This window comes from Thalassospira marina, assembly GCF_002844375.1.
GTDB lineage: Bacteria > Pseudomonadota > Alphaproteobacteria > Rhodospirillales > Thalassospiraceae > Thalassospira > Thalassospira marina.
The window spans coordinates 2,635,685-2,693,355 of the sequence record NZ_CP024199.1; the positions used below are offsets into that span (position 1 = coordinate 2,635,685).

A 57,671-nucleotide genomic window follows, 5' to 3' on the forward strand; every position below is an offset into this window, starting at 1 on the left:
CATCAAGGCGGAAACGAGCCTTCCCACCATTGCCGTTGGCCTGATTACCGAACCCGAACAGGCCGAAGCCATTATCGGCACCGGGCAGGCCGATGCCATCGCGCTTGCGCGGGGCATTCTGTATGATCCGCGCTGGCCATGGCATGCCGCGGCCGCACTGGGTGCCACTATCAAGGCCCCCAGCCAGTATCTGCGCTGCCAGCCCCGCATATACAAAGAACTGTTTGAATAAACACAAAACGGCCCGGGTGAAATATCCCGGGCCGCTTCAATTTCAAAAACCGTTTGCTCTTCCCGGCCTTTCAGATGCATGGGAATGCGCAAAATGGCGAGGCCGCCGGATTTAAAATGGTTTGGTCACCACCAGCACCACAATAACCACGACAAAGCCAAACAGCCCGGCCAGAAATGGCGTTACATTTTGTCCTTCGGGCGCATCACTTGCGCCAACACGGCGCAACTTCCCCGACAGCGCCCCATGCAAACCCGACAGTAAAAACACTGCCACCAGCTTTGCCCACAACCAGCCATCACCAAACCACCCGCCCATATAGGCCAACGCCAGGCCCAGCACCCAGGCCAGCATCATGGCCGGTGATGTAACCTTGCGGTCCCATTGGGCAATCGGCTTTGCAATACAGGCCGATGGATAGGACAAAAACAGCGCCACACCTACCATGCCCGATATCCAGGTGATAATCGCCAGGATATGCGCCGATTTTACCAGCAGATATAACATCACTGCCCCTTCCCCTGATCAAGCGATGTGCGCAACCAGCGTTCATTTACAAAGCCGCCAAACGGGATGAAGGCACCAATCATCAACCGTCCCAGCGCAGCGCCATCAATCAGCCCTTCAAACCGGGCACGAATGACCAGCCAGGCAAAAAACAGAAACGCCACCCCATGGATTGGCCCCATCAAACGGGTTGCTTCTTCAATCCCCGCCAAATGCTTTAACGGCACGGCAATCCCCACCAGCAATAACAGCGTCACTGCCTCTGCCATCGCGCCAATGCGCAACATCCGCCCTGGCATCATTCCACCTCGCGCAGCAGTTTTTCAATGCGTTCAAGGCGCTGGTCAAACGCCTTCATTTCCGCACGCACGGCACCTGTTTCAACGCTGGTCTGCATGGCAATGGCGGCATCGCTTCGGGCACGGAAAATCTGTGCGACATATTTCATCGCAAAAATCAGAAAGACCGTGATCAATATCAAGATGGTCAACATGGTGAAAGGCGACGTTTCAGTCATCCCTGTCTCCCTGGTGGGGCGCAAGGCTGGCATCGGGATCAGCCTGCGCAATTGTTTCTGGCGTCAGGGTCAGCGCAAAGGGCGTAACCCGGTAAAAATTCGCAGCCTTGCCGTTTTCCGCGAGGCCGCTTTCACAACAAACCAGCCCGGCCAGTTCCAGTTTCTTAAGGTGCATTTTCATAAGCGGGCGACTGATGCCGGCTTCGCGGGCAAGATGGCTGACATACAATTCCCCCTCGCGCGCCAGCATCGCCACAACCCACAGCCGCACCGGGTGCGACAGGGCCTGAAGCTGGCTTAAAAGGGTCTGTGCATCATGCATCGGGTGGAATCCTCATAACGTCAGAAATTAATTACATGTAATTTTTTTCTTACGCAATATGGAAATGCTTTGTCCATCAGCTGCCATATCAGCGGCCCCATAAATATCAGATAAATATAAACTATACTTTAGATGGAAATACTATCTGATAGAATAATAAATATTGACCTGAGTCAAAGCCTCTGCCGACAATGGCGGTTAATAAAAAACTTTCCTGGAATCATTTGAAAGCTGCCTGAAAGCCCTTTGCCGGGCTGGTCTGTGATGTGGGGTTATGATGCCAAGCTTGCGCCTATCCATTGTGATTGCATGTGCCCTGACATTGTTTGCAGGCAGCCTGCGCGCGGCTGAAATTCACCTCTCCACCGAAAACACCGCCAGCCATTTTCAAACCCGGTTTCTTGAACATTACGCCGCCGACCTGAATACCCGCATCAGCACCCATCATTTCAGCGTTCTTCATTCCGCCCAGGCCTTCAAGGACCGTGACGTTGCAGAAGCCCTTTCTGGCGGACGTGTCGCCATTGCCGCACCCGGTATCTGGCATCTTGGCCGCTTCGCCCCGGACCTGAATGCCCTGTTGCTGCCAGGCTTTATGGGTTTGGAAACGCAAAAAGTCCGTGAACTGGTCGATGGCACCTTTGGCCTTGCCCTTAACCAGTCGCTTGAACAGAAATTAAAGGTGCGGGTGCTGGGCAAATGGCTGGATCTGGGCCCTGCGCATATTTTCACCCGCAATCAGGTCATCCGCACATTTGATGACTTGAAAGGGCTTCGTATCCGCTATGCCGGGGGCGAAGGCAATGCCCTGCGCCTTAAGGCCATGGGGGCAATTCCGGTGCTTATTCCCTGGCCCGATGTGCCTGACGCCCTTGATCATGGTGAAATTGACGGGCTTTTAACCACAACCAGCACAGTTGCCAGCGCATCGCTGTGGGACCATGGCATTCGTCATGCCTTTTTCAGCCATTCCTACTACCCGTTTTATATCCCGCTGGTGTCACTTGATATCTGGAACCGCATGCCCGCCCAAATGCAAACCACACTGACCACCGCCTGGGCAAATATGATCGACGAAGGCCGCGACCTCGCCGCACAGGATCAGAAAAAATCGATCGAAATGCTGATCGCCCACAATATCAATATCGTCGAACCCGATGAAACCGCCCGCCGCAACGAACGTGTTCTGCTGCTTGCCCATCAGGATGATATGGCAAACACCATTGGCATCTCCAGCAAGGCCCTGCAAACCCTCGAACAGTTTGCGGGGCAATGATGATGAAAAAACCTCACAACATTTCGCGCCTGCGTCGCTTCCTTGACGAAGATTTTCTCAGCGTGTTTCTGTCAATCGGGCTGCTTTTGGGCATTCTGTTCATGCTGGGCGCGCAAACATTGAAAGAACACCATGTCGCCCGCGACAAGGCGCTTGATACCACCGATTTCGCCATTGCCACCTATGCCGATAATCTTTCCGTCACCCTGCTAAAGGCCGATGGTGTTGCCCTGATTGCCACCCGCGCCATTCTGGCCAATCAGCCCGTCACAACACTGGAAGACCAGCTTGCCGCCATCATCCAGGATGACCGCGACCTTGTGGGCTATATCCAGCTTGATGCATCAGGCAACATTGTTCACGAATTTACCTTTCAGGGCCTGAATGCCCAAAACCTGCCAACAGCAGCCATTCTGGCCCGCCACCGTGATTCCTGGCAGGAACCGGCTTTGCGCGCGTCCGAAAATGTCGGGATGAAGGCGGGATATGTTGCCATTGAACGGGGCATGTGGGCCAAAAACGGTACATTTTCCGGCGTCGTTATTGTTCTTGTCCGTGCTGCCACCCCGTACGAGGACACCCCCCTTGAACGGTTTCTTGCCAAATCAAAAACACGCATATCAACCTATAACAATGTCAATCTAACCACCGAATCCCATCTCAATTCCGCCAAAACACCAAAATGGCTATCCGAGAAAAAGGAAAATGCCTTCTGGGCGTTTTATTATGACGAACATTCGATGGAGGCGAATTCCGTCACCATTCTGGGTGATTTCGTGCTGGGCAAACGCAACATACCTGGCCTGCCTGTAACCATTTACATGCAGGTGCCCGTCAGCGAATTTATGGATGCCTTCGAGGTTACGCGTCGCAGCGCCATTATCGCGTCCATCGTGGTGGTGGCTGTTACCCTGTTTCTGTTTTTACAAATCCGCATCGACAGGCGGGCAAAGCGCCGCGATGCGCGCCGTCGCAACGAACTCGACAAACGGTTGCAATTCGCGCTGGATTCAACCGGCCAGGGCCTGTGGGACTGGGATTTTGAAAAACAGAAAGGCTATTTCTCGTCCAACCTTTATGGCCTGCTGGCCCTGCCGCAGGGTGAAATCTGCCTGACCTTTGAAAGCTTTGCCGATCGCATCCACCCCGATGACCGTGAATTGTTCAGCCACACCATCGATGAACATATCGTTGGCAGCAAACCGGTTTTTGAAATCGAGGTCCGCATGCAGGCAGGCAGCACCGGCCAGTGGGTGTGGTTCCAGCATTCAGGTTCGGTCATTGAATGGGGCGATGATGACCACCCCAAACGCATGATCGGCCTGCTTAAAAACGTGCATCAGCAAAAACTGCGCCGCATAGAACTGGAATTTGAAGCCAGCCATGACCCGTTAACCGGCCTGTTTAACCGGGCTGCGTTCGAAGACCGTGTAGCACGCATCCACGCCCAAACCCGTCGTATTGGCACGCCCTACAGCATGATCATGCTGGATGTGGACCATTTCAAACGGGTCAATGACACCTATGGGCACAATTGCGGTGATATTGTTCTTAAAAACGTTGCCAGCCTTGCTCTTGGCTGCCTGCGGTTCGAAGAAGAAAAACTGTTCTTCCGCCTCGGCGGTGAAGAATTCGTCATTCTGCTGCCCCACAGCGATAGCCAGGCCGGTGTGACCCTGGCCGAACGCATCCGTCGCAAAATTGAAAACAGCCCGATCCAGGCCGGCAAGCACCGCATCAAAATCACCCTTAGCGCGGGTGTTGCCACCAACCAGGATGATGAAGATCCCCTCACCACCCTGAAACGGGCCGACTGGGCGCTTTATGAAGCCAAGGAAACCGGCCGCAACCGCGTTTGCCACGCGACCGGCACCAATGATGTTGCCGTAACGTCACTAAAAGACGCGGGCTGAACACCAAGCTGTCAATTCGAGGGGGGGCATTTCATCTGCCCCCTTCCGGAACCGTGCGAAACTGCCGTCAATAACGATGGCAGTCCACCATCGCCTGTGCCGCGCAAACGACGCTGCACCAGACTGCGGCCGATAACTAACCAAACACACATAACTCAGCCGCAAGGTGGCGAAGACCCAACCAGTTATATCCGGGCACACCACCGCTTACCATCGGCGGATCCCCAACGAAAAAGGACCCCGCAAAGCGGAGCCCTTTTCCTAACCGTAAGGTAAGCTGGTGGGTAAGGCTTAGAAGCCCATACCGCCCATGCCACCCATACCGCCCATGCCACCCATGTCAGGTGCGCCACCGGCAGATTTTTCTTCCGGCTTTTCAGCGATCATGCATTCGGTGGTGATCAGCAGGCCAGCAACCGAAGCTGCGTCCTGAAGTGCGGTACGAACAACCTTGGCCGGGTCGATGATGCCGGCTTTAACCAGGTTGGTGTATTCGCTCTTCTGGGCGTCGAAACCGAATTCAACGTCGTCCTGCTCGAGCAGCTTGCCAGCAACAACGGCACCGTCAACACCGGCGTTCTGTGCGATCTGGCGGACCGGAGCCTGCAGAGCGCGACGAACGATGTCGATACCGATGGTCTGGTCGTGGTTTGCACCTTCAAGACCGTCAAGCGCGCGGGTTGCGTACAGCAGAGCCGTACCACCACCAGCAACGATGCCTTCTTCAACAGCAGCGCGGGTTGCGTGCAGAGCATCGTCAACGCGGTCTTTACGTTCTTTCACTTCGATTTCCGAAGCGCCACCGATCTTGATCACGGCAACACCGCCAGCGAGTTTCGCCAGACGTTCCTGCAGTTTTTCACGATCGTAATCAGAGGTGGTTTCTTCGATCTGAGCGCGGATCTGGCCAACGCGGGCTTCGATCTGTGCTTTCTCGCCAGCACCGTCAACGATGGTGGTTTCTTCTTTGGTGATGGTAACCGACTTGGCGGTACCGAGCATGTCGAGGCTGACATTCTCAAGCTTGATGCCGAGATCTTCAGAAACGACCTGACCACCGGTGAGGATGGCGATGTCTTCAAGCATGGCTTTACGACGGTCACCAAAGCCCGGAGCCTTAACAGCAGCAATCTTCAGACCGCCGCGCAGCTTGTTGACAACCAGGGTTGCCAGGGCTTCGCCTTCAACGTCTTCAGCAATGATCAGAAGCGGCTTGCCCGACTGAACAACGGCTTCGAGCAGCGGCAGCATCGGCTGCAGCGAAGAAACCTTTTTGTCGAACAGCAGGATGTACGGGCTGTCGAGTTCAGCAACCATCTTTTCCGGATTGGTTACGAAATACGGCGACAGGTAACCGCGGTCGAACTGCATGCCTTCGACAACGTCGAGTTCGGTGTGCAGGCCTTTTGCTTCTTCAACGGTGATAACGCCTTCGTTACCAACCTTTTCCATGGCTTCAGCGATCATGTCGCCGACTTCACGGTCGCCATTGGCAGAAATGTTACCAACCTGTGCGATTTCGTCTTTACCCGAAACCTTGCGTGCACGGCTGATGACCGATTCAATAACCTTGCCGGTTGCGAGGTCGATACCGCGCTTCAGGTCCATCGGGTTCATGCCGGCAGCAACAGCCTTGTTGCCTTCACGAACGATAGCCTGGGCCAGAACGGTCGCGGTGGTGGTGCCGTCACCAGCCAGATCGGCGGTTTTGGAAGCCACTTCGCGCAGCATCTGTGCGCCCATGTTTTCAAACTTGTCCGACAGTTCGATTTCCTTGGCAACCGAAACGCCGTCCTTGGTCACGCGCGGTGCGCCAAAGGATTTGTCGATGACAACGTTACGGCCTTTCGGGCCGAGCGTCACTTTAACGGCATCAGCAAGGATATCGACGCCACGCAGCATCTTGGCGCGGGCTTCGGTCGAGAATTTTACGTCTTTAGCAGCCATTGTATTCTTTCCTCTCTATGAGACGGATGAACATCAAACCTTCATCACCCAAACGGGCTGACTTAGGCCAGAATACCCATAATGTCGGATTCTTTCATGATCAGCAGTTCTTCGCCGTCAAGCTTGACTTCGGTGCCCGACCATTTGCCGAACAGAACCTTGTCACCAGCTTTAACGTCAAGGGCGACGAGCGAACCGTCTTCCTTGCGAACGCCTGAGCCAACCGCGACGACTTCGCCTTCCTGCGGCTTTTCTTTCGCGGTATCCGGGATAATGATGCCACCGGCAGTCTTGGTGTCAGATTCGACGCGACGTACCAGTACACGATCATGTAACGGACGGAACTTCATTTTCGACAACTCCGTTTAATAAGCTAAGGCTCAAAATGTTTACGATACTAACCGGGATGAGCCATGGTTAGCACTCACCCCCGGCGAGTGCTAACAGCATGTATGGGAACGCTCGGAAATTGTCAACACCCCAAAGGTACAGGTCGCAAAAAAGTCATATTTTCCGCCACATTCGCGAAAAAACAGGACCTGCCCTGTCAGCCCCCCTAAACCCGGCAAATAAGGCTGGCCACCCCTTAAAAATCGGCATCACCCACGCCGTTCTGGCGGTAATAATCCGCGGGCATCGGGCCAAAGCGATTAGGACCAAGCTGGGTTGGCTTGCACCACCAGATAATGAGCACAATCATCCCGATCAAGGGCAAAAAGATCAGCAGCATCCACCAGCCTGACCGGTCCGTATCGTGAAGCCTGCGCACACCAAGTGCAAGCGTTGGAATGAACGCGACCAGATTAAACAGCGAATTTAACGGTCCTGTCGTATTATCCCAGCCAAATAACGCGGTATCGATAATCGATAGCAGCGTTGCCGCGATCAGGGCAAACAGCTCCCACCACCAGAAGGCCGATCGCGACGATCTATCCTTGAAATTGATGTAATTCATGAATCCGGAACGGATCGCTTCGCCAAAATTCATTCCATCCCCCGCAAATATGAAAAATCCCTCATACACCGCCCGTGCCGATAACACCACACCTCACAATCCGAGAAAATCCGATTGCAACCGAAGCGATACAACATTGAAACACACAAACAAACCGGCACAGAAGGTTTGCCCTCTGTACCGGTTTTAATGGTCTGCTCAACGCCTGTTAACGGGCATTGTTCCTATTGTTTTGCAATATCAACAGGCCCGGTATCAACCAGCTTCAATGCCCAGTTTTCAGCCTTGGTACCATCAAGGTTCAAATACTGCGCCAGATAGGCAAGGCGGTCGGTATCATCGCCTTTTGCCGTGCAGAAACGGTCCTGCAGGTAAAAGGGCGGTGTGGCCTGGTAATAAAGCCGCGCGCGTACCTTTGCCGGGGTGCCATCAATTTCTTTCAGGCTGATTTCGTAGCGCAGGCTATCCCCGCCCTGTTCGGTCGGCCCCACATAATCCGGGTCGGTGCCAACGGCGGTAAAGCCGGCATCTTCGGCAAGGTCGGCCCCTGCTCCCAACGCCTTGGAAATTTCCGTCCGTTCCGCCAGACCAAGATAGCCAGGCGGCGGCAGGCGGTTATCCTTTACCTCGGCACAAATCGAAAGGAAGCTGGTCGTCAGTTCCCCCTGTGGCCGCACATTATGCCCACAGGCAAATTGCGAACCATCCAGCGGCGGAGTGCTGACCAGTTCCTGATAAATCTGCGTCTGGTTCTGGCTGGTTATCACCTCGTAATGGGGTTGATGCAGGCGCTTATCCGGTTCAATCCGCGCATTGCAGCTTTCATCCCACCACAATTCGCCTGTGATCGGTTTATGATTCTGATCCACCAGCACCCCGGCCTTGTTCACCCGGCCCGATGCCCAAATCACCTTATCGCTGGCATCCAGCACCTCGAAATTCACAAAGGCACGGCGGAATCCGACACCTGATGGGAATTTATGCCCGGTATGGCTGGTGATACTGACAGTTGCACCAAGCTTGCCATTGGCAATAACACGGTCATCGCCAAGGCTGATACTGACCGTATCATTTTCCGCCTGCTGGTTAATCGCGCGTGCGGTCAATTCCAGCGGATCAATCGCCTTTTTGGAATTCATCATCGGGTCTGCGGTTGGCACGCCCATAATGTCAGGGAATTGCTGGAACATTTTCACCAGAAACAGGTTCAGCCCCACCAGCGTATGCTTGGCAAATCCTTCGCGCTGTTCAAGGTCGATATCTCCGGGCGCAAAGGTGTTGGCTGCCGCCGGGAAATTTGAAAACTCCTGGATACTGGCAATCTTGCTTTTGAATGTGCCACCTTCATCACGCGAAGGCATATGGCAATCCTGGCAGGTTTCCGGCACCGATCCCGCACCGCCGGGCAATGGCCCGTCAATAGTGGTTCCCGTGCGATAGGCGCTAAAGGCCCATTCGGCATAGGTTGTCTGCTCGTATACATGGGCAATTGTCTTACCATCATGCAGCACGGGCAAATGTACCGTATGGCAGGTCCCGCACATTTCCGATGTGCTGATCGCATCACCCTTTTCCGGTTTGATGCCCAGGGTATAGTCCATCGGGTGGGTTTGGGGTTTATCAAACGGGCCAAACAGCTTGCCTGCCGGACCAACCAGGAAACTGCCGGTAAAGGTTTTGCCAAAACCGGTATTATCCGCATTGATCAATTCCTGGCGTTTCAGCACACAGGCATTTTGCGGGTCATTGGCATATTTTTCCGTCGCCTCCTTGCCCAGCACCATCTGATGGCAAGCCATGCATGAAATTCCGTCGCGTGCCAGCGCCCCATAGGATGCGTGGCCTGCACTCGGGTTTTCGGGCGGATATGGCACGGCATTAACAATATCGCGGTCAAATACACCGCAATCACCGGCATTATCGGTTGCATGGTCAATCTGGAATTGCCGCTGGCCCAAAATACCGTGGCAGCCCAAACAAGTTGTCTGCACCAGATCGGCCTGGTCATGATGGAAGGTCTGGGTCTCACTTGCCATTTGCGCAAAAAAGATCGGGTCACGCCCGGCAAGGCCCATCGGCGATGACCGCCATGTTGCATAGGGCGACAAATTAAGCAGCTTGTCGCTTTGCGGGTCCGGCATTGTCATATCAAACTGCAGGCCAGTGCTGCCTGCATCGTGGCATCCAGTGCATTGGTCACTGGTCAGATACTGGCTTTGCGGCGATGGCCCTTTGGCCGGCATCCAGACATTGTCATAGGTTTGCGATGGCATGATAAAGCTGTGGTCCGGCACGGCACCAAACCGGTCTGCCTTGCGCAGCAGTGCCAGCAATTCCTGTAATGGCTCGGCACGTTTTTGGCCATGCGGCACTGGTCGTGCTTCCATATGCGCCCGCAGGGAATGGATATCATCGCCCATATCATCATCGGCTGCGGCGGTTGCCGTGGCTTTCGTCCCGGTTCGCGGTACGGCACCTGTGCCGATATATTGACCGGCAAAAAAGTCCTGCGACAAAAACACTTCCGGCTGGCCGGGATGGCCTTCCATATTGCGTTCTTCGGCAAAAGTCAGGTCGTGGGCAGAACCATGGCAATTCACGCAATATTGCCCAAAACCCATATTGGGCGGCGCATTGCTTTCGCCCGCGGGCCAATCTGGTGCCCAGCCTTCACCGGGCCAGCCATACCAGCCCCAAAACCAGCCATCCTTTGACCCTTGTGCATCACGCACCATAATCGCAGCACCACTGGTTGGGAAAAGATAGTTGGGGTCGTATTTGGCGCAGGCTGCCGCTGGTTCGGGATACATTTCCTTCACCATCATCGCGCCATCGGGAATGGCGGCTTGCGGGTCCGGGTGGGCTTTGCCGGTGGGCCGGTTTTTTTCCAGCCATGTCACCATATCGGGCGAATACCAGATCACAACCGGCGCATGCGTCCCGTGATAGGTTCCGTCCCATGGCGCGCCTTTCTGCCCGGCAACCCGGGCGGCGGTATAGGGGCCGGTATCGCGGACATATTTGTCACGCACCCAGCCCGATGCCGTATCGCGGTGACACCAGTTATTGAAAAACTGCGACAATGCCGCTTCATATTCGTTTAATGGCAACGCACCGGGATGGCGCACCGTTTCGGTTAGCGATTTGCAATATTCATGATCGGTTGGCACCATCGGCGTATCGCGCAGTGCCGTTTCGCATGTTTGTGCGATGGCAACGCTTGCAACGCAGCTCGCCATCCCTGCCAGCATAAAAGCCCGCAGCTTTCCCCAATATTTCATGGCCCCTCTCTCCTTGTCGCCAGCAGCACCCCGCGCGCTGGCTCCATGGAAAAACTTTAAGGGCCGACAAAATCACCATCAACCTTAAATTGATGAATATGAAATATATTTAATTTTTAAACGAAATTTTCGTCACAATAATCAGCAGCCATCGTCATGAGATCCACCTTTCACCCGCGCCGGAAAAACCACTGAAAACGGTGGCGCTCCGGCCCCATCAAATCAAAAATCAATCTCTCACCCGCAACATGACGCATCGAAATTTCGCTACCAACCCCGCCTCGGAAACTCACCAAAATTCAGGGTTCCCATAGCCCTGTGTAATACGCAATGGCGCCACTCAATCCCGGTGCCCCTCCTGCCGTGCGCTTCGCCGCCATTGCGCCGGGGTCAAACCCATGTGGTTTTTAAATGCCCGCTGAAACGCGGCCTCGGACTGATAGCCGACCATTTCACCCACCGCGCCCGTTGAATGATCCTGTTTTTCCAACAGGTTTGCCGCCCGCATCATCCGGATTTCCAGCAACAGATCATTGGCAGAATAGCCCAGAAGATCCTGAAAATGGCGCACCAGCGTTGCCCGCGACATATGGCAAAGCTCGGCAAACTTCGGCAAAGTCCAATTCCGGCCCGGATCATCCAGCATCGCAATAAGTGCCGGGTTCAAACGCGGATGCCCGGCCAACGCCAGCAACCCTACCGGCGCGTCCTTACCTTCGCTGGCATGGCGCAGCGCAAGGGTTAACAGGGCTGCCGAATAGGCATTCAGCATGGCGCGGGTTCCAGGGCCCGGGTTATGAGCCTCCGCCCGCATCAGCCCCAACAGCATGGCTAGATGTTGCCCGGTTGGTGTTCTGACGGCTTCCGCTACATCTGCGGGCAGATGCAGGACAGTATCGTCCACAATCGGCGACACGCCCTTACCCCTCCCATCTTCGGCACGAACGATCAACTGTTCCGGCAAATAGCGCGCCAGCATCCGGGCGTGAAACCCGGCTAGTTGAAACCTCCCGCACAGCATATCAAGGCGCGGCCCTGTTCCTGCACTTTCCTTCAATAGTAAATGCTGTTGCTGATGATCACTGGGCAATACCGGGGCTTCGCCACTGCCATCATGCAAAATATGCCCTGCCCCCGATGGCAACAGCAGGATATCGCCTGCTTCAAGGCAGTTTTCCGCACCAGTTTGCGGGTCCCGCAGCACAGCCCTGCCCGCCAGCACAACGTGATAGGGAATTTGCCCAACCGGGGCATTTTTCTCCTCCATCCGCCAGGGCGCACCAAAGCTGCAGCGAATATCAAGCTGACCACGTACCGGTAACAGATCAAAAAGCTGGCTCAGCCAATCCACGATCACCATTCCTGCCAAGTGATACTTTAAAGCATGTTTTAGAAACCATGCAACATTAACAAACTCACATCCGCATCGTAAAGTGCCGACATGAACACAACACACCCTTTTATGGAGAACACGACCATGTCACGCATTTCAACACCTTCCGTCGATGCCGCAACCGGTGCCACCGCCGAACTGTTCGGTCAGATCAAAAAAGCTGTCGGGACCGTCCCCAATGCCTATGCCGCCATTGGCTCGCTCAACCCGGGCGCCCTGCAATCGGTACTGGGTATTGATGCGGTACTGGCGGCAGGCAACCTCAGCAAGCAGGATCAGGAAATCATCAAATTGCTGGTCAGCTCGGTGGCCGGTTGTGATTATTGCGTTGCTGCCCACAGCCTGCTGGGCAAAATCAGCGGCATTGACCAGGGCACCCTGAAAAATATCCGCCATGGCCAGGCAACACATGATGCCAAACGCGACGCACTGATCCACTTTGTCCGCACCCTGATCAACAGCCAGGGCACACTTGCTCGCGCCGATTACGACACCATCATTGCTGCTGGCTATACCAGCGCCCAACTGGTCGATATCAGCCTTGCCATCGCCGCCATTACCTTCACCAACGTCTTCAACCGCATCAACGACACTGTGATCGACTTCCCGGCTGTTGATTAACCCCAACCTTCCCCGCGCATAACAGAACAGGCCGGAATGCACCTGCATCCCGGCCTGTTTTTGAATTTTCGCTATTGTAAACTGACACTCTGAGCTTGTTCAGCACTCTATTCCAATAGACCCCTAACCAATTTCCCCACCTCAGCTCTAGCCAATGACGCCGGAGGACCAGAACTCAAATGGTCAAAATTTAACAACCTAAACTTTTCATCAACGAGATATTCATCAACCACCCTATCCTCAACGGAATGACGAGCAACCATTTGTAAAGAAAAACGAATATCTAGAAATTTAATTTTAGACAAACCCTCGAGGAAAATCATCTTCGGGTTAATTTTATGTATCAACTTATAATTCTGATCAAGACAGAATTTCAGATGAGGCGAATCAATAAGTGAAGTTCCATATCTATTCTGAAAATCTCTTGGCGATCTTGATGCGCACCAGAAAAACAATTCCGTATAAGACGTTTTATTATAAACATCTTGACCTAAGAAATTTCGAATCTTCGTTTTTCTTGTTTTACTCCCCTTGCTTCGCCCAAAGATCTCCTGAAAATCTCTATCCCTCGTTTCCTCATCATTTATGCCTTGAGTCTTTTCCCAATCATCTTCATCGTCTCCTGGATGAAACCCCATCCAAACGTATTCTGGATCAGCCGAGACATCAAAATTCATCGGACAATCAAAAACAAAATGATGAGAATTCTTCAAGAGCTCAAAATGAATTTTCTGATACTCTCTTATCTCGGCAATCAAATCAGAGCTAATGCGATTAGACATCAACAGCGCCTCCAAAGATGCAACAAAGCCAGAAAATCCCCCCAGCCCACAGCATTAACATCTTACCCCACCAGCTAAGAAAATTATTTTTTGAAAACCTCCGACCAAAAGTTAAGTTTTCAAATTAGATCCCATCTTAGAAACCAACTAACATAATCTACTCCACCGTCACCGATTTCGCCAGGTTGCGCGGCTGGTCAACATCCGTGCCTTTATGCACCGCAACGTGATAAGCAAGCATCTGCACCGGGATGGTGTAAAGGATGGGTGATGCAAAATCGGCAACGGCTGGCATTTCCACTGTGGCAGATGCCATATCGCCAATGGTTTCAAGGCCCTTGGCATCGGACAGGAATATCACCCGGCCACCGCGTGCGGCAGCTTCCTGCATGTTTGATACGGTCTTTTCAAACAGATCATCCGACGGCGCAATCACGATAATCGGCACCAGCGGGTCAATCAGGGCGATCGGGCCGTGCTTCATCTCGCCGGCGGCATAGCCTTCGGCATGGATATAGGAAATTTCCTTAAGCTTTAACGCACCTTCAAGCGCAATCGGATAGCCCAATCCACGGCCAAGATAAAGCACGTCACGGGCATCGGCGATATTGATCGCAAGATTACGGATTTCCTCGTCATGATGCAGGATTTCAGCAACCTGCTTGGGCAGTTCCGTCAGCGCGCTGACAATGCCAGCCTCGTCCTTGGCCGACAGGCTGCCATTTTCGCGACCGATGGTAACAGCAAGGCAGGCCAGAACCGTAAGCTGGGTGGTGAAAGCCTTGGTCGATGCCACACCAATTTCCGGCCCGGCATAAGTTTGCAGGACAACATCGCTTTCGCGCGCAATGGTGCTTTCGGGCACATTGACGATGGAAAGGATCTTTTGCCCCTTTGATTTGGCATAGCGCAACGCTGCCAGCGTATCGGCCGTTTCGCCAGACTGCGAAATGAACAGCGCAATGCCGCCCTTGGGCATGGGCGGGCAGCGATAGCGGAATTCGGATGCCACATCAACATCCACACCCAGCCCGGCATAACGTTCGATCCAGTGTTTGGCGACAAGCCCGGCATAAAAAGATGTGCCGCAGGCAACAATCGTCAGGCGGGTGGCATCGCCAATATTGAACGGCATGTCAGGCAGCTTGATGCTGCGGGTGGCCGGGTTGATGAAGGAATGCAGCGTATCGCCAATCACGGCGGGCTGCTCAAAAATTTCCTTCTGCATGAAATGGTTATAGTTGCCCTTGCCGGTCATCGCACCGGAAACAGCCGACAGCTTGGTTTCGCGGGTCACGTCATTGTCATGCTCGTCACGGACCTGCACACCCTCACGGCGCAGTTCCACCCAATCGCCTTCATCAAGGTAAATCAGGCGGTTGGTCAGGTGCGACAGTGCCAGCGCATCCGACCCCAGATACATTTCACCATCACCCAGGCCCACGGCAAGCGGGCTGCCACGACGGGCACCAAAAATAACGTCATGTTCGCCGGCAATGATGATGACAAGTGCAAAAGCGCCTTCAATGCGATGCAGGGTTTCCTGCACGGCTTCACGCGGGGTTTTCCCCTGATCAAGGAAATCCGAAACCAGATGCACAACAACTTCGGTATCGGTATCAGATGCGAATACACGCCCCTTGGCGCTAAGTTCGGCCTTCAGTGCCCGGAAGTTTTCGATAATGCCGTTATGCACGACGGCTACTTTGCCATCGGTATGCGGGTGCGCGTTGTTTTCGGTCGGCACGCCATGGGTTGCCCAACGGGTGTGGCCAATGCCCACATCACCGCCCAGCGGCTTTTCCTTCAGGCGGTCGGCCAGATTGACCAGCTTGCCTTCGGCACGGCGGCGTTCGATCTTGCCATCGACCAGCGTAGCAATCCCTGCCGAATCATAACCGCGATATTCCAGCCGCTTCAAACCATCCAGGATGCGTTCGCTGACACTGTTTTTGCCGATAATACCGATAATGCCGCACATATGCCGTGTCTTTCCCCAAATATGCCGATAAACGCCACCAACGCGGGTGATGGCCGCCAATTCTCTGTCTGTCGAAAGGATGGCAGGCCACCACAGGGCCGCCTGCCATTTTTAAAACCGCTTACGCCTTGCCGGTCAGGGCGCGCATTTTTTCACGAAATTTCGCGGCCCAACCTGGCTTTTCAACCTTTTGCGCCCGCACCAACACCAGGGCATCGGCCGCAACCTCACCGCCCAGCGTGCTGCCCGCGGCAATAATGGCCCCATCGCCAATCGTTACCGGTGCCACCAGGGCACTGTTGGAGCCAACAAACGCACCCGCACCAATATCAGTGCGGTATTTTTGATAGCCGTCATAGTTACAGGTAATGGTGCCCGCCCCGATATTGGCCTTCGCGCCAACGCGCGCATCACCGATATAGGACAGATGGTTGACCTTGGCGCCGTTTTCGATGGTGGCTTTTTTTACTTCGACAAAATTGCCGATGCGTGCACCTTCGCCAATTTCGGCACCAGGCCGCAAACGGGCATAGGGGCCAATGTCGGCACCCGTGGCAATGTCACATCCTTCAAGATGGCTGAATGCCTTGATCGTCACATCATCGCCAATCCGCACGCCGGGGCCAAAAACCACATTGGGTTCAATCACCACATCGCGGCCAATTTCGGTATCGGCACATAAAAATACCGATGTCGGATCCACCAGGGTTGCGCCATTGGCCATGGCAGCATCACGCAGGCGGGTTTGCATCAAATCTTCGGCCACCGCAAGCTGCGCACGCGAATTTACCCCAAGGGTTTCTTCCTCGGCCACTTCTACCGCAACGCAGGTTCGCCCCTGCTGGCGGGCAATGGCAACCGCGTCGGTCAGGTAATATTCACCCTTGGCATTATCATTGCCAATGGCATCCAACAACGCGACCAGCCCTTCGGCGGCAAAGCACATCACACCGGAATTGCAAAAACCAATGCGCCGTTCGGCATCATTGCATTCCTTGTCTTCGATGATCGAAATCAGCTCGCCGGTATAAGGGTCGGTTGCCAGGCGGCCATAACCTGCCGGGTCATCGGGGGTAAAGCCCAAAACGGCCACGGCATGCGGGCCTTCCTGCCGGGCGGCAATCAGCCGTTCAAGGGTGGCAGCGGTAAAAAGTGGGCTGTCCCCATAAAGCACCAGCACATCGCCCGTCGCCCCTTCAAGCGCATTACGCGCGGCCAGAACGGCATGTGCGGTTCCCAAACGGTCGGTCTGTTCAAATGTCGGATGGGGGGCAACGGCCTTTTCAAGGGCGGCCATATCGGGGCCAACAACAACCAGTGTCTGCTCGGCATGCAGGGAACGGGCAGCATCGATCACGTGATTGACCATCGGCTTGCCGGCAATTTTGTGCAAAACCTTGGGATGCGCGCTTTTCATGCGTGTTCCCATACCTGCCGCCAGAACAACCACACTTAATGATCTAGACATCTAAAATCCCTTGTTTCCACTTGCAAATGGATGCCGGCAAACTGCGCATCAACCTGATCGCACCGTCATAACCGCACTGGTAACGCAATTTGGCAAAATGCAAAAGCCCTGCCTGAATCACGTTTTGTAACCTGATGTTAGCAGATGTTACAGATTGTTAATGCGCCTTGTTATTGTCTGCTGGCTTGTTACATTCGGCTAGCGTCACTCTGTGTTCTTATCATGACAAATTTCAAGGAAAGCCCCATGCGCAAATTCATCCTGTTTGACCTCGACGGTACGCTGATCGACGGGGTGAATGACCTTGTCATGGCAATGAACCAGCTTCTTAAACAACATGATCATGCCCCGCTAACCCGCCACGAACTGGAACCGATGCTGGGCGATGGCGCACGGGTCTTAACCCGGCGGGCCTTTCAGGCGCGAAATGTATCGCTTGATGAAGATGCCCTAAGCACGGCCTATACCAAATTTGTATCGCTGTACGAGGCAACAGCCTACCGTGATACATATTTGTATCAGGATGCCGAGGCAACACTGCGCCAGCTTCATCAGGATGGCTGGGAAATTGGCCTGGCATCAAACAAACCCACCCGCCCCTGCCGTGAAATCCTTTCGATCCTGGGAATTGATGATCTGTTTGTCACCATTGCCGGAGGGGATGCCACCAACGTCCGCAAGCCAGATGGCGGGCACCTGGCCTTTGCCCTTGATAAAATGGGATATGACCGCACAAAGGGCGACTACGCCGTAATGATTGGCGACCATGCCAATGATGTAAATGCCGCGCGCGCCATTGATATTGCCGCGATTGCCGTTGCCTTCGAGGTCGATGATACCAAAGCACGCGGATTGGGGGCAGACGCGGTTTTAACCCGTTTTTCGCAACTGCCCGATGCCTTGAAAAAAATTGCCTGAATTGGCAGCTTGACTCCCCCGGCAACGCCCCTTATAACCCGCGCCACTGATCGGCGAAGCTCTGGTAATTAAAGGGTGATTTGCCGTTTAGGGCGTATAGCTCAGTTGGTTAGAGCGTTCCCTTCACACGGGAGAGGTCACAAGTTCGAATCTTGTTACGCCCACCATTTTCCGCATAAAGTTTTAGATCAAAATCGAAATTTAACGGCGTTCAGTTAGTACTGAAACATGTAGTGCTAATTAAAATGCTGATAGAAAACGTTTTATGCGAACGTCAAGCCCCAATTGATCAATAGTGTGGACCGGATATAATCCGTACGATAACACTGTCTTACCTTCTGGGCATGCGAAAAAGCGAGGTTTTATTTCCTCTAAATATCGCCCTTCAAGTACTCCCAGCCTCCCACCGTCCACACATCGATACAATGCATGCGCGACCAAGTCTGCTAACTGAAGCAACGGCTCATTTTTCTTTTCTGTTGCAAGGATTTTTTGAACGTTAATGTTTCTTAAAAATTTTGAGTTTTCCTGAATTGGATTGCGTTGACAACTACGTACCAAGCCCCTAAGCCCCGAATAGTTAAAACCACCGTCTTCAAATACAATACTCACATCATTCGGGCTGATATCATTCCTTCCAAGGTACATACCCACACGTTCTAATAAATATTGGGCGCACTTGTTGTAGTACTTTTTGTGATCCCCAGCAATTTGATCGCGATACCCTCCAAGGGTAGATTTTTTTGAGATCACTCCAACAATAACAACATCCAAAGTTGCCAAAACCTGCGAATATCTCACTTTCTGCTCATGCGACAGAGAACTGCAATGCAGCGAACCTTTATTTGTAATTTCATCCGTAAAACTCCGGATCACTTCTTTCAAATCTTCTTTTGAACTATCTTTAATTATCACTCCGCCCATTGTCATATAGGGAGAGGCCCCTGCTTCCTTTTCTGTTTGAATTTTTTTAATTCCAGGGTTACCACTCTCATCAATCAAGACTGTATATTTCACCCACCGCCTCCGCACCCATTTCAATCAAAGTACACAAGATATTCCACCAATAAAAATTAAGCAAAAAAAAGCCGACAAGAAATTTCCTGTCGGCTTTTGAAAACTACAAAGACTATGAAGTTATTTAGTGACTATCCTTGGGAATTTCCTTGCCACGCCCACCTAACAGGAAGTCGAAATCTGCCCCTTTATCCGCGCCAATGACATGGCTGTAATAAAGCGAGGCATAGCCGCTGGTCGGGACTGGCACGGTGGTTTGCCACGCAGCCAAACGACGGGCGATTTCGTCGTCGGGCACATCAAGGTGCAAACGGCGTTTGGGCACATCAAGTTCGATCATGTCACCATTCTGCACAATTGCCAGCGGGCCACCGGCGGCGGCTTCGGGGGATGTGTGCAAAACAACGGTGCCATAGGCCGTGCCGCTCATACGGGCATCCGAAATGCGGACCATGTCGGTAATGCCCTTGCGCAATACCTTGGGCGGCAGGCCCATATTGCCCACCTCGGCCATGCCAGGATACCCCTTGGGCCCGCAGTTTTTAAGGACCATGACGCAGTTTTCGTCGATATCAAGGCTTTCATCATTAATCTTGGCCTTGTAATCGTCGATATCTTCAAACACCACAGCACGACCACGATGGGTCATCAAATGTTCGGACGCGGCTGATGGTTTCAGCACGGCCCCATTGGGCGCAAGGTTACCCTTGACCACGGCAATGCCGCCATGCTGGGTCAGTGCCTTTTCAAACGGCAAAATGACATCGTCATTCCAGTTGCGCACTTCGGCAACCTGGTCCCACATCGTCTCGCCCGAAACGGTAATCGCATCCTTGTGGATATGTCCCGCGTCGGCCAGTGCTTTGATCACCACCGGCAAACCACCCGCATAGAAGAATTCTTCCATCAGGTATTTGCCCGAAGGCTGCAGGTTTACAATGGTTGGAATATCACGGCCCAGACGGTCCCAGTCATCAAGCGTCAGATCAACACCCAAACGCCCGGCAATTGCCAGCAGGTGAATAACCGCATTGGTGGAGCCACCAATGGCACCATTCACACGAATGGCATTTTCAAAGGCCTGCTTGGTCATCACGTCAGACGGCTTAAGGTCATCCTTGACCATCTGCACAATGCGGCGGCCAGTCAAATGCGCCATCACCCGACGGCGGCTATCGACAGCGGGAATGGCGGCATTGCCCGACAGGGCCATGCCCAGCGCCTCAGCCATGCTGGCCATGCTGGATGCCGTACCCATGGTGTTGCACGAACCGGGCGAACGCGACATGGCGATTTCAGCTTCAAGGAAATCCTCGGTGCTGATTTTGCCTGCCTTGCGGTCTTCGGAAAGCTGCCACAGCGACGTGCCCGAGCCAATATCCTGCCCGCGCCATTTACCATTCAGCATCGGCCCGCCGGTAACAACAATGGCCGGAATATCGACACTGGATGCGCCCATCAAAAGGGCCGGTGTGGTTTTATCGCAGCCCACCATAAGCACCACGCCATCCAGCGGGGTGCCACGCAGGGCTTCTTCCACATCCATCGCACACAGGTTACGAAACATCATGGCCGTTGGGCGCAATGTGCTTTCACCTGGTGAAAATACCGGAAATTCCAGCGGCAGACCGCCTGCTTCGTAAATGCCATGCTTGACCCGTTCGGCCAGATCACGCAGATGGGCATTACACGGGGTCAGCTGCGACCAGGTATTGCAAATGCCAATAACCGGGCGGCCATCAAACAGATCAGCCGGCAGACCCTGGTTTTTCATCCAGCTACGGTGATAGATATTGTCCTTGCTGGTGCCACCAAACCAACCTTGGGAGCGCAGCGTGCGCGGCCAGGCTGCGGGTTTGAAGGTGCTCATGCCCGGTCTCCTGAGTTTGTGGGAAACACCGGCTTATTTGTGCCGGTGGTCCGGGCGCGCAATGCACCCAGATAAAAATTCAAACGGTGTAAAAAACCTGCCCCGGTTGCCCCGGGCAAACAGGCAAAACACGTATTTTGCCCGGTTTTCGGTCCGTTTTGTTGTGTCGTCAATTCTTTAGGCCTTGTTTTTGTTATAGACATCGAAAATCACCGCGGCGAGCAACACCAGGCCCTTAATGACCTGCTGCCAGTCAATACCGACACCGACAATCGACATACCGTTATTCATAACGCCCATGATCAGGGCGCCGACGACAGCGCCGATAATTTTACCGACCCCGCCAGACATGGACGCGCCACCGATAAAGACGGCTGCGATCACGTCAAGCTCAAAGGCAATACCCGCTTTCGGGGTTGCCGTATTCAATCGCGCAGCAAAAACCAGCCCGGCCAAACCGGCCAGCATGCCCATATTGGCAAAAGTCAAAAAGGCCAGCTTACGGGTATTGATGCCCGAAAGCTGGGCGGCCTTTTCATTGCCCCCCATTGCATAAATGCGGCGGCCAATGGTGGTGCTGTTGGTAACAAAGGTGAAAATCGCAATCAGAACCGCCATCACGATCAGCACATTGGGCAGGCCGCGATAGGTGGAAAGCAGATAGGCGATATAAAGAATGGCAAGGCCCGCAATGGCGTGCTTGGCGGCAAAAAATGCCATTGGTTCTTCGACCACGGCAAAACGGGCCTGCTTGGCACGCGACCGCAAACCCAAGACCGGCAAAATAACGGCCACAGCGATGCCAATGATCATGGAAAAGACGTTAAAGCGCCCTTCGATCATGCCGCTAAAAATATCAGGCACAAAGCCCGATGACATTAACTGGAAGTTTGACGGAAACGGCCCGACAGATGCGCCGCCCAACAATGCCAGCGTCAAACCACGAAACACCAGCATGCCAGCCAGCGTGACAATGAAGGAAGGAATGCGCCAATAGGCCACCCAATAGCCCTGGGCACAGCCGATCAGCCCCCCCACGATCAGGCAGGCCGGAATCACAACAATCGTTGGCAAATCCCACTGCACCGACATAACCGCGGCCAATGCCCCGATAAAGCCGACAACCGACCCCACCGACAGGTCGATATTGCCACCAACGATAACCAGCAGCATGCCCACCGCCATGATGATGACATAGCTGTTTTGCAGGAAAAGGTTGGTCAGATTGACCGGCTTCATCAAGACGCCATCGGTCAGATACTGAAAGAATGCCATGATCGCGATCAGGGCCAGAACCATGCCATATTCGCGGGTGTGTGTACGCAGGTAATAGCCGATATTTTTGCTGGAAGTCTCAGTCATTGGTCCGTCCTCACCCCTTCAGGATCATGTGCATGATCTTTTCCTGGCTGGCTTCGCTTGCGGCCAGCTGTCCCTTGATTTCGCCTTCATTCATCACATAAATGCGGTCGCACATGCCCAGAAGTTCCGGCATTTCCGACGAGATCATGATGACCCCTTTGCCGTCGGCAGCCAGTTGATTGATAATGGAATAGATTTCGTATTTCGCACCGACATCGATGCCGCGTGTCGGCTCGTCGAGGATCAGAACCTCAGGCCCGGCAAACAGCCATTTCGACAGAACCACCTTTTGCTGGTTCCCGCCCGAAAGATTGACCACCTTCTGCGCGACATTAGGGGTGCGAATATTGATTTTCTGGCGGTATTCCTCGGCAACGCCGCGTTCGGCACCGTCATTTAAAACACCGCGTTCCGAAACACCGGGCAAATTGGCCAGGGTAATATTGGTAGTGATGCTTTCCTCAAGGATCAGGCCCATTTCCTTGCGATCCTCGGTCACATAGGCAAGCCCTGCATCAATGGCGCGTTCAACGGTTGAAACATCCACCGTCTTGCCATTCATCACGACCTCGCCCGTGATATCAAGACCATAGGACCGGCCAAAGATGCTCATGGCAAGTTCGGTGCGCCCTGCCCCCATCAAACCGGCAATACCAACCACCTCGCCCGCCGCGACATCGATATTCACGTTTTTTATCAGTTGCTTGGTCGGGTGCAGCGGGTGATAGCACGACCAGTTGCGGACCTCCATGATGGTCGCGCCAATATTGGGCGTCCGATCCGGATAACGGTGCGCCATATCACGCCCGACCATATCCTTGACGATATCGTCCTCGCTGATCTGGCCTTCATGGCAATCAAGTGTTGAAACTGCCTTGCCGTCACGAATAACCGTGATGCGGTCGGCAACACGGCTGATTTCGTTCAGCTTGTGCGAAATCAGGATCGAGGTAATGCCCTGATTACGAAATTCGATCAAAAGGTCCAGCAGCTTCTGGCTGTCATTTTCCTGCAGGGACGATGTTGGCTCGTCCAGAATAAGAAGTTTCACTTCCTTGGACAGGGCCTTGGCAATTTCCACAAGCTGCTGTTTGCCCACACCAATATTGGTCACCAGGGTATTGGGGGCTTCACGCAGGCCAACCTTGCCTAAAAGTTCGGTCGTTCTGGCAAATGTCTTGGGCCAGTTGATGACACCATTTTCAGACAGTTCATTACCAAGAAAGATATTTTCCGCGATAGACAGCAACGGCACCAGGGCCAGTTCCTGGTGAATAATGATAATGCCGCGATCCTCGCTATCGCGGATATCACGAAATTCCTGAATTTTGTCGTCGAACAGAATATCGCCTTCATAGGTGCCGTGCGGGTAAACCCCGCTCAGAACCTTCATCAGCGTTGATTTTCCTGCACCATTTTCGCCGCACAGGGCATGGATTTCGCCCCGGCGCACCTTAAGGTTAACATCATCAAGCGCCTTCACACCTGGGAAGGTCTTTGTGATATTGCGCATCTCCAGGATGGTATCCATCCGGTCCTCCCGCATGCCGGGCTATGCCGGCTCCCTTCTTAAAAACGCGACCCGTGATCTGGGTAACGGGCCTGTTGCCACCTGCTTTTTGCGGCGGCTTTGGGTTATCCTGCAAAAGCGGGCGGCGCATCTTCACCGCCCGTTTCGCACATCATGCACGAGGCATTCTTATTTGACCTGGTCAGCGCTGTAATAACCCGAACCAACCAGCACACCTTCCCAGTTGCTTTTATCAACAAGGACCGGTTCCAGCAGGTAGGACGGCACAACCTTGACGCCATTGTCGTAGGTTTTGGTGTCGTTCACGGTCGGCTCGTTGCCAGCCAGAACATCATTGACCATACTGACCGTGACACGCGCCAGTTCACGGGTATCCTTGAACACGGTTGAATATTGTTCACCTGCAAGGATCGACTTAACCGACGGCAATTCGGCATCCTGGCCGGTCACGATCGGCATTTTCATATCGCCCGAGCCATAACCAACACCCTTGAGCGAGGACAGAATACCAATCGACAGCCCGTCATAAGGCGAAAGCACACCATCGACCTTTTCGTCGGTGTAATAGGCTGAAAGCAGGTTATCCATACGGGCCTGGGCAACGGCACCATCCCAACGCAGGGTACCAACCTTGTCCATGCCGGTCTGGCCGGATTTGATAACGATTTTGCCTTCGTCGATCAGCGGCTGCAGAACCGACATGGCACCGTTATAGAAGAAATAGGCGTTGTTATCGTCGGGCGAGCCGCCAAACAGTTCAACATTATACGGGCCATCGCCGCGCGATGCCAAACCGTCCACCAGCGAGGTTGCCTGCAAGACGCCAACCTTGAAGTTATCGAAGGTCGAATAATAATCGACATCGCCGCTATCGCGGATCAGGCGGTCATAGGCAAAAACCTTGATCCCGGCGGCCTTGGCATTTGCCAGGGCATTGGACAGGGTCGAACCATCGATGGCGGCAATCACCAGCACATCGACCCCCTTCACGATCATGTTTTCGATCTGGGAAAGCTGGTTGGGAATGTCGTCTTCTGCATATTGAAGGTCGGTTTTATAACCGGCTTCTTCAAACTGCTTGACCATCGAATCGCCATCCGAAATCCAGCGGGCGGAAGATTTGGTCGGCATGGCAATTCCGACAAAGCCCTTGTCAGCAGCATGGGCGGCAGACATGCCAAAACCACCAGGCAATGCAGGGGCAAAAGTTGCGGCTGCGCCAAAGGCAATGCCGGCCAAAACGGCACTCAGACGTTTCATTATGTTTTCTCCCTAATGACACGGCAATTTCCGGCATTCGCCTTTCTGGTTAAGGCACCGGGTGCCCGTCCTTGCCGTGTAGCGTTTTTTGCGTTGCGACTGCCATTTTCCAATGGCGCCGACCGCGCAATATTCCGTTGCTTCGCCATAACATTCAAATAATGAAAACTGAACATTGCATATCAAAAATGATATGCTTTAACTTTCCGTTCTTCCTTCGGGTTTTTGCAGGGGCCGCCCTAATGAGTAACACCGCCAATCAACCGGAAATGTCACCGGCCCAAACCCTGCTTTCCGGGTCGGGTAACCTGTTTAAACGCGGGCTTAAAATCAGCCATCTGCGCATGATTGTCGCAATGGAGGAAACCGGTCAGATCAGCCTTGCCGCGGCGATGTTAAAAACATCGCAACCCGCCGCATCGCGCCTGTTATCGGAAATGGAAGATATGCTGGGCGCGCGCCTGTGTGAACGTGGTGCGCGCGGTGTGGAAATGACCAATGCGGGCCGCGCCCTGGCCCAGCGTGCGCGCACCATGCTGATTGAAATGCGCGAGGCCGAACGCGAAATCGAGGACATCAAAAATGGCGGCGGCACCGTTTTTATCGGCGCGGTGACGGCTGCGGCGGTTGACCTTGTGGTGCCGGTGGTGCGCGATATTCAATCGCGCAATGCCCGGTTCGAGGCACAGGTAACCATTGGCCCGTCGCATATCCTGATCAAAAGCCTGCTGGCGGGGGAGTATGATTTTATAATCGGCCGTGTACCGCAGGATGTGGACCCGCGCCTTTTTAACATCTGGCAAATCCGCAGCGAAAAAATCCGCCTGCTGGTACGCAAGGGCCACCCGCTTCTGGCACATAACCCGGTATCGCTGGCACAGCTTGCCCAATATGAATGGATATTGCCGCCGCCCGGCAACCTGATGCGCCGCACGATCGAGGATGTTTTTATCGCCCAAAATCTGCCCCTGCCCCATTCCGGGCTGAATACGGCATCCCTTCTTGTCACGCTTGCGGCAATCATGGATAGCGATGCCGTCGCTCCGATGGCCGAGGAGGTCACACCCCTGCTAACGCGGGGTGGTGCCATTACCGAACTGCCTTTAACCGAAGCCATCGAAATCAAACCCTACAGCCTGTTAACCGCCGCAGGCCACCGCCTGTCACCATCGGCGCAAATGGTGTCGGATCATATTCTAGCAAAGATTGATCTGGCGGCGAAAACGCAAACGAAAATGCCTGAAACACCATAAGGAGGACATGACAGTTCTGGCGGCCCGGATTTTGGCTTTCGCTCACAAATATTCCATCCTATGATGGGGTTCTCCCCGCACGAAAACAGGTCATCCGTGGCATTCATTGCCAACGGATATTGTGTGCTGGTTTGCATGTCACACCCTATGGCAGCAATACCCCAAAGCCTTGCCAACCAGCAGTTTGACCCGCGATCCCATCATTGCTGCAGCTATACAATAAGCTGATTGACAGGGTGATCCCTGACGATTAATGCCCTGCCTCTCGCCCGTTATGCCGGGTGAATTTCAGGTTTCCATCCCCTGACATATCCCAAATCAATTTATGCCATCAGCTTGCCGCAAAGCGCCGCCATATGGGGCCGCCTTGAGCAGGGAATACGAATGCAGTTGCCTTATCCAACGAACCTGATTGTCATCACCGGCGGCCCCGGTGCAGGCAAAACCACATTGATCAATTATTTAAATGAACGCGGATACGAAACCAGCCCCGAGGTTGCCCGCAACGTTATTGAAAACCAGCAGGAGCGCGGCGGAAATGCCCTGCCCTGGCAGGATAATGAAGCCTATAGCGGGCTGATGACACGCGGTTCCATTCGCGCCTGGCGCGATGGCATGGCCCAGGACCCGTTAACGGTATTTTTTGACCGTGGCCTGCCCGATACACTGGCCCATCGCCGGGTTTCAGGATTGGGCGAGGATATCGGCCTGAAACGGGCCATTGAAACCTATCGCTATCGCCGGTCGGTTTTCATTTTGCCGCCCTGGGCCGAAATATACAAAACCGATAGCGCCCGAACACAAAACTTCGCCGAGGCCGTCAGGACCTATGTGGTTTTGTACCGGACCTATCTTGAATGCGGGTACGAACCTGTCGAAATCCGCAAAGGCCCGGTTGAACAACGGGCCGCACAAATACTGGCACGGTTAAAGCTGTGACCAGCAAAAAACAAAAACAGACCAAACGAGCAAACCATGAAGAAACCCATCTGCCGCCCCCTGTTGGCGGCAGCCCTGTGCCTTGGCAGCATCCTGCCTGCCAAGGCCGCCTACGCCGCATGTTATGACTGGCCATTGCGCCAGCGTGGCGGTGAATATGCCTATGATGGCGATACCATTTATGTGCTGATCCCTGGCCTGCCCGGCGAAATTGCCCAAATGTCAGTTCGGGTGCGCGGGGTGGATACCCCTGAAATTCGCGGTAAATGCGCCAGCGAAAAGGAACTGGCAAGCAAGGCCCGCGATTATGCGAGGCAAAGCCTGAAACAGGCGCAAAAGGTTGAATTTTGCGAGCCTGAATGGGGCCGATATGGCGGGCGCGTGGTGGCATCTGTGCGTATTGATGGCCGCGCCCTTGATGAAGACCTGATCAAGGAAGGCCTTGCCCGCCCCTATGATGGTAAAACCAAACGTGCGCCCTGGTGCAGCTAGCCACCGCCACCACACAGCATTGAAACGCAAAACCGGCGGCACATCTGGCCGCCGGTTTTGTTTGTACTGTGTTCAACGAAGATCACACCACTTTCGTCCTGATGAAACGGAAACCTAAAAATTCCCCGGTGCACATTGCAGGCAGGTCAGGCCCATATCACGCCATTTATCCACCACCGACTGGCGATCATCGATGACAAGCCAAGGGGCAAATCCATCCTTGCGGATCTGGGCTAACAGGTCTTCTTTGACATCTTCGTCACTTCGATGGTCAGCATCAACCGGGCGCAGATAAACACCATCGAATGGTATTTCATGGGCCTTCAGCCAGGCCTCTGTCCGGATGCGCCAACCTTCGGGGCGGCCGGTGCAAATCACAATCGCCTGCCCGGTGCCGTGCAAAATACGCAGCAACCGTTCAATATCGGCCACCGGGGCCGTATCGTCCATCGCATCAAAAAAGGCATCCCAGTGCTTGACCGGGCCATGCACCAGGTGGCCCAATGCATCAACATCAAATTCGGCCAACGTGCCGTCCACATCAAACACCACAGCCGGGCGCGGTGCGGTTTCAGATACCGGGTTCATCGTAAGGCTTTGGCTCATTATCCGGTTTCCTGATCACTATTATTCTCGGGCTGGCCCAGCTGTTCATAATGCCAGCGGCCATCCGTCGGGGTGAATTTAAAGGGTGTCGCATTCATGATGCGCGGGCCATCGGCGGCAAAACCGGTTAAATGCAAAATGCAGCGCATCACGCCAGAATGCCCGACCACCAGGGTCAGGCCCTGCGTTTCATCATGGTTGGCAAGCGCAATATTCAGCGCATCGCACACCCGTTTGCACATATCGTTAAAGGGTTCACCGGCAGGCGGTGTTTCAAATCGCGGGCAGATTTCGGTTACCGGGCGACCTTCCAGGTCGCCCCAATGGCGTTCGCGCAAACCGGGCAGCAATGTGGGCGCCCAGCCCGGCATTGCCAGTTCGGCGGTATTGCGCGCGCGTTGCTGCGGGCTGGCAAAAACCGCCCGCCAGCGCCAGCTTGCCAGCAGCGGGGCTGCTGCACGGGCCTGTTTTTCGCCCGTCGCATTCAGGGGGACATCAGTGGACCCGGCAATGGTGCCGGTGCGGTTGGCTTCGGTTTCGCCGTGACGCATAAAAACAAACGGCACGGCGGGCATATCATAATGCCAATAGGGAAAAATCATCATCCTGCCTTAAAGATAGAACCGGTCCGATAGCTGTAACCGGCCTTCAAACCCTTCCACAAGGCCGAATTCCTCGGGCCGGGTGCAAAACAGCGGAACGATCTGCAAGGCATGGCAGGTTTGGGCAAGTTCCACCACATCGCGCAAACGCGGATGCACATTCCAGCGGTGAAACTCACCCTTCCCCTCGCTAACGATACGGCGGGCGGTTTCCGACATATGCCCTGTATAAATCACCTTGGCATCCTGGCCCAGACGGCCCTGTTCCTGCCACTTGCGGGTGATTTCGCCCGATGCCCCCTTGGTGCCGCAGGGTGAATGGCACAATAGCAGGCGCGCATTGGGGTTAAATTCGCGGGCCTTCGCACTTAGACGGCGCAAGTCGCTGATGGCACCGCTATGGACAAAATCCTGCCCGCCCGGTGCCAGCACCTGCTGCACCCGGCCAAAGCACCGCATATCCATTGTCCAGTCGGTAAAGCCGTGCCGTTCAAACAGCAAAGCCATTTCAGCAGCCCGGCCACTGGGCGGTACGGGGAACAGAACTTGCCCGTCAAATCCGGCAACGGCCCCCAAAAGGCCATCAATCCGGTCGCGCTGCGATACATTATCCATGCCATAGGATGCATCACACAGTATCGTCGCGGCATCGGGCGCCTGATCATATAAAAAGTAATCCGATTCTGTGCAGATATCACCGGTATAAAGCACGCCACCTGCCACATCGAAATGCAGCCAGACACCACCAAAAGCATGGCCGGTTCGCCCGGTGGTAACGGTTACGCCATCCACCTGAATTTCGCCAAATGCCGGCAGAATATTCACATCCGCGCCAGCCGGCAGGGATTTGGCCGTAACAGCCGTGCAGTAAATCGGCAGGCCCGCCTCAATTGCATAATGGGCCGCACCAATATGATCAACATGATCATGGCTGATGAAAACGGCGTTAACTTTTGTCAGCCAGGCCGGGTCAAATCCCGGTTCATTTTCCAGTCCGTCACCACAATCAAGCAGCCAGCGCCGGTTTAAAAAATCCAGCCGGATACAGGCCGGGGCCTTTTCCCCCAGCCCCGACAATACACGAATACCCGCCGCCATTATGCAGCCTCCTGGCGTGAAAAAACCCATCCATCACGGATCGAAAGTGAAATGCGCTCGCCAATACGGGCGCGCTGATTGCTGTAAACCGGCAGGGATTGCTGATTATCAAGCTGTACCAGCAGGCGAAACCGCCCCCCCAGATAAACACAATCATCGACCCGGCCCCCCAGGCTGCCGGTATCATCAACGGTGATATCCTCGGGCCGCAAACACAGGCCAAGGCCACCAGCCGGGTTATTATGTGCATCGGTCAGGTTCGTCGGGTTAGCTTGGACCGTGACTGAATTGCCATTTGCCGGGCCATGACCATTATTTTGTGAAAATGCCGCGCAGGCAGCCTGGCTGATGCGTGCGGTAATGCTGGCATCGCCCAGGCGCACGGCACAGCGCCCTCCACCCTGCAGGGTAATACCACCAACCGGCAAAACCGCGCCTGCCCCCACAAACCCGGCGACCATCTGGTCGCTTGGTTCACGATACAGGGTTTCGGGGGCGGCCATCTGGCGAATATGCCCACGATCCATCACCGCGATCCGATCGGCCATTGCCATGGCTTCGGCCTGATCATGGGTCACATAAATCATCGTGGCACCCGTCCGGCGGTGAAAATCCAGAAATGCGTCCTGCATGGTTTCACGCAAATGCACGTCCAGATTTGCCAGTGGCTCGTCCAACAATACCGCGCGCGGTTCCATCACCAGGCAGCGCGCCAGGGCAACGCGCTGGCGCTGCCCACCGCTTAGCTCGGATGGTGAACGATCGGCATAATCTTCCAGCGATACAATCGACAGCGCATCACGAATGCGCCGGTCGCGTTCCGCCCGCGACATTTTGCGCACTTCCAGCGGATAACCCACATTGCGCGCCACCGGCATATGCGGCCACAGCGCATAGGACTGAAACACGATGCCCAGATTACGGTCTTCAGGGGCTACCATGCGCCGTGATTGCCCGTCAGCCACCACCTGCCCGGCCAGCGAAATGGTGCCATCATCGGGTTCTTCAAACCCGGCAAGCAACCGCAGCAATGTGGTTTTGCCACAGCCCGACGGCCCCAGCAGGGCAACAAATTCGCCATCGGCAATATCAAGCGATACGTTATTGACCGCTCGGTAATCGCCAAATCGTTTGGTGACATTGTGTAAATTTATGACTGCCACGGTATGACTCCCTTGGGCAGGTGACGCGAGGCCAGTTGAAAACCGGTCATCAGGGCAATCACAACCCCAACCACCAGCACGGCCACCGCCGATGCCAGGACGCTATCGCCACTGTCATCAAGATTGAAAATCAGAACGCCCAGCGTTTCATTGCCCGCCGACCACAGCAGGGCTGAAACGGTCAGTTCGTTAAACGCGGTCAAAAACACCAGCAATGCCCCGGCCGCCGCCGCAGGTGCCGCCAATGGCAGCAAAATATCGCGCAACCGCCGCGCAAGCCCTGCCCCGCAGGCCTGGGCGGCCTCTTCCAATGCGGGGTCAAGCTGCATGAAGCTGTTCATCACCGGGCGTAGCGCAATGATCAAAAACCGCGCCAGATAGGCAACAAAGATAATCGCCAGCGTGCCATACAGACTGATATCCAGCACCGGAATGCGAATGAACAGCAAGATACAGGCAATCGCCAGCACCACACCGGGCAAGGCATAGGGAATTTCGACCAGCAGATTGACAAGTTTGGTCAGCCGTGTGGGGCGGCGCACAATCACATAGGCCAGCGGCAGGCAAATACCGACCAGCACAATTGCCGCCCCGACCGACAGGATCAGGCTGTTATGAAAGGCACGGATGGTGGCAGGCTGCACAAACAGCACCTGATAGAAGGCATCAAAACTGAAATTATCAATGCCCAGCCGCACACCAAAAGCTGGCACCAGCGACGTTGCCACCAGGGCCATTAACGGCACCACCAGTATGGCGATCAACACCGCCCACAACGCAATTTCAACAATCACACGCCGGGCACCCAAACGAATATCCAGTGGTCTGCCAACGACCCCCATCAGGCGGTAATCACGTTTGCCCAGCAAATGGTGATGCAGCAACACGCCCAAAACAGCGATCACACCAATCAGCATCGCCAGCACCGAAACCTCGCCCAGTGCCGCGGGGCCAAAGCTGGATAATTTCCGGTAAATCAGGGTTGGCAGGGTAATGTAATTGCCAGGAATACCCAGCATCGCCTGTATGCCAAAATTCCCCAATGCGGTGACAAAGGCCATTGCCGTGCCCGCAATCAGGCCGGGGCTGGTCAGGGGTAAAATCACCTGCCACCACAAACGCCCGCCGCGCGCACCAGCAAGCCTTGCGGCTTCCACCTGTTCGCGGGGCAGCAGGCGCAAATTGGCCCGCAGGGTTAAAAACACGATCGATGCATGCTGAATACCCAGCAGCAGGGCAATCCCCTCGGCGGAATAAAGCGGCTGGGGCGATCCAAGGGCGGGCGCCATGCCTATGGCATTTAACAGCGCACTGCTTGGCCCGGTCAATTGCACCCAGGCAAGGGCGGTAATTTGCGGCGGGATCATCATCGGGATCATGAAGCAAAAAACCAGCGCTGCTTTTGCCCGAATATCGGTTAGCGCTACCAGAAAGGCAAATGCCCCGCCAATCAGCACCGAAATCGCCGTGCCCAATGCCGCTGTATAAAGGCTGTGCGCAGTCGCGCGCCATGTCTGGCTGCTTTGCATGACATCACGCAAATAATCCAGGCTGGGCATGCCCTGCACAAAAAGGCCCTCTGCCGCCAAACGCAGCATTGGCAAAACTGAAATAAAAATGACCGGCACAAACAGCAAGGGCAGCAACCGGTCCGAAAACCGGTTACCCCCCACATGTCTGTCAGATGCTGCCAGCCAGCGTCCGACAGCCTGCATTATTCAGCCCCGAACATCTCGGCGAACTTTTTCTTGTTCGCTTCTGCATTTTTCAGGGAAACGGCCGGGTCAAACGCCATCAGTTTGATATCTTTGCGCGCGGGGAAACCGGCGGGCAGGTCCATATCGTTGCGTGCCGGTATATACCCCATATCCAGCACCAGCTTCTGCCCCTTGTCCGACAGCACGAAATCAACAAATTTGTGCGCGACATCGACGTTTTTGGCAGTTTTTAAAATTGCGACCGGTTCGGTCACATAGGTAACGCCTTCGCTGGGGAACACAAAATCAACCGGCGAGCCATCGGCCTTGCCCCGCAGCGCCAGGAAGTCGACCACAACGCCATAGGGCTTTTCACCGGATGCAACAGCCTTGAAAGTGCCGCCGTTACCACCCTGTGCACGGGCCTTGTTGTCAGCCAGGGCCTGGTAATAATCCCAACCCAGATCAGGGTTTTCCGTCAGGGTTGAAAGATGGATCAGCGCGGCACCGGAATAAAGCGGGCTTGGCATCACGATCTGGTTTTTCAGGGCCGGATCAGCCAGGTCTTTCCACGAGGTCGGTTTTCTTGAAACGCCGGTATTATAAACAATGCCGGTCGTGATCAGCTTGGTCGAATAATAGTAACCGTCGGCGTCATAAAGGGCCGGCTCATAGGCTTTTGCTTCGGGCGATTTATAGGCCTGAAGCTGCCCCTGCTGCTTCATCCCTTCAAGGGTAACGGTATCAGCGATCAGCAATACATCCGGGCGCGGGTCGCCTGCCGCAATTTCGGCACCCAGTTTCGCCATCAATTTGGTGGTGCCATCACGCACCCAATCCACTTCGATGTCCGGATATGCTGCCTTGAAGGCATCGACGGTGGTTTGCGCATCCTGGTTGGGCTGGCTGGTATAAAGAACCAGTTTTTCGGCAGCCTGCCCTACGAACGGCAACATCATTGTGGCGGATGCCACGGCAGCAAGAAGCACTTTACGCATCATAAATCTCCTGAACCGGTGAAACGCACTAAGGTTTCGAACGAAAACAACGTGAGGGGGACGCTACCGATATTTTCATAACAGTTGTGTGACAAAGCTGAGAATTTAATGTTTCAACTGTGATTACGGGCTTCTCAGCCGCTTTTTCGCATCGCTATAATCACATCAAAGCGAAACTGAAACTTTCGTGCGAAAACATTAAAGGTTGTTAGATGCCCCGTCCCGTGCCCATCGAAAACCGTCGCGACCGCATTGTCGCACTGGTCAAAACCTGTGGCTTCATGGCTGTCGAGGAACTGGCACGCCGGTTCAATGTATCGGTGCAAACAATCCGGACCGATCTTCGCGACTTACAGGAACAGGGGCGAATTTTTCGCCGCCATGGCAAGGCCGGTCCAGCACCGGCACCGGACAATACCAGCTATGAAAATCGCGAAGTCTGGAACCGCAATGGCAAACGCGCGCTGGCAACAAAACTGACCAGCCTGATCCCCGAAGGCTGCACCATTGCCATTGGCACCGGCACGACGGCCGAACTGGCGGCACAAAGCCTGGTGCAACATCGCAATTTAACGGTGCTGACCAACAATATTCATGTGGTGCTGACACTGCAAAATGCGCCGGGTGTGACCTTGCGCCTGTCGGGCGGCACCATACGCACCCGCGATCTCGATGTTATTGGTGCTGACAGCGCCGATTTCTTTGGCTGTTACCGCGCCGATTTTGGCATTGTCAGTGTGGGTGGCATGGCGCCCGAAGGCGATTTGATGGATTTCAACATGGATGAGGTCCGCGCACGTCGCGCCCTGGTGCAATGCTGTGACCATGCAATTTTGCTGGTCGATGACCGTAAAATCGGCCGCAAGGCCCTGTGCCGTGACGGCCATGCCAGCGATTTTCGCACCGTCATTTTGAATTCACCACCATCCGATGCCCTGCAAAAAAGGCTGGTGCAATCCCGCACCAGCCTCATTATTGCGTCATGATGGGTATTTTGCAGGCACGTCGCCAAGAACCGGCATCACACGACGTCCAGGATCATTTCCTTGGACACTGTCAAATCACCGGAAATGCGCAGGCACTGGTTGGGGTCGACGGCGATCCAGCTATCGCTTTCAGTATCAAGCGGCTCTGACACCACAATCACCTGCTTGCCGCGCTTGCGGTAATAAAGCGATGGCGGCTTGTCATCATTGGCGTAACGCACGGCGCACAGGTTTTCGCCGTCGCTCAGGCAGGCGGTAAAACGGAATGGCGCGGTAATGTTGTGGCGCTTCATTGCCGATTCCACCGTTTCAATCGCCTTGCGAATGGCCCGCTGAGCATCATTTTCCAGCCCGAAGCTCAGCATCAGGTAAAAAATCAGTTCGCTATCGGTCGTGCCCTGGCGGGAACAGTAATATTTGTCGTCAATCAGGGCTTCCAGTTCACGCCGAACCAGCCGGTAATCACCAATCTGCCCATTATGCATGAACAGGTATTTATCAAACGCAAAAGGATGACAATTGGCACGGCTGGTACCAGTACCCGTTGATGCACGGACATGGGCAAAAAACAGCCCTGATTCAATATTATGCGCCAGTGATTGCAGGTTGGCGTCATTCCATGCCGGCAGAATTTCGCGATACAGGCCCGGAGTATTGCGATGGCCATACCAGCCAATCCCGAAGCCGTCGCCATTGGTTGGCGTTTTAGCCTCTTCGGCGTGCAGGCTTTGCGCCACCAGCGAATGTTTGGGTTCAAATACCAGACTATCGAGGTAAACAGGCTCCCCGATATAACTCAACCAACGGCACATTTATGCTCTCTCCCCGATTTTGCCCGACAGGTCAGGACCAGGGCCCAATCTATGCCGCCAAACTACAGTGCGGTCAATGTTCTATAACCATTTTAAACCTGCGACACCCCGCATGGCTGGCATGCGACACCCCACACAATCACATCCAACTGCATAGTTGCTGGCGTTGGAGGATGGAATATCCCTGATGCAGCCTGATCAATGCTTTAAACACACTTGATAAATAGCATCGTGCCACTGGCGAGAAATCCAATACCAGTTTAGCGCCGTTTAAAATGGCAGAAGGCCGTTATCTGCTAACGCGAAATGTAAAAGGCCCGGGAAATACAAATAAAGCACTTGCCATGTCGTCGGATTATCCGTATTTTCCGCGCCACAAAATGAGTCGTGCTGGTGTAGCTCAGCTGGTAGAGCGGCGCATTCGTAATGCGTAGGTCGTAGGTTCAAATCCTATCACCAGCACCATTTTGGCCTTACAAAAACCCGTCAATGCCGGTCCGCCGTGCAAAGACGGGTTTTTTGTTTCTGGCCCAATCGCTCGCACGCTGCCCTGTGTTTCGCCTCTGCATGCAACTCTCCGCATCAGCCACGACATATTATCACTGTCACATGCTCTGGGGCCTTAGACAGACCTTCTGCCCCCGGCCACAACCAGCCCCCCCTCTCTGTTTTGCATCTCACACGTCGGTAACCTGCCCGCAAAAAATTTTGGGAAAAGTTTTCACAAATGACGCGCGGATACGTCATTTGCAAAAACGGCTGCGCCCATAGCGCTACCCGCTACAGGGGCAAACAGATGCGCAGAACCAGACCAGGATCATAGGAGGCAGAAACCCGGAAATTTCGTCATGCATTGACGTTTGGTGTGCCCGTTCGCACTGAACAATCGGAAATAGAGTCGCATATTGCACCACGGTCCGGTGCAGCCCCTGCGCCATATCCCCTCCATTTGCCCTGCTGGGCCCATGGCACGTAAAAAGTTTGGTCAAATTACAACCATAACGTGCAAAATAGAAAAAACATCACAATTCAAACGACGCCACGTCATACTTGAAGGCGAATACAGCGCACAATTTTAAGTTGTATTTAAAATCAGGGGAGACTTGTGGTGGGTAATATTTATCGCAATAAAATCAATTTCAGACAGGCCGGAGACGCAGTTACACTGCATTATATTTTACCGACACGGCAGCTACACACCGCACTAACCGCAACCAACGAGGGTCATCCGAGCGTGACCCCGACCTATATGGAGCCACCATCTTTTTTTGCCTATTGGCGCAGCATTGCGCGCAGCAAAAATACAACCCATGCGGAAGAATCCGTTCAGCAGGATCACACGTTACACTGCAACACCTGCAACACCAGCACCTTTCACGCGCATTCACACCATGCGCAATCGCCCCTGACCACGGGCCTGCAATCCATCGAACCGGCAATACCGCACCCAAGCAGCCCCGGCGTCGGTCAGGAACACGCCCCGGAAAATTATCGGGACACAACAATTCCCGAACTGCGCGCCAACAACTGGGCCCTACCACAAAACACCCATATGTCGGCAGGGCATTTTGATGCCAACTGGCAATATCAACGCCCCTGCACGGTCGATAACAGCCCCTGGCCAAATGCAATCAGCCAAAGCCTGCTACCCCACCTTCCCGTGGAAAGCCCGCAGGCCAAGGGTCAGATACAGCACGTTCGGGAAACCACAACCAATCCGGCCCTGGTCGTCCGGCCAGGAGATGCCACACCGGATATTGAAACAAGGTGTGATCCCCAGACCTACGCGGCATCAATGGCGCCCAATTTCTGGCCATTATGGATTGCCCAGCGTGACAGCCTTTTACGGCAATGCCTGAAACTGATGTCGGGGAATATGGATGATGCGCAAGATGCCCTTTCCGAAGCGATGGTAAAAGCATCGGTGAAATTTGAAGAATCGATGGACGAGATTCGCAATCACCGCGCCTGGCTTTCGCGCATTGTGCACAATGCCTGCATCGATCTGCACCGGCAAAACCGGCGCAAAGCCGAATATCACGAAGAAACCCACAATACCGAGGACGAATCCCAACCCAGCATTTCACGCCAGGATGTCGCCACCCCCGAACAGAAAGCCCTGACCGGCGAGATGTTTTCCAATCTGGAACGCGCCCTGTCAGACCTGCCGGAAAAACTGCGCCGCCCGCTTTTAATGCGCTGCGTGCAGGACCAGTCCTATGACGAAATTGCCGAAAATCTGGGCCTAACCAATTGTGCTGTGCGTAAACGGGTGCAGCTTGCCCGTGATCATTTGAAAGGCTGCGATATACGATAGTTCCGCCCCGGAGGGGTTACCCGTTTTTCGCAAACCACCAACAATAAAATCAACACCCGATAAGCCCGGACATGAGCAACAAAAATGGCGGCAGGTTTTCCCTGCCGCCATTTAAATCATCTTCGTGTCCCCGCGCCCAAACGCAGGCAAGTCACGCCAGATTAACCGGCGCGTAGCAATTCGAGACGCTGGCAGGCTTCGCTGAAGTCCGGCGCATAAAGGCTGAGGCGGGTTCCCGTGCCCTGCAATTCATATTCGCCGATATTTTCCGTCGGGCAGGAAATGAACTTTGCCACCGGCGCACTGACCAACACGCGCTTGCCAAGCTGTTTGGTCAGCTTTTCAATGCGTGATGCCTCATTTGCGGCACGGCCAACCACGGTGAAGTCCACCCGTTCCTTAACGCCAACATTGCCATAAACAACATCGCCTACATGCATGCCCAGCCCATAATCAAATTCCGGCAGGCCCTGTTCGGCCCGGCCGCGATTAAGGTTTTCAATATTCATCTGGGCCTCGGCGGCGGCATACAGGGCTGCGTGGCAGGCCTGTTCCAAATCACCTTCATCATCGCGGATCGGGAAAATGGCCAGTGTTGCATCACCAATATATCGCAGCACCTGCCCACCATGCCCCAGAACAGCGCCCGCCGTTGCGGCAAAAAAGGCATTCATCTGATCTAAAAACGCATCATCACCAACATGGGCTGCCATTGCCGTGGAATTGCGCATATCGGAAAACCAGATAACGGCGCGGGTTTTGGTGCTGTCGCCCAGTTTGATTTGCCCATCACGCACCCGATGCCCGGCATCCGACCCCAGATAAGTTTCCAGGATGGTTTTGGTTTCGTCATGCATGATGCGCATTTTGCAGGTCACGGCAAAACGGCGCTGAATGGCCGAAAGAATGGCAAGGTCTTCGTCGGTAAAACCACTGGGACGGCTGGTCAGATAGGTCATGAAAATGCGATTTTCACCCAACTCGCTATCACGGTCGGTGACAAAGGGGGTAACAAGCGCCAGATAATCGGTCCCGCTGACTTCGCGGAAGGTTTTAAGAACCGGAAAATCAAGAATTGCACCCGGGCCAATCAGATGGCGGCGCAAAAATGTCACCCCGTTATCGATCATCCATTTCATCGGGCTGGCGTTCCAGTCCGGATTATTTTCACGCACCCCCAAATGGAAGGAGCGTTCAACCTGCCCGGTCGGCTTTGACCAGATATAACTTACACCTTCATACAGGGGATGAAGGGTTTTAAAACCAACCATGACCCGGTCAATCGGCAGGCCCGCGGCCACAAGGCGCGATACCATGCCGGAAATAACCTCGTCGATATCGGTATCCTGCAAGGCGCTTTCCATCAGCCAGTCATTGACCGACCGCACAAATCCGCCCCCGGACAGGGCTGAATTTGTTCCGGGTAATGACGTGACATTACCGAACTGTTTGCTCTGCTGCGCCATCGGCACGCTCCGTCCTACAATTTTTCATTTTTGTTACACCGCTTAAATGGTCGAAACACCACAAAGCGCAATCACAAATTCAAAAAAGAATGGCAGCCATGCGAAACAGGAAAGACACTGCCATTTCAGCCAATGAATGCAACACGATCAGGCATGGGACAAAACCGGTGCCGGCAGATAGATCCGGGCGTGCAAACCACCCTGTGCTGCATCTTCCAGATAGATCTCGCCGCCATGCGCGCGAATGGCGGTTCGGGCAATTGCCAGCCCCAAACCAATGCCACCGGTTTCCTGATTGCGCGATTCCTCCAGTCGGAAAAACGGCTCGAATACCCGGTCACGCTGATCAATGGGAATACCAGGCCCATCGTCACAAATATCAATCCAAAGGCCGCCATCATCGGCCTTTGCCACAGTCACGAAAACATTTTCCCCATAGGCAAGGCCATTTGCCAAAAGGTTGCCCAGCGCACGTTTGATCGAAAGCGGACGGCAGGCATAGGAAAAATGTTCAACTTCAGAGTCAAATGTAACCGGATGTCCGGTTTCTTCAAGGTCTGCACAACAGGCTTCGACCAATGCCACAAGATCGATCTTGCGTGTTTTTTCATCAGCCGTTTCTTCACGGGCAAATGTCATGGCTGCCGCCACCATTTGCTCCATTTCATTTAGAGTTTCGATAATCTTACGCCGATTTTCCTGATCTTCAACAAATTCAGCCCGAAGACGCAGGCTTGTAATCGGCGTACGCAGATCATGCGAGATAGCAGCCAGCATGCGGGTCCGGTCTTCAACAAAGCGGCGCAGGCGCGCAGTCATGCGGTTAAAGGCGCGCGCCGCATGGCGAATTTCAAGCGGCCCGGTTTCGGCCACCGGTTCGGGAAAATCCCCGCGCCCAACACGATCGGCAGCAACGGCCAACGCCTTCCACGGGCGGGTAATGCGCCGCGCAACAAAAAAGGCGATAATACCAATCAATATGGCCGACAAAGCCACCCGCACCAGACTTTGAAATACCACCCAGGGCGGCGGCGAAAAATTATTGATCCGCGCATCAAGCCAGATCATCGGCGTTGCATTGGCAGTGGCAGCGACATGACCCGGCGCAGTACCATCTGGCGAAACGACACCATCAACGGGGCTTTTAGCAACGACGTCCCCCTTGCCCTGTGCCGTTGCTGCTTCATCATCGTGATCAGCGTCATCAGCATTCGCATCCGTATGCGGCGCTGCCTTGGCGATCATGTCAAAATCTTCGCCGGTCACATCTTCGGGCAAAACAGGTGGGGTTACATCGCCATCCGCAATACCAAAAACCGGCACGGCAACCCCCATGACCGGCGGGCCATCGCAGGAAATGTTGCTAAAGAAACGGTGGAATTTCAGTTTCTTGTATTCCAGATATTCCTTGCCCAACTTTTCATATTTCTTTTCCATTTCGTGCATGCGTTCATGCTCGCGATGGCGTTCGCTGCGGCAATCGCTTTCCGACAGGAAACTGACCCGTGCGGACACTGGCGGATTACCCAGCGCAGTATTGACCCGATCAGCCAGAAGGCGGGTTACATCCGTTGTTTCACCATAAACCATCGGTTCGTTTAGAAGGCGCAACTGGAATTGCGGGCTTTGCGCCACACGCAAAACATCGCGCCAGTTTTCGCGTGGCGTGGTCGATAAAATGCGCGAAATGGCCGCAACACGCGCCAGCGCCCCGCCGCGCCGTTCGGATAAAACCGCATCATGGCGTTCCTCGGCCAGCAATACTGCGAGCACAACATGGGTCAGAATGACCGCACCTAGCAGAAGCGCGATAAGCTGGGCTGTCAGGGTCCGGGGCCAAAGACGAAATAAAAACCGCTTCATTGCGAGACTGCATCCACCGTCAGCATATATCCCCCACCCCAGACGGTTTTAATAATGACGGGGTTTTTCGGGTCCGGTTCGATTTTTTTGCGCAGGCGGCTAACCTGGTTATCAATGCTGCGATCAAAGGGGGCTGCTTCGCGGCCCTTGGTGATATCAAGCAGCTGATCGCGCGTCAGCACCATACGCGGATGTTCGACAAAGGCATTTAAAAGGGCAAATTCCCCGGCACTAAGCGGCATTACCATATCTTCATCATTGCGCAATTCGTGGCGGTTGCGATCAAGGATCCAACGATCAAAAAACACTTCGCCACCGGCAAGGGGGCGTTTACGGCCCGTGGGCAGGCTTTGCGCCCGGCGCAACACGGCCTTGATACGGGCCAGAAGTTCGCGCGGGTTAAACGGCTTTGCCAGATAATCATCCGCGCCCATTTCAAGACCAACGATCCGGTCGGTTTCCTCGCCAAGGGCGGTAAGCATGACAACAGGGATATCATAACTTTCGCGCAACCACCGGCACAGGCTAAGCCCGTCTTCGCCGGGCATCATGACATCAAGCACAACCAGGTCCGGCATGATTTCATCGCTTAAAAGCTTGCGCATTTCGCGACCATCGGCTGCCAGGCTGACACGGTAGCCATGCTGGCGCAAATAACGCCCGATCAGATCGCGAATATCACGATGGTCATCGACAACCAGAATATGTGCTGTATCCGACATTCCGTCATGTCCTGCTGTTGGTGGCATCTTAGGATGCAAACTTAACGCACCGATACGCAATGCGATAACTGCCAATTTGTATCAGACTGTCGCAAAGCCGGAGATTGCGACAGTCTGCGACCATTTTAGCGTCCAACCGGGATCATTTCGCGACAATTTTAGGGTTAGATGGCCTTGTCAAACGGTTCACCCAACGTGACGAGGATAATATGAACACGACCCGCAAACTGATGATTACCGCTGCCATTATTGCCACCACGCTGGGTGTTATCCCCACCGCGTCCGCACTGGCACAGGCTGGCCCCGATGAAATGCGCACCGAAATGCATGACGGCAAAGGTGGCGATTGCCAGGGTGGCAAATTCCATCATGGTGGTTTCGATATGAAAAAGGGTTTCGGCGGCCATCATGGCGACATGAAAGCCATGATGAAACGCGACACCCCGCTTTCCACCGACGAAGCACGCCTGCTGATCGACGCCATGTTACTACGCCACGGCAATAACGACCTTAAAACCGGCACTGTCGAAGCCAGCAAGGATGGCAAGCAAATAACCCTCGCCCTTCTTAATACCAAGGGTGATCTGGTGCAGGATTTAACCCTGGATGCCTATACCGGCCTGCCCGCACGCAAGGAATTTCGTGAATTGCGCCACATGCTGGGCAAACCGGACCGCAAAAACCGCTTCGATCACAAATATGATGCCAGCCAGATGGAAACCCTGACCAAAGCCGCTGTTCTGCTGCGCGGCAAGGGTGACCTTGTACTTGGCAAAATCAGCCAGACGGATCGTGGCACCTATGTCGCGACCATCACCAATAAAGGCGGCGATATTGTCCGCGAAGTTGAACTAAGCAGCGTTACCGCCCGCCCGGTTGATGGTGGCCGTATGTTTGGTCACGATTTTGGCCCGAAGCCAATGTAAGGGCAGCCTGCAGATTTTCATAAAAGAAGCCGAAACGCATTTTGCTTTTCTTCACCCGGACCTTCCCCCTCCGCATTGCCAGCAAGTGCAAATGGCTTCTTTTCGTCCGGCGTTTCAACCCCAACCGATATGAATTTCCGGACAAACTCGTGGCCCTGTCAGTGACGGGGCCATTCTTTTTGGCAAACTGTTTTTAAACTGCCCCTGCCAACAGCAATTGACGGCCGGAAAATTTTCGCTAATCCTTTCTTTTTAGAAGGACCGCGCCATGACGATTTCGGAAATCAACGCCCATCCCCGCACTGCCCTGCTTGATGATATCCCCGCGATTACAGCACTTTGGCAGGAAACCAATCTATACCGCCCCTATAATCCGCCAGCCTGGGACATTTCATTTGCCATCAGTTCAAACAATTCCACCCTGCTGGTATGGGAAGATGTTAACGGCACCATCGTTGGCACTGTCATGATGGGCCATGATGGCCATCGCGGCTGGATTTATTACGTTGCCGTCGCCAACAGCCACCAGAAAACCGGCCTTGGTCGCCGTTTGATGCGCCAGGGCGAAAACTGGCTGCGCGAACATGGTGTCTGGCGCATGCAGCTGATGGTGCGTTCAGAAAACAGCGTCGTGCAGGATTTTTACCGTCATCTCGGCTATCGCGCGCTTGATGTTACCGTGATGCAAAAAGATATTGATACCCCTCCTGCCGATCGCGGCGGTGCCTTTGCCCCACCCGAAGCAGACGCATAATATCCCCCCCCCCGCCCGCATTCAAAGCCCCGCGGCGTTATGATTCCCAAAACAAAACCGGCAGCCCGATTTGATCGCAAGGCTGTCGGTTTCATATTGGCGGCATCCGTTTTATTCAGCAGCCTCGGCACTGCTTGTCGCCGCCGGGCCAGACAGGCTTGCCGTATTGTGCGCCAGATGCAGGCTGTTGCGTGCAATGCGCCGGGTGCGAGTAAACAGGCGGTGAATACGTTCAATCACCGATATTTCCAGTCGATACAGTTTCACATCTTCAGCACTTGTTCCCACCTTTTCGGCAATCGCCAACTGAAGCTGGTCCAGACGGGCACTAAACGCGGCTTTTCCGGCAATCAGGGCTTCGGCACGCGGGGCATCTTCGTCTTCCAGTGCGCGCAGGCTGGCCTGAAGTGCCGTTTCAGCATCGCGATACAGGCTTAAAAGCCCGTCTGTGGTTTCGCTATCGGGTTCGCGCCCCAGGCGGGTTAACCGTGTTAACAAATCCACCAGTTCCTCGCTGACGATATCGCCAATGGCCTCGAGGTTGTTCGCAACAGCAACCAGTTCCTCCAGCCGGGCGCGATCGGTTGGGGATGCATCTTCGTGGCGCAGACGAACGGCATAGGCAACAATGGCTTCCTGCAAGGCATCCACGCCATCATCCTGTTCGGCAATACCCTGTAAATGTCGGGGATCATGATGCACCAGGCAATGATGGCCCTGCTTTGCCATGCCGCGCACAATTTCCCCCATATGCAACACTTCCTGTTTCATCACTACAAGGGCCGCTGCAGGTGTGTGAATCATATCGTCATTCAGGTATTTCGGGCGCATATCGGCAATATTTTCGGTCTCTTTACGGTCTGGTACCAGGCGTTTGATCATGCGCGCCATCACCGGTACAAAGCCAACCATCAGAATAACGTTCAGGATATTGAAAATGCTGTGCGCATTGGCAATTTGCCGGGCAATATCGGCCCCACCGGCACCCGCATGGCTCGGGGTAATATCGCGCACAATTTCGGCAAGCAGCGGAATAAGCGGCAACCAGATCAAAACGCCAATCACGTTAAAGGATACATGGGCAACCGCCGTGCGCAGGGCATCGCGATTTTTGCCAATGGTGCCCAAAAGCGCGGTAACACAGGTGCCAATATTGGCCCCGAAAATAAGGGCAATACCGGCATCAAGGCCCAGCAAGCCCTGCCCGGCCAGCACAATAACAATGCCCGTTGTTGCAGCACTGGACTGCACCAGTGCGGTAAACAGCGCGGCAATGGCAATGCCCAGAACCGGGTTGGTCATTTGCGCCATGGCGGCAATGAACGGGTCATAATGGCGCAAGGGTTCCATCGCGGCCCCCATCATGCCCATGCCGAAAAACAGCAAACCCAGCCCCAAAACCGCCCTGCCAATTTGCGCCCAGCGTTCGATGCGAATGAAAAACATCGCCGCAAAGCCCACCGCAATCAGGATCTGCGCAATTTCATCCACCCGAAAGGCAATGATTTGCGCAGTCAGGGTACTGCCAACATTGGCCCCCATGATCACGGCGATGGATTGCGACAATGTCATCAATCCGGCAGAAACAAAGCCAACCACCAAAACCGTGGTGACCGATGATGACTGCAACAGGGCGGTAATCACCGCGCCCGATATCACGGCAACAAAACGGTTGCGCGTCATCTTCCCCAAAAACAACCGCAACTTTGACCCGGCCAGCACCCGCAATGCCCCGGCAAGATGGTCCATGCCATATAAAAACAGCGCCAGCCCACCAAAAAGCTGGATCATCATCCAGCCGGTGTGAAGCTCTGGCGTACCGTCAACAGTGCCATTTTCAACTGCAGCCGCCGTCCCCGCCACCGCCTGCACAGCGGCCCAAACATGGCCCATCGGTGCCACCACCAACAGGGCAACCAGCATCAAACCAGATAAAACCAACAATCGGAGCGCAGATTTGCCCTGCATTTACACCATCCACCAAACAAAACAGACCGCCACTCTATAGATGTGGCGGCCTGTTCCATTTGGAATAGATCAAATACAACGCGAAAAATATCCGCTCGTCATAGCCTTAACGTACAGCAGCCCGGCACCCTATTGCGCGGCACGGGCGGTGCCGTCACCCTGTTCCAGGCGTTGTTTAAGCGCGGCAACTTCATCGCGGTTCAGGCGCAAACCAAGCTTGGAACGACGCCAGATCACGTCTTCCACATCATGCGCCCATTCCTGATCAATCAGGTAATGCAGTTCGGCTTCATAAAGGTCATGGCCATAAAACCGGCCCAGATCGGCCAATGACCGTGCTTCGCCCACAATGTGGATCATCCGGCTGCCATAGGCGCGCAGCAAACGGCGCAGCATCGTTTTGGGCACCCAGCCATATTGGCGGCCATAATGCACAAGGGCAGCTTCAAAATCACCGCCAGGCAAATCGCCGCCGGGCAACGGGGCACGTTCCGTCCAGGAATGATCATCGCGCGCCAATTTGCGACTGATGATCTGCAGCGCATGTTCGGCCAGCTTGCGATAGGTCGTAATTTTGCCGCCAAACACATTCAAAAGCGGTGCCTTGCCCGCGGCATCATCAAGCTTAAGGGTATAATCGCGCGAAACCTTGGAGGCATTTTCGCTTTCGCCACCATAAAGCGGCCGCACACCAGAATAGCTCCAGACCACATTTTCCGGCGTCACTGGCGTCTTGAAATAGCTGGTCGCAAGTTCGCACAGATAGGAAATTTCGGTTTCGTCGATTTTGACCTTGGCCGGGTCGCCCTTGTAATCGACATCGGTGGTGCCAATCAGGGTAAAATCACCCTGATAGGGAATGGCAAAAACAATGCGGCCATCCGGGTTTTGAAAGATATAGCATTTATCGTGATCAAACAGCTTGGGCACAACAATATGGCTGCCCTTGACCAGGCGGATGGCTGCACGCTTTTGCGCTTCGACCGCGCCATTTTCCGGGTCAATCAGGCTTGCGCACCATGGCCCGGCGGCATTTACCAGCATCTTGCCACGTACTTGACGGATCACACCGGTATCTTTACCGCGCAACGTCACATCCCAGCCATCAGTCGCGCGTTTGGCCCCCACGCATTCGGTGCGGGTTAAAATTTCTGCGCCACGTTCGCGGGCATCCATGGCATTTAAAACCACCAGCCGCGCATCATCGACCCAGCAATCAGAATAAACAAAACCCTTGCGCAAATCCCCGCGCAAGGGCTGGCCGACCTCGTGGCTGGCAAGGTTGATGCCTTCGCTTGCCGGCAGTTTTTTACGGCCACCCAGATGGTCATATAAAAACAGGCCCAGCCGTATCATCCATGTCGGGCGCAGGCCCGGCACGTGGGGCAACACAAAGCGCAACGGCCAGATAATATGCGGCGCATTGCCCCAAAGAACTTCACGTTCCTTCAGGGCTTCGCGTACCAAGCGAAATTCGTAATGTTCCAGATACCGCAAACCGCCATGAATAAGCTTGGTGCTGGCCGAGGATGTCGCACTGGCAAGGTCATTCATTTCACACAGCAACACGCGCAGGCCACGCCCTGCCGCATCGCGCGCAATGCCCGTCCCGTTAATACCACCACCAATCACGACCAGATCATACTCGCCCTGGCTGCTGGCGGCATTGTCCAACGGGGTTTCCGGTTTTTGCGATGGGACTGACATTTTTCTGACCTTGCTGATTTTTGTGAACGACCTTCATTTAGTTCATTTACGAAAATTTTTCAAGATCGACATTATGACATTTTGAACATATCAGCCGCGCGCGATACCAATTTGCCAGCAAGTTCACTGGCAAACTGACGCGCCAAAAAACATTGGCCGGAGCAAAAATCCTAAAAATATTTGCCCATTTTCAGTATCTTGACAGAAAAATCCTCTCCTGCTGTTACCAGCAGGCATAAAAATGTAACATTCCGAAAATAATCTTCCCCGAAAAAGAAAAAGGGCGCTGCACGGTTTCCCGCAACAGCGCCCTTCAAATTTTGACCTGGCTAATCTTATTGCCAGCGTTGCTGCCAGGCTGACAGCATCAGAATGGACCACAGCTTATGGGCATTGTTCGTCGCCCCTGCCTGGTGGTCCTTCATTGCCTTGTCGATCAATTTGCGATCAAGGCCAAAACCGTCATACAGCTCCGGACGTGCCAGCAAATCCTGCGCCCAGTCGCGCAATGGCCCGCGCAACCATGCTGCCAGTGGCACGCCAAAGCCGGTTTTCGGCCGGTTGATCAGTTCGTCCGGAACATATTTTTGCAAAATTCGGCGCAGGGCAATTTTGCCAGTACCATCATTGATTTTAAGATGGGCGGGCAAACGCCAGCCAAATTCAATGACGCGATGGTCAATCAACGGCACCCGCACCTCAAGCGAGGCGGCCATCGATGCCCGGTCAACCTTGGTCAGCACATCATCAACCATATACATCATCGTATCCATCACTTGCATGGCCGAGATGTAATCAAGATTACGATTGCGCGAAAACTTTTCGCCCGGCACATGAAAAACCGGCATTTTGTCGTCGCTGCGTCCATCGGGGCGCAATGTTTTCGCATCCCACAATTCCAGCAGTGCGACATAACGGTCAATATCATCACGAATGGCCAGAAGTGGCGCGACCTTGTGGATTTTATCGCCAATCGTACCGGTTTTGCCACCCACCGGCAAAACCGAACAAACCCTGTCCCACTGCCGGGGCGAAAGCAAAGTCAGCGCACTTGCAATATGCGATGCCCCAAACGGAATCATTTTGCTGGTACGCGCCAGATTATTGGCCCACAGATAGCGGTTATAGCCGCCAAATGTTTCATCGCCACCATCCCCCGACAGCGCAACGGTTACTTCGCGGCGGGTCAAGGTCGACATCAGCGCGGTTGGAATGCCCGAACTGTCAAAAAACGGTTCGTCATACATATCCGCCAGTTTGGGCACAATATTCAGGGCATCATCCGCACTGACATAAAGTTCGGTATGATCCGTTCCCAAATGCTGCGCCACTGCCCCGGCAAAGGCCGCCTCGTTAAAGGCTTCGTCCTCAAAACCGATGGAATAGGTTTTAACAGGCTTTGCCGCGACAGATTGCATCAAGACAACAATGGTGGATGAATCAATCCCGCCCGACAAAAACGCGCCCAGCGGCACATCTGCCACCATGCGGCGTTCAACTGCATCACGCAGCAAATCTTCCAGCGCGTCAATCGCACTGGCATCATCGCCTGCCCAGCGATTATTGCGGCCGTTTAAAACAACATCTTCCATCGACCAATAGATGGAATCGCGAATTTGGCCTTCGGCATCAATTTCAATCATATGGCCGGGGCGCAATTGCCGTGTTTTTCGGTAAATGGATTGGCCCGACGGCACATAGCCAAACCGCAAATAATTATCCAATGCCCCGCTATCGACCTCGCGCGGGCAAACGCCGCCTGCCACCAGGGCCTTTAATTCGGACGCAAAGGCAAACCGCCCTTCGTGATGGGTCCAGTAAAGCGGCTTGATGCCCAAACGATCACGCACCATCACCATTTTTCGCAATTTTCTGTCCCACAGGACAATCGCGAACATGCCAATCAAAAGCTTCAGGGTTTCGGCAACACCCCAATGGGCAAATGCCTCGAGGATGACTTCGCTATCGGAATGGCCGCGCCAGGCAATATTGTGGCGGGCCAGCTTGGCGCGCAGGTCTTCGGCGTTATAAATTTCGCCGTTATAAACCATCACATAGCGCCCATCGGCCGATGGCATGGGCTGTTTACCAGCATCACTTAAATCGATAATGGCAAGGCGGCGCTGACCGAGGGCTATTCCAGCGGCATCATCCACCCAGATATCACCGCCATCAGGGCCACGATGAAGCAAGGCCGCGTTCATCGCCGTAACGATGTCGCCGTTATTGCCCTGGCCTGTCTGTTTTGGTGTCCATAGTCCGGTAATGCCGCACATAGGAATCCCCTGATGCCCTGATCAAATTGCCCGTCATCAGCGTGGTTAGGATCATCACTGCGCGTTTCGGGTCTGCTCCGGTAATAGCGAACAGCACGGGTTGCGACAATGGAAATCAGTAACTTTTCTTTTTCATCGGCTTACGGCATAACTGTCACATGCTGAAACTTGACCGAATTTTCATTCGCATCTTGCAGGTCCTGCAAACCAATGGCCGGATATCGAACCTCGATTTGTCCGAAGCGGTGAATCTTTCGCCATCGCCGTGTCTGGAACGCGTGCGCAAACTCGAAGAAAACGGCATGATTTCGCAATATATTGCCGATATCGACCTGGATAAAATCGGTGCCAACCTTCATGTGATGGCCGAAATCACCCTGGGCAGCCATCTAGTCGAAGATTTCAAACAGTTTGAAGCCGCCATCGCCGATGTGGACGAAGTCATTTCGTGCTACAAAATTGCCGGGCCGTTTGACTATACGCTTGATATGATTTGCCGGGATATTCCGCATTTCAACAGCATCAAGGAAAAGCTGATTGCTGCTAGCATCGGCATTGAAACCTTTCGCGGCCATATCGTTATGGAACGCACCAAAAGCTTTGCCGGCTACCCGCTAGACAGCCTGACCGCCCCCACCCCGCTACGCGGCATGTTATCGGATTAAAGCCAAACGGGCCTACAATAGCCCACGCACCCTGCCACCAGCATAAAGTACCGAACGCACCTGACGTTCGCAGATCAACCGGCATTGCCTAACAAACGGCACTAATTCCGTACCAGTTCCCCATACCAATCATGGCAACAAGCATGGTAGCAGCGGCAAATCGGTTAATTCAGCCGATGCCCATCTTCCTCGTCACGGGTGCGATGAATGCCGTATTTTTCCATTTTACGATAAAGCGTATTACGGCTGATACCCAGCATGCGGGCCGTTTTGCTGACATGCCAGCGCTGTTGACCCAGCGCCTTTTGCAGGGCATCGCGTTCGGCCTGCCATAACGGGTTTTGCGCATTGGCATGTAGCGGCTGGTTTTGCAGTGAAACATCGGGCTGCAAATCATCGGGCAAATGTGCCACGCGAATGGTGCCGTTTTCGGCAAAAACGCAGGCATATTGCAACACATTGACCAGTTCACGCACATTGCCCGGCCAGGCATGCTGCTGCAAAATATCCAGTGTTGCATCATCACAGACCATTGCCTGCCCCTTGGCAAAATCAGCCAGCAGGCGTGAAACCAGATCGGCAAGGTCGGTTCGGTCACGCAGCGGCGGCAAGGCAAGACGCGCCCCCTTGATGCGATAAAGAAGGTCTTCTCGGAATTTGCCATTGGCAACAGCAGCAGCCAGATCAACATTTGATGCGCAAATCAGGCGAAAATCCACCGGCACCGATTTGGTACTGCCCAGCGGTTCGACACAGCGGCTTTCAAGCACGCGCAGCAAACGGCCCTGAATCGAAATTGGCATATCGCCTATTTCATCAAGAAACAGCGTGCCGCCATCGGCCTGGCGGATGCGACCACCAAAACCATCGCGCGCCGCCCCGGTAAAGGCCCCACTGGCATGGCCGAACAATTCGCTTTCAATCAGGCTTTCAGGCAAAGCAGCACAGTTAATGGCCACAAACGGCTTTTGCGCGCCAACGGCATGGTTATGAATGGCACGCGCCATATGTTCCTTGCCGCTGCCCGTTTCACCCGACATCAGTAACTTGATCTCGCCAGCCAAAAGCTTGCTGCCCATTTGAAAAAGGCGGCGAATTGCAGCATCCTGATCGGGGATATCGCGGCTATGATCGCGCGTTTTTTGCACGGGCAAGACAGGCCTTGGCGCAGAAAACCGGCGACGCTGTTTTTCGGGCAGGGTTAATTGCCCAAACATGATGCCACCTCCGCCCAGTGGCACCGCCTGGGGTGCGCGGGCTTTGTCATCCACACCCTGTGTGCCCAGCATCCGTGCCATCAGGCCATCGACATCACTACCCAGCAGCGATTTTACATGGTTGATCCCGCCCTGTGCCGATAACAGGCGCCGCGCCAAGGCGGTACTACCTGCCACCGTTCCATCCGGGCGAATGGCAATCAGCGCATCACGCGCCGTACCGACATGGCTGGCATCGGGGTGCAAATGCAAAATAATGTCACTGGCACATTCTTCAAAAAACAGGATGCGCTCCAGCGCATCGGCATAATCAGCCACCAGGCTGCGCACGCGCAGGCAATCTTCGCGGCGGATATCATTGCGCACCGCCGAAACATCCAGCACCGAACAAACCCGTCCTTCGGGGTCAAAGACCGGCGCAGCCGTGCAGGTCAGCCCGGCATGCTGGGTTAAAAAATGTTCTTCATTGTGAATGGTAATGGGGCGCCCTTCGACCAGGCAGGTGCCAATGCCATTGGTGCCTTCGCGTTCCTCGCTCCAGATCGCGCCGGGCAGCAGCCCGTTGGTGCGAAACGATGGCAGCATGGAATGGGCGGCAACACTGTCAAGAATAACACCGTCATGGTCGGTCAGGAAAACGGCGTAACCGGCCGTGTCAATTTGCCGGTAAAGGGTGCGCACCATATCGTGGGCATGATGAAACAACCGGCCACTGCGATCGCGGCGCTGGCGGGTCTGGCTTTCGGAAATGATTTCGGGGCGTCGGGCTGTTTCGTGAACAAGACCGAACTGGTCATGGCATCGCTGCCACGATTCAAGGACGGCGCGGTTCTGGGCAACACCACTTAATTGCAAGGCAGCCTCGATCCGTCCACCGGCATGGCTTCCAGACATCAGACGTTCCTTTTTCCTGTGCCGGTTGTTTTCTGGGCCCCGTTATTGTTTTGGCCTGCACTGCGTAGGAACAGCACCCCGGTCACCGCGAAATCCTAACAAAGCACGGCGCACACACCAACCAGTTTCAGCCCGGTTCGACCAATGTCGAAAGGCTGTGTCAAAAACGGGACATTTTGTGCCATCTGCCCCAGTACCCGAACATGTTTTGGTGCCCCCAAACCATCGGCGCGTCCGCATCCAAATATTTGATCTGCCTTATGTTTTCGCAGGAAAAACAGCCAAAATACAATCTGGCACAGCCTTTGCCAGAATGAAGGTGGATAAATTTAAAAAAGTGGCGAAACGCCATATATCACGGAGGATAAGTTCAGATGATCTACAAAAATCCCGGCGATTCCGGCAGTGTTGTCTCGTTCAAGTCACGCTATGAAAACTATATTGGCGGCGAATGGGTGGCACCGGCCAAGGGTCGTTATTTCGAGAATGTCTCGCCGGTGAACGGCAAGGTCTTCTGCGAAGTTGCCCGCTCCAGCGAAGAAGACATCAACAAGGCGATTGATGCCGCCGAAGCCGCCGCTGGCAAATGGGGCAAAACCTCGGTCACGGACCGGGCGAATACCCTCAATAAAATCGCCGACCGCATGGAACAGAACCTTGAGGCTCTGGCCGTTGCGGAAACCTGGGATAACGGCAAAGCCGTGCGCGAAACACTGGCAGCGGACATTCCGCTTGCCATTGACCATTTCCGTTATTTTGCCGGTGCCATCCGCGCACAGGAAGGGTCTCTTGGCGAGATCGATAACGACACCGTCGCCTATCATTTCCACGAACCGCTGGGCGTTGTTGGTCAGATCATCCCCTGGAACTTCCCGATCCTGATGGCCGTCTGGAAACTTGCCCCGGCCCTTGCCGCAGGTAACTGCGTGGTTTTGAAACCGGCCGAACAGACCCCGGCATCGATTTGCGTACTGCTTGATATCGTGGGTGATCTACTGCCTGCTGGCGTGGTCAACGTTGTGCATGGCTTTGGTGTTGAAGCGGGCAAACCGCTGGCGCAAAGCAACCGCATTGCCAAAATCGCCTTTACCGGTGAAACCACCACTGGCCGCCTGATCATGCAATATGCCAGTGAAAACATCATTCCGGTAACGCTGGAACTGGGTGGCAAATCACCCAACATTTTCTTTGCCGACGTGATGGCACAGGATGATGACTTCCGCCAGAAAGCCGCCGAAGGCATGACGATGTTTGCCCTTAACCAGGGCGAAGTCTGCACCTGCCCCTCGCGCGCCCTGGTCGAAGAAAGCATCTATGATAAATTCATCGACAATGTGCTGTCGCGTGTCAGCGCCATCAAACAGGGCAACCCGCTTGATACCGACACCATGATCGGCGCGCAGGCATCGACCGAACAGATGGAAAAGATCCTGTCCTATCTCGACATTGGCAAACAGGAAAAGGCCGAAGTCCTGTGCGGTGGTAACCGCGCGGAAATGGAAGGCGATCTGGCGGGTGGTTTTTACATCCAGCCGACCATCTTCAAAGGCCACAATAAAATGCGTATCTTCCAGGAAGAAATCTTTGGCCCGGTGGTTTCGGTTACCACCTTCAAGGACGAAGCTGAAGCCATGCACATCGCCAATGACACGCTTTATGGCCTGGGTGCTGGTGTCTGGACCCGCGATGCCAACCGCGCCTATCGCTTTGGCCGCGCCATCAAGGCTGGCCGCGTCTGGACCAACTGCTATCACCTCTATCCGGCCCATGCGGCCTTTGGCGGTTACAAACAGTCAGGCATCGGCCGTGAAAACCACAAGATGATGCTCAACCACTATCAGCAGACCAAAAACCTTCTGGTCAGCTACAACCCCAAACCAATGGGCTTCTTCTGATTTCTCCCAGAAGGTCGCCGGGCACCTGTACGCAGGGGCCTGGCGGCTTTCCCCAAGCAGGAGCAGAAAATGACCATGGAAACGCAAACAGCGTCAGAAGATAAAGCGCAAACAGCCGCTGCATCGCGCATACCAGACAGGGTGACGGCAACCGATGCCGCACTGACCCTGATCCGCACGTTAAAGGATATTCATGGCCCGGTGATGTTTCACCAGTCCGGCGGGTGTTGCGATGGCAGTGCGCCAATGTGTTTTGCTCTGGGCGACTTTAAAACAGGCGCACAGGATGTGCTGCTTGGTGAAATTGAAGGCAGCCCGTTCTACATCGGCAAGGCGCAATACGAATATTGGCGTCACACGCAATTGATCATTGATGTGGTGGATGGGCGCGGCGGGATGTTTTCACTTGAAGGCCCCGAAGGCAAAAGATTTCTTACCCGTTCACGTGTCTTTAGCGACGATGAATGGGCCGCATTGAAGGATAGCGAGCAAACAGACCAAACAGCCTGACCCTCTGCGTTCTTTTGAACCGGAACACCGCGAGACTGAATGTAACCGGTCTTTACCCCGATCTGGTTTTGCGGCGCGCGCTTTCTTGCCTCCTGGTTGCGGCGGGTCGTCCACCCCGCCCTTTCAGACTGGGTTGCGCCGACATTCTGTCTTGCAAACTTGTCCGCCGACCTTCCCGGGACCGGCGGACATTTTTTTGCCAATTCACAAAACCGGGGCAAAACCCGCATCCCGGGCGTTATGCGATCTGTAAAATCGCCAGCAGACCAAAGGCCGCCATCGACAGGCAAACCAGCGACAGTTTTGCTGCAAACACCACCCGTCCTCCGGCATTCATCACATTACGTACATCCACACTCAATCCCAGTGCCGCCATCGCCATCACAGTGAGGATCGACGATACATGCTGCATCGGGATCACGGCGGCATCCGGCAGCAAATCCATCGAACGCAGCGCCATCATCACCAGAAAACCGATAATAAACCACGGCAACAGCTTGCTGATGGGAAGGCCCGCACCACGGCCAGTTTTAACGGCCTGCTCGCCGCGATCAGCGTTATCGGCACTATCAGCAATATCAGCACCGCCGGCGTCATCTGTGCTGGCACCGGCATCCCGTGCACTGTTTTTACGTGCCATGCGCCGCGCACCCAGCCCCAGGGTACAAATTACCGGGCCCAGCATCAAAACCCGCACCAGCTTCACCAAGGTCCCGATCTGGGTTGCCACCAGCCCTGCCGGGGCAGTTGCCGCCAGCACCTGGGGCACGGCATAAACCGTTAATCCCGCGAAAATACCATATTGGGTTGATGTCATGCCCAGTGCGGCCTGCAAAAACGGCAGGATCAACACGAAAATCACGCCCAGCACGGCAGTAAAGGCAATCGATGCGGCAACGTCATCGGCATCGGCCTCAATCACCGGGGCGGTCGCGGCAATGGCCGAATTACCGCAAATCGAATTGCCACAAGCCACCAAAATCGCCAACCGTTTGGGCAATCCCAGCAACCGGCCAATGGCGTAACTGACAGCAAGGCTTAAACAGACAACCAGCACAATACCGCCCACCAGGTAAAACCCGGCACCGGCCAGGGCACTTATGCTGATCGACGCCCCCAACAGAACAATCGCGACCTCAAGGATGGTTTTGGCGCTGAAATTGACACCGGCGTCAAATTTGTCGGGCAGGCCAAAAATACTGCGATAGGCCGTACCCAGCAAAATCGCCAGCACCAGCCCCTCTATCCAGGGATGTCCAAACAGGCGCAATTCCGCCTTTTCACCAATCTGTGCCACCAGGGAAATCACGGTCGTCAAGGCCAGACCGGGAAGAAGACGTTTGATACGATCGAAAATTAACATGGCAGCACCTGTAGAATTGTTACAGGCGGAATTTCACATTTTACACAGTTCGTTTCCATCGAATAAAATGATACGAATTATTCGTTTTAATTTAACGATAGGACCGCTGCCATGACCTTTGAACAATTGCGCATCTTTGTTGCCGTGGCACAGCGCGAACATCTGACCCGTGCCGCCGAAATCATCAATCTCACGCCTTCGGCGGTCAGTGCGGCGATCAAAAACCTAGAAACCTATTACGGGGTGGAACTTTTTCACCGTGTGGGGCGGCGCATCGAACTTACCCCGACCGGTCGCATCTTTCTCGACGAGGCCAAGGCCACACTGGCCCGCGCCCGGGCAGCGGAACTGACCCTGGCGGAACTGGGCGGGTTAAAACGCGGCACCCTGAATGTCGCGGCCAGCCAGACCATCGCCAGTTACTGGCTGCCGCCGGTTTTAATGCGTTTTCACGAACAATATCCGCGTATTGAAATCAATCTTTCGATTGGCAATACCCGCAATGTCAGCGATGCCATCCTGAACGGTTCATCCGATTTGGGCTTTATTGAAGGCGAAATTGACGAACCCGCCCTGATGATGCGCGAAATTGCCAAGGACGCCCTGATGGTCATTGTCGGCCCCAACCATGCCTGGGCAAAGGGCCAGCCCCTGAAATTCCAGGACCTTGTGACACAAACAAGCTGGGTGTTACGCGAAACCGGTTCTGGCACCCGGTCCGAGTTTGAAAGCGCACTTCGCCGGGCTGGTGTATCACCGAGCGAGCTTAACATCGTCATGACCTTACCATCCAATGAATCGGTCATTTCAGCGGCTGCCGCAGGTAATGCCGCTGCCGTTGTCTCCAGCAGTGTCGCCCTGCCCTTCATCGAACAGGGCCGCCTTCATGCCGCCAACATCACCCTGCCCGAACGCTCCTTTATGATGCTGCACCACAAAGAACGCCATCACAGCCGCGCGGCCAGTGTTCTGGCCGATATTGCCCTTCAAAAACAGTAATCTCCCAACGTCAAAACGCCATTTCAACCGTCTTAAATTTGAAATTATTCCAATGAAAATTGCGCATTCGCAATGCAGCATTCGGGCAGATGGTTTACCGAATTTGCGACGCCAGACCGGATGATTTTATTTTGCACAATCCGGCAGGCTGGCGCCCAAAAACACCCGGTTCAAATGGGTGTTTCGCCTTTGCCTGACCGCAGGCTTGATGGCTGCATGGCAGTCCTTGCGCAGGCAAATGCACCAAATACAGGGAGCTTCGCTTAACAAAAGGACAGACAGGCAATGCTTGATCCTGAGATACTGGCGCGTGTCCAATTTGCCTTTACC

At 54.3% G+C, this 57,671-nt stretch carries 49 protein-coding genes and 2 tRNA genes (2 of these 51 running past the window's edge); 19 read left to right on the plus strand and 32 right to left on the minus strand.

The annotated features are described in order from the left end of the window. Nucleotides 1–232, plus strand: partial view of an NADH:flavin oxidoreductase/NADH oxidase gene (locus CSC3H3_RS12020; protein ID WP_101284960.1) — the final stretch only. The gene continues 863 nt to the left of window position 1, outside the view; the window shows 232 of its 1,095 coding nt (coding positions 864–1,095); its start codon lies beyond the left edge, outside the window; it ends in the stop codon at nt 230–232. A 111-nt stretch (nt 233–343) separates the two neighbouring features. Here CSC3H3_RS12020 and CSC3H3_RS12025 read toward each other — a convergent pair whose 3' ends face one another. From CSC3H3_RS12025 to CSC3H3_RS12040, 4 genes are read right to left on the minus strand one after another with little or no spacing between them, the layout of a single operon-like run. After that, nucleotides 344–739, minus strand: a complete 396-nt coding sequence (locus CSC3H3_RS12025; RefSeq protein WP_101284961.1) for a CopD family protein — start codon at nt 737–739, stop codon at nt 344–346. Then, the gene (locus CSC3H3_RS12030) at nt 739–1,041 is read right to left on the minus strand and encodes a DUF3817 domain-containing protein (RefSeq protein WP_215907493.1); all 303 of its coding nucleotides are present in this window, start codon (nt 1,039–1,041) and stop codon (nt 739–741) included. Before CSC3H3_RS12030 ends, CSC3H3_RS12025 begins: the two co-directional genes overlap by 1 nt. Beyond that, nucleotides 1,038–1,256, minus strand: a complete 219-nt coding sequence (locus CSC3H3_RS12035) for a hypothetical protein (protein ID WP_101284962.1) — start codon at nt 1,254–1,256, stop codon at nt 1,038–1,040. Before CSC3H3_RS12035 ends, CSC3H3_RS12030 begins: the two co-directional genes overlap by 4 nt. Next, entirely contained in the window at nt 1,249–1,578 is a 330-nt protein-coding gene (locus tag CSC3H3_RS12040; RefSeq protein WP_101284963.1) for an ArsR/SmtB family transcription factor, read from the minus strand. The genes CSC3H3_RS12035 and CSC3H3_RS12040 overlap by 8 nt, the downstream gene beginning before the upstream one ends. Before the next feature lie 286 nt (nt 1,579–1,864). Between CSC3H3_RS12040 and dctP the strand changes: the two genes are divergently transcribed. Then, nucleotides 1,865–2,854 (plus strand): TRAP transporter substrate-binding protein DctP, encoded by a 990-nt coding sequence (dctP, locus tag CSC3H3_RS12045; protein ID WP_157831886.1) that lies wholly within the window; start codon nt 1,865–1,867, stop codon nt 2,852–2,854. A gap of 2 nt (nt 2,855–2,856) precedes the next feature. Then, the gene (locus tag CSC3H3_RS12050; protein WP_172963419.1) at nt 2,857–4,767 is read left to right on the plus strand and encodes a GGDEF domain-containing protein; all 1,911 of its coding nucleotides are present in this window, start codon (nt 2,857–2,859) and stop codon (nt 4,765–4,767) included. 291 nt (nt 4,768–5,058) lie between these two features. On the opposite strand, the gene groL is transcribed toward CSC3H3_RS12050, so the two are convergent. The 5 genes from groL to CSC3H3_RS12075 form a co-directional block, all read right to left on the minus strand. Beyond that, a complete protein-coding gene (gene groL / locus CSC3H3_RS12055; protein WP_101264430.1) occupies nt 5,059–6,714 on the minus strand; it encodes a chaperonin GroEL in 1,656 nt (551 codons plus the stop codon). A 62-nt stretch (nt 6,715–6,776) separates the two neighbouring features. Continuing rightward, a complete protein-coding gene (groES, locus tag CSC3H3_RS12060; protein ID WP_073956557.1) occupies nt 6,777–7,064 on the minus strand; it encodes a co-chaperone GroES in 288 nt (95 codons plus the stop codon). 236 nt (nt 7,065–7,300) lie between these two features. Continuing rightward, entirely contained in the window at nt 7,301–7,702 is a 402-nt protein-coding gene (locus CSC3H3_RS12065) for a DUF805 domain-containing protein (protein ID WP_101284966.1), read from the minus strand. A 191-nt stretch (nt 7,703–7,893) separates the two neighbouring features. Beyond that, complete coding sequence (locus CSC3H3_RS12070; RefSeq protein WP_215907494.1) at nt 7,894–10,950, minus strand: hypothetical protein; 3,057 nt, start codon at nt 10,948–10,950, stop codon at nt 7,894–7,896. A 340-nt stretch (nt 10,951–11,290) separates the two neighbouring features. After that, nucleotides 11,291–12,301 (minus strand): AraC family transcriptional regulator, encoded by a 1,011-nt coding sequence (locus CSC3H3_RS12075; protein WP_215907495.1) that lies wholly within the window; start codon nt 12,299–12,301, stop codon nt 11,291–11,293. A gap of 126 nt (nt 12,302–12,427) precedes the next feature. Between CSC3H3_RS12075 and CSC3H3_RS12080 the strand changes: the two genes are divergently transcribed. Next, on the plus strand, nt 12,428–12,964 hold the full coding sequence (locus CSC3H3_RS12080) for a carboxymuconolactone decarboxylase family protein (protein WP_101284968.1): 537 nt from the start codon (nt 12,428–12,430) through the stop codon (nt 12,962–12,964). Nucleotides 12,965–13,071: 107 nt separating this feature from the next. Here CSC3H3_RS12080 and CSC3H3_RS12085 read toward each other — a convergent pair whose 3' ends face one another. The 3 genes from CSC3H3_RS12085 to glmU form a co-directional block, all read right to left on the minus strand. Then, on the minus strand, nt 13,072–13,746 hold the full coding sequence (locus CSC3H3_RS12085) for a hypothetical protein (protein ID WP_101284969.1): 675 nt from the start codon (nt 13,744–13,746) through the stop codon (nt 13,072–13,074). Nucleotides 13,747–13,903: 157 nt separating this feature from the next. Then, the gene (gene glmS, locus CSC3H3_RS12090; RefSeq protein WP_101286215.1) at nt 13,904–15,727 is read right to left on the minus strand and encodes a glutamine--fructose-6-phosphate transaminase (isomerizing); all 1,824 of its coding nucleotides are present in this window, start codon (nt 15,725–15,727) and stop codon (nt 13,904–13,906) included. Nucleotides 15,728–15,848: 121 nt separating this feature from the next. Beyond that, entirely contained in the window at nt 15,849–17,195 is a 1,347-nt protein-coding gene (gene glmU, locus CSC3H3_RS12095; RefSeq protein WP_101284970.1) for a bifunctional UDP-N-acetylglucosamine diphosphorylase/glucosamine-1-phosphate N-acetyltransferase GlmU, read from the minus strand. Nucleotides 17,196–17,441: 246 nt separating this feature from the next. Between glmU and CSC3H3_RS12100 the strand changes: the two genes are divergently transcribed. After that, the gene (locus CSC3H3_RS12100; RefSeq protein WP_101284971.1) at nt 17,442–18,113 is read left to right on the plus strand and encodes an HAD family hydrolase; all 672 of its coding nucleotides are present in this window, start codon (nt 17,442–17,444) and stop codon (nt 18,111–18,113) included. A gap of 90 nt (nt 18,114–18,203) precedes the next feature. Further along, nucleotides 18,204–18,280, plus strand: a tRNA-Val gene (locus tag CSC3H3_RS12105). A 73-nt stretch (nt 18,281–18,353) separates the two neighbouring features. Here the strand turns inward: CSC3H3_RS12105 and CSC3H3_RS12110 are convergent. The 5 genes from CSC3H3_RS12110 to chvE all read right to left on the minus strand — a co-directional run bounded on the left by CSC3H3_RS12110 (nt 18,354) and on the right by chvE (nt 25,153). Then, nucleotides 18,354–19,130 (minus strand): DUF3800 domain-containing protein, encoded by a 777-nt coding sequence (locus tag CSC3H3_RS12110; RefSeq protein ID WP_157831887.1) that lies wholly within the window; start codon nt 19,128–19,130, stop codon nt 18,354–18,356. Nucleotides 19,131–19,254: 124 nt separating this feature from the next. After that, nucleotides 19,255–21,000 (minus strand): L-arabinonate dehydratase, encoded by a 1,746-nt coding sequence (gene araD / locus CSC3H3_RS12115; RefSeq protein ID WP_101284973.1) that lies wholly within the window; start codon nt 20,998–21,000, stop codon nt 19,255–19,257. A gap of 177 nt (nt 21,001–21,177) precedes the next feature. Then, the gene (gene mmsB, locus CSC3H3_RS12120; protein ID WP_101264497.1) at nt 21,178–22,362 is read right to left on the minus strand and encodes a multiple monosaccharide ABC transporter permease; all 1,185 of its coding nucleotides are present in this window, start codon (nt 22,360–22,362) and stop codon (nt 21,178–21,180) included. A gap of 10 nt (nt 22,363–22,372) precedes the next feature. Further along, complete coding sequence (mmsA, locus tag CSC3H3_RS12125) at nt 22,373–23,893, minus strand: multiple monosaccharide ABC transporter ATP-binding protein (RefSeq protein WP_101284974.1); 1,521 nt, start codon at nt 23,891–23,893, stop codon at nt 22,373–22,375. A 168-nt stretch (nt 23,894–24,061) separates the two neighbouring features. Next, nucleotides 24,062–25,153, minus strand: a complete 1,092-nt coding sequence (gene chvE / locus CSC3H3_RS12130) for a multiple monosaccharide ABC transporter substrate-binding protein (RefSeq protein WP_101264500.1) — start codon at nt 25,151–25,153, stop codon at nt 24,062–24,064. A 242-nt stretch (nt 25,154–25,395) separates the two neighbouring features. On the opposite strand from chvE, the gene CSC3H3_RS12135 reads away from it, so the two are divergent. The 3 genes from CSC3H3_RS12135 (at nt 25,396) to CSC3H3_RS12145 (ending at nt 27,837) form a co-directional block, all read left to right on the plus strand. Further along, nucleotides 25,396–26,406: a LysR family transcriptional regulator gene (locus tag CSC3H3_RS12135; protein ID WP_101284975.1), complete on the plus strand. Its 1,011-nt coding sequence runs from the start codon at nt 25,396–25,398 to the stop codon at nt 26,404–26,406. 384 nt (nt 26,407–26,790) lie between these two features. Then, nucleotides 26,791–27,345: an AAA family ATPase gene (locus tag CSC3H3_RS12140; RefSeq protein ID WP_101264502.1), complete on the plus strand. Its 555-nt coding sequence runs from the start codon at nt 26,791–26,793 to the stop codon at nt 27,343–27,345. A 36-nt stretch (nt 27,346–27,381) separates the two neighbouring features. Next, a complete protein-coding gene (locus tag CSC3H3_RS12145) occupies nt 27,382–27,837 on the plus strand; it encodes a thermonuclease family protein (protein WP_101284976.1) in 456 nt (151 codons plus the stop codon). Between the two features lie 114 nt (nt 27,838–27,951). Here CSC3H3_RS12145 and CSC3H3_RS12150 read toward each other — a convergent pair whose 3' ends face one another. From CSC3H3_RS12150 to CSC3H3_RS12175, 6 genes are read right to left on the minus strand one after another with little or no spacing between them, the layout of a single operon-like run. Further along, complete coding sequence (locus CSC3H3_RS12150) at nt 27,952–28,443, minus strand: phosphatase domain-containing protein (RefSeq protein ID WP_245881101.1); 492 nt, start codon at nt 28,441–28,443, stop codon at nt 27,952–27,954. After that, nucleotides 28,443–29,018 carry a histidine phosphatase family protein gene (locus CSC3H3_RS12155; RefSeq protein WP_245881381.1) on the minus strand — a complete coding sequence of 192 codons (576 nt, stop codon included), beginning with the start codon at nt 29,016–29,018 and terminating at the stop codon, nt 28,443–28,445. Before CSC3H3_RS12155 ends, CSC3H3_RS12150 begins: the two co-directional genes overlap by 1 nt. A gap of 36 nt (nt 29,019–29,054) precedes the next feature. Beyond that, nucleotides 29,055–30,143: an MBL fold metallo-hydrolase gene (locus CSC3H3_RS12160; protein ID WP_172963420.1), complete on the minus strand. Its 1,089-nt coding sequence runs from the start codon at nt 30,141–30,143 to the stop codon at nt 29,055–29,057. Further along, nucleotides 30,143–31,306 (minus strand): ABC transporter ATP-binding protein, encoded by a 1,164-nt coding sequence (locus CSC3H3_RS12165; protein WP_101284978.1) that lies wholly within the window; start codon nt 31,304–31,306, stop codon nt 30,143–30,145. The genes CSC3H3_RS12160 and CSC3H3_RS12165 overlap by 1 nt, the downstream gene beginning before the upstream one ends. Then, on the minus strand, nt 31,294–33,021 hold the full coding sequence (locus CSC3H3_RS12170) for an ABC transporter permease (RefSeq protein ID WP_101284979.1): 1,728 nt from the start codon (nt 33,019–33,021) through the stop codon (nt 31,294–31,296). The genes CSC3H3_RS12165 and CSC3H3_RS12170 overlap by 13 nt, the downstream gene beginning before the upstream one ends. Continuing rightward, nucleotides 33,021–34,004, minus strand: coding sequence for an ABC transporter substrate-binding protein (locus CSC3H3_RS12175; RefSeq protein WP_245881102.1), 984 nt, complete (start codon nt 34,002–34,004; stop codon nt 33,021–33,023). Before CSC3H3_RS12175 ends, CSC3H3_RS12170 begins: the two co-directional genes overlap by 1 nt. A 209-nt stretch (nt 34,005–34,213) precedes the next feature. Here CSC3H3_RS12175 and CSC3H3_RS12180 point away from each other — a divergent pair, with 209 nt between their 5' ends. After that, nucleotides 34,214–34,987, plus strand: coding sequence for a DeoR/GlpR family DNA-binding transcription regulator (locus tag CSC3H3_RS12180; RefSeq protein WP_101284981.1), 774 nt, complete (start codon nt 34,214–34,216; stop codon nt 34,985–34,987). 35 nt (nt 34,988–35,022) lie between these two features. Here the strand turns inward: CSC3H3_RS12180 and CSC3H3_RS12185 are convergent, their stop codons facing one another. Further along, nucleotides 35,023–35,799, minus strand: coding sequence for a class II glutamine amidotransferase (locus CSC3H3_RS12185; RefSeq protein ID WP_101284982.1), 777 nt, complete (start codon nt 35,797–35,799; stop codon nt 35,023–35,025). A 389-nt stretch (nt 35,800–36,188) separates the two neighbouring features. Here CSC3H3_RS12185 and CSC3H3_RS12190 point away from each other — a divergent pair. Continuing rightward, nucleotides 36,189–36,264 (plus strand) — tRNA-Thr (locus tag CSC3H3_RS12190). A gap of 769 nt (nt 36,265–37,033) precedes the next feature. After that, a complete protein-coding gene (locus CSC3H3_RS12195) occupies nt 37,034–38,116 on the plus strand; it encodes an RNA polymerase sigma factor (RefSeq protein WP_157831888.1) in 1,083 nt (360 codons plus the stop codon). Between the two features lie 161 nt (nt 38,117–38,277). On the opposite strand, the gene CSC3H3_RS12200 is transcribed toward CSC3H3_RS12195, so the two are convergent. The 3 genes from CSC3H3_RS12200 to CSC3H3_RS12210 all read right to left on the minus strand — a co-directional run bounded on the left by CSC3H3_RS12200 (nt 38,278) and on the right by CSC3H3_RS12210 (nt 42,167). Then, nucleotides 38,278–39,582 carry an adenylate/guanylate cyclase domain-containing protein gene (locus CSC3H3_RS12200; RefSeq protein ID WP_101264559.1) on the minus strand — a complete coding sequence of 435 codons (1,305 nt, stop codon included), beginning with the start codon at nt 39,580–39,582 and terminating at the stop codon, nt 38,278–38,280. A 147-nt stretch (nt 39,583–39,729) separates the two neighbouring features. After that, nucleotides 39,730–41,445, minus strand: a complete 1,716-nt coding sequence (locus tag CSC3H3_RS12205) for an ATP-binding protein (protein ID WP_245881103.1) — start codon at nt 41,443–41,445, stop codon at nt 39,730–39,732. Then, nucleotides 41,442–42,167, minus strand: a complete 726-nt coding sequence (locus CSC3H3_RS12210; protein WP_101264560.1) for a response regulator — start codon at nt 42,165–42,167, stop codon at nt 41,442–41,444. Before CSC3H3_RS12210 ends, CSC3H3_RS12205 begins: the two co-directional genes overlap by 4 nt. Nucleotides 42,168–42,376: 209 nt before the next feature. Between CSC3H3_RS12210 and CSC3H3_RS12215 the strand changes: the two genes are divergently transcribed. Beyond that, nucleotides 42,377–43,093 carry a hypothetical protein gene (locus CSC3H3_RS12215; protein WP_101284984.1) on the plus strand — a complete coding sequence of 239 codons (717 nt, stop codon included), beginning with the start codon at nt 42,377–42,379 and terminating at the stop codon, nt 43,091–43,093. A gap of 268 nt (nt 43,094–43,361) precedes the next feature. Further along, nucleotides 43,362–43,847, plus strand: coding sequence for a GNAT family acetyltransferase (locus CSC3H3_RS12220; protein ID WP_101284985.1), 486 nt, complete (start codon nt 43,362–43,364; stop codon nt 43,845–43,847). A gap of 111 nt (nt 43,848–43,958) precedes the next feature. Here CSC3H3_RS12220 and CSC3H3_RS12225 read toward each other — a convergent pair whose 3' ends face one another. From CSC3H3_RS12225 to asnB, 3 genes are all read right to left on the minus strand, one after another. After that, nucleotides 43,959–45,815 (minus strand): Na/Pi cotransporter family protein, encoded by a 1,857-nt coding sequence (locus tag CSC3H3_RS12225; protein WP_101284986.1) that lies wholly within the window; start codon nt 45,813–45,815, stop codon nt 43,959–43,961. Nucleotides 45,816–45,944: 129 nt separating this feature from the next. Beyond that, entirely contained in the window at nt 45,945–47,522 is a 1,578-nt protein-coding gene (gene glpD / locus CSC3H3_RS12230; RefSeq protein ID WP_101284987.1) for a glycerol-3-phosphate dehydrogenase, read from the minus strand. A gap of 335 nt (nt 47,523–47,857) precedes the next feature. Further along, a complete protein-coding gene (asnB, locus tag CSC3H3_RS12235) occupies nt 47,858–49,798 on the minus strand; it encodes an asparagine synthase (glutamine-hydrolyzing) (protein ID WP_101284988.1) in 1,941 nt (646 codons plus the stop codon). 158 nt (nt 49,799–49,956) lie between these two features. On the opposite strand from asnB, the gene CSC3H3_RS12240 reads away from it, so the two are divergent. Beyond that, on the plus strand, nt 49,957–50,463 hold the full coding sequence (locus tag CSC3H3_RS12240; protein ID WP_101264566.1) for an Lrp/AsnC family transcriptional regulator: 507 nt from the start codon (nt 49,957–49,959) through the stop codon (nt 50,461–50,463). Nucleotides 50,464–50,627: 164 nt separating this feature from the next. Here the strand turns inward: CSC3H3_RS12240 and CSC3H3_RS12245 are convergent, their stop codons facing one another. Then, nucleotides 50,628–52,574, minus strand: coding sequence for a sigma-54-dependent Fis family transcriptional regulator (locus CSC3H3_RS12245; RefSeq protein WP_101284989.1), 1,947 nt, complete (start codon nt 52,572–52,574; stop codon nt 50,628–50,630). A 374-nt stretch (nt 52,575–52,948) separates the two neighbouring features. Here CSC3H3_RS12245 and adh point away from each other — a divergent pair, with 374 nt between their 5' ends. Further along, nucleotides 52,949–54,469, plus strand: coding sequence for an aldehyde dehydrogenase (adh, locus tag CSC3H3_RS12250; protein WP_101284990.1), 1,521 nt, complete (start codon nt 52,949–52,951; stop codon nt 54,467–54,469). Between the two features lie 75 nt (nt 54,470–54,544). Next, entirely contained in the window at nt 54,545–54,979 is a 435-nt protein-coding gene (locus tag CSC3H3_RS12255) for a DUF779 domain-containing protein (RefSeq protein WP_101286219.1), read from the plus strand. Between the two features lie 238 nt (nt 54,980–55,217). Here CSC3H3_RS12255 and CSC3H3_RS24825 read toward each other — a convergent pair whose 3' ends face one another. Further along, nucleotides 55,218–56,342, minus strand: a complete 1,125-nt coding sequence (locus CSC3H3_RS24825) for a YeiH family protein (protein WP_215907496.1) — start codon at nt 56,340–56,342, stop codon at nt 55,218–55,220. A 111-nt stretch (nt 56,343–56,453) separates the two neighbouring features. On the opposite strand from CSC3H3_RS24825, the gene CSC3H3_RS12270 reads away from it, so the two are divergent. Continuing rightward, nucleotides 56,454–57,341 carry a LysR substrate-binding domain-containing protein gene (locus CSC3H3_RS12270; protein ID WP_101284991.1) on the plus strand — a complete coding sequence of 296 codons (888 nt, stop codon included), beginning with the start codon at nt 56,454–56,456 and terminating at the stop codon, nt 57,339–57,341. Between the two features lie 285 nt (nt 57,342–57,626). Continuing rightward, nucleotides 57,627–57,671, plus strand: partial view of a cytochrome ubiquinol oxidase subunit I gene (locus CSC3H3_RS12275; protein WP_101264570.1) — the 5' portion only. 1,341 nt of this gene lie beyond the right edge of the window; 45 of the gene's 1,386 nt are visible here — the first part of the coding sequence; the start codon lies at nt 57,627–57,629; the stop codon falls past the right edge of the window.

Excerpts from the sequence above, each read along its gene's own strand:
- CSC3H3_RS12035 (WP_101284962.1), bottom strand. The coding sequence starts at position 1,256 with ATGACTGAAACGTCGCCTTTCACCATGTTGACCATCTTGATATTGATC.
- CSC3H3_RS24825 (WP_215907496.1), bottom strand. The coding sequence starts at position 56,342 with ATGTTAATTTTCGATCGTATCAAACGTCTTCTTCCCGGTCTGGCCTTG.
- CSC3H3_RS12150 (WP_245881101.1), bottom strand. The coding sequence starts at position 28,443 with ATGAGCCAAAGCCTTACGATGAACCCGGTATCTGAAACCGCACCGCGC.
- CSC3H3_RS12240 (WP_101264566.1), top strand. The coding sequence starts at position 49,957 with ATGCTGAAACTTGACCGAATTTTCATTCGCATCTTGCAGGTCCTGCAA.
- CSC3H3_RS12135 (WP_101284975.1), top strand. The coding sequence starts at position 25,396 with ATGAGTAACACCGCCAATCAACCGGAAATGTCACCGGCCCAAACCCTG.
- mmsA (WP_101284974.1), bottom strand. The coding sequence starts at position 23,893 with ATGGATACCATCCTGGAGATGCGCAATATCACAAAGACCTTCCCAGGT.
- CSC3H3_RS12080 (WP_101284968.1), top strand. The coding sequence starts at position 12,428 with ATGTCACGCATTTCAACACCTTCCGTCGATGCCGCAACCGGTGCCACC.
- CSC3H3_RS12145 (WP_101284976.1), top strand. The coding sequence starts at position 27,382 with ATGAAGAAACCCATCTGCCGCCCCCTGTTGGCGGCAGCCCTGTGCCTT.
- CSC3H3_RS12175 (WP_245881102.1), bottom strand. The coding sequence starts at position 34,004 with ATGATGCGTAAAGTGCTTCTTGCTGCCGTGGCATCCGCCACAATGATG.
- asnB (WP_101284988.1), bottom strand. The coding sequence starts at position 49,798 with ATGTGCGGCATTACCGGACTATGGACACCAAAACAGACAGGCCAGGGC.
- CSC3H3_RS12205 (WP_245881103.1), bottom strand. The coding sequence starts at position 41,445 with ATGAAGCGGTTTTTATTTCGTCTTTGGCCCCGGACCCTGACAGCCCAG.
- CSC3H3_RS12210 (WP_101264560.1), bottom strand. The coding sequence starts at position 42,167 with ATGTCGGATACAGCACATATTCTGGTTGTCGATGACCATCGTGATATT.
- mmsB (WP_101264497.1), bottom strand. The coding sequence starts at position 22,362 with ATGACTGAGACTTCCAGCAAAAATATCGGCTATTACCTGCGTACACAC.
- CSC3H3_RS12070 (WP_215907494.1), bottom strand. The coding sequence starts at position 10,950 with ATGAAATATTGGGGAAAGCTGCGGGCTTTTATGCTGGCAGGGATGGCG.
- CSC3H3_RS12245 (WP_101284989.1), bottom strand. The coding sequence starts at position 52,574 with ATGTCTGGAAGCCATGCCGGTGGACGGATCGAGGCTGCCTTGCAATTA.
- CSC3H3_RS12160 (WP_172963420.1), bottom strand. The coding sequence starts at position 30,143 with ATGGCGGCGGGTATTCGTGTATTGTCGGGGCTGGGGGAAAAGGCCCCG.
- glmU (WP_101284970.1), bottom strand. The coding sequence starts at position 17,195 with ATGTCTAGATCATTAAGTGTGGTTGTTCTGGCGGCAGGTATGGGAACA.
- groL (WP_101264430.1), bottom strand. The coding sequence starts at position 6,714 with ATGGCTGCTAAAGACGTAAAATTCTCGACCGAAGCCCGCGCCAAGATG.
- groES (WP_073956557.1), bottom strand. The coding sequence starts at position 7,064 with ATGAAGTTCCGTCCGTTACATGATCGTGTACTGGTACGTCGCGTCGAA.
- CSC3H3_RS12180 (WP_101284981.1), top strand. The coding sequence starts at position 34,214 with ATGCCCCGTCCCGTGCCCATCGAAAACCGTCGCGACCGCATTGTCGCA.
- glmS (WP_101286215.1), bottom strand. The coding sequence starts at position 15,727 with ATGTGCGGCATTATCGGTATTATCGGCAAAAACAGTGTCAGCGAACGC.
- glpD (WP_101284987.1), bottom strand. The coding sequence starts at position 47,522 with ATGTCAGTCCCATCGCAAAAACCGGAAACCCCGTTGGACAATGCCGCC.
- CSC3H3_RS12215 (WP_101284984.1), top strand. The coding sequence starts at position 42,377 with ATGAACACGACCCGCAAACTGATGATTACCGCTGCCATTATTGCCACC.
- CSC3H3_RS12140 (WP_101264502.1), top strand. The coding sequence starts at position 26,791 with ATGCAGTTGCCTTATCCAACGAACCTGATTGTCATCACCGGCGGCCCC.
- CSC3H3_RS12100 (WP_101284971.1), top strand. The coding sequence starts at position 17,442 with ATGCGCAAATTCATCCTGTTTGACCTCGACGGTACGCTGATCGACGGG.
- araD (WP_101284973.1), bottom strand. The coding sequence starts at position 21,000 with ATGAGCACCTTCAAACCCGCAGCCTGGCCGCGCACGCTGCGCTCCCAA.
- adh (WP_101284990.1), top strand. The coding sequence starts at position 52,949 with ATGATCTACAAAAATCCCGGCGATTCCGGCAGTGTTGTCTCGTTCAAG.
- CSC3H3_RS12085 (WP_101284969.1), bottom strand. The coding sequence starts at position 13,746 with ATGTCTAATCGCATTAGCTCTGATTTGATTGCCGAGATAAGAGAGTAT.
- CSC3H3_RS12185 (WP_101284982.1), bottom strand. The coding sequence starts at position 35,799 with ATGTGCCGTTGGTTGAGTTATATCGGGGAGCCTGTTTACCTCGATAGT.
- CSC3H3_RS12040 (WP_101284963.1), bottom strand. The coding sequence starts at position 1,578 with ATGCATGATGCACAGACCCTTTTAAGCCAGCTTCAGGCCCTGTCGCAC.
- CSC3H3_RS12200 (WP_101264559.1), bottom strand. The coding sequence starts at position 39,582 with ATGGCGCAGCAGAGCAAACAGTTCGGTAATGTCACGTCATTACCCGGA.
- CSC3H3_RS12255 (WP_101286219.1), top strand. The coding sequence starts at position 54,545 with ATGGAAACGCAAACAGCGTCAGAAGATAAAGCGCAAACAGCCGCTGCA.
- CSC3H3_RS12220 (WP_101284985.1), top strand. The coding sequence starts at position 43,362 with ATGACGATTTCGGAAATCAACGCCCATCCCCGCACTGCCCTGCTTGAT.
- CSC3H3_RS12030 (WP_215907493.1), bottom strand. The coding sequence starts at position 1,041 with ATGATGCCAGGGCGGATGTTGCGCATTGGCGCGATGGCAGAGGCAGTG.
- CSC3H3_RS12270 (WP_101284991.1), top strand. The coding sequence starts at position 56,454 with ATGACCTTTGAACAATTGCGCATCTTTGTTGCCGTGGCACAGCGCGAA.
- chvE (WP_101264500.1), bottom strand. The coding sequence starts at position 25,153 with ATGAAACGTCTGAGTGCCGTTTTGGCCGGCATTGCCTTTGGCGCAGCC.
- CSC3H3_RS12155 (WP_245881381.1), bottom strand. The coding sequence starts at position 29,018 with ATGCCCGCCGTGCCGTTTGTTTTTATGCGTCACGGCGAAACCGAAGCC.
- CSC3H3_RS12225 (WP_101284986.1), bottom strand. The coding sequence starts at position 45,815 with ATGCAGGGCAAATCTGCGCTCCGATTGTTGGTTTTATCTGGTTTGATG.
- CSC3H3_RS12025 (WP_101284961.1), bottom strand. The coding sequence starts at position 739 with ATGTTATATCTGCTGGTAAAATCGGCGCATATCCTGGCGATTATCACC.
- CSC3H3_RS12050 (WP_172963419.1), top strand. The coding sequence starts at position 2,857 with ATGAAAAAACCTCACAACATTTCGCGCCTGCGTCGCTTCCTTGACGAA.
- CSC3H3_RS12170 (WP_101284979.1), bottom strand. The coding sequence starts at position 33,021 with ATGCAGGCTGTCGGACGCTGGCTGGCAGCATCTGACAGACATGTGGGG.
- CSC3H3_RS12065 (WP_101284966.1), bottom strand. The coding sequence starts at position 7,702 with ATGAATTTTGGCGAAGCGATCCGTTCCGGATTCATGAATTACATCAAT.